45 protein-coding genes and 2 pseudogenes (1 of these 47 running past the window's edge) are annotated in these 57,671 nt (G+C 72.3%); 30 read left to right on the forward strand and 17 right to left on the reverse strand.

Annotation, left to right across the window (positions count from 1 at the left end; genetic code table 11):
* Positions 1-88 precede the first annotated feature (88 nt).
* Positions 89-1,186, reverse strand: a pseudogene (locus ACWCPM_RS06995) (DUF4139 domain-containing protein); the annotation flags it as partial.
* A 359-nt stretch (positions 1,187-1,545) separates the two neighbouring features.
* On the opposite strand from ACWCPM_RS06995, the gene ACWCPM_RS07000 reads away from it, so the two are divergent.
* From ACWCPM_RS07000 to sbnA, 5 genes are read left to right on the forward strand one after another with little or no spacing between them, the layout of a single operon-like run.
* Positions 1,546-4,032, forward strand: a complete 2,487-nt coding sequence (locus tag ACWCPM_RS07000; protein WP_450975095.1) for a Pls/PosA family non-ribosomal peptide synthetase — start codon at positions 1,546-1,548, stop codon at positions 4,030-4,032.
* Positions 4,032-7,160 carry a non-ribosomal peptide synthetase gene (locus ACWCPM_RS07005; RefSeq protein WP_450975096.1) on the forward strand — a complete coding sequence of 1,043 codons (3,129 nt, stop codon included), beginning with the start codon at positions 4,032-4,034 and terminating at the stop codon, positions 7,158-7,160. Before ACWCPM_RS07000 ends, ACWCPM_RS07005 begins: the two co-directional genes overlap by 1 nt.
* Positions 7,161-7,183: 23 nt before the next feature.
* The gene (locus tag ACWCPM_RS07010) at positions 7,184-8,209 is read left to right on the forward strand and encodes a TauD/TfdA family dioxygenase (RefSeq protein ID WP_450975097.1); all 1,026 of its coding nucleotides are present in this window, start codon (positions 7,184-7,186) and stop codon (positions 8,207-8,209) included.
* The gene (gene sbnB, locus ACWCPM_RS07015; protein ID WP_450975098.1) at positions 8,206-9,273 is read left to right on the forward strand and encodes a 2,3-diaminopropionate biosynthesis protein SbnB; all 1,068 of its coding nucleotides are present in this window, start codon (positions 8,206-8,208) and stop codon (positions 9,271-9,273) included. Before ACWCPM_RS07010 ends, sbnB begins: the two co-directional genes overlap by 4 nt.
* A 56-nt stretch (positions 9,274-9,329) precedes the next feature.
* Positions 9,330-10,352 (forward strand): 2,3-diaminopropionate biosynthesis protein SbnA, encoded by a 1,023-nt coding sequence (sbnA, locus tag ACWCPM_RS07020; protein ID WP_450975099.1) that lies wholly within the window; start codon positions 9,330-9,332, stop codon positions 10,350-10,352.
* Between the two features lie 234 nt (positions 10,353-10,586).
* On the opposite strand, the gene ACWCPM_RS07025 is transcribed toward sbnA, so the two are convergent.
* From ACWCPM_RS07025 to ACWCPM_RS07035, 3 genes are all read right to left on the reverse strand, one after another.
* Entirely contained in the window at positions 10,587-11,324 is a 738-nt protein-coding gene (locus ACWCPM_RS07025) for an anti-sigma factor (protein WP_450975100.1), read from the reverse strand.
* On the reverse strand, positions 11,321-11,932 hold the full coding sequence (sigK, locus tag ACWCPM_RS07030; protein WP_450975101.1) for an ECF RNA polymerase sigma factor SigK: 612 nt from the start codon (positions 11,930-11,932) through the stop codon (positions 11,321-11,323). Before sigK ends, ACWCPM_RS07025 begins: the two co-directional genes overlap by 4 nt.
* Positions 11,933-12,202: 270 nt before the next feature.
* Positions 12,203-12,373 carry a hypothetical protein gene (locus tag ACWCPM_RS07035; protein WP_450975102.1) on the reverse strand — a complete coding sequence of 57 codons (171 nt, stop codon included), beginning with the start codon at positions 12,371-12,373 and terminating at the stop codon, positions 12,203-12,205.
* Between the two features lie 259 nt (positions 12,374-12,632).
* On the opposite strand from ACWCPM_RS07035, the gene ACWCPM_RS07040 reads away from it, so the two are divergent.
* The 5 genes from ACWCPM_RS07040 (at position 12,633) to ACWCPM_RS07060 (ending at position 19,191) form a co-directional block, all read left to right on the forward strand.
* Complete coding sequence (locus ACWCPM_RS07040; protein WP_450975103.1) at positions 12,633-14,447, forward strand: ABC transporter ATP-binding protein; 1,815 nt, start codon at positions 12,633-12,635, stop codon at positions 14,445-14,447.
* Positions 14,448-14,918: 471 nt separating this feature from the next.
* Positions 14,919-16,151, forward strand: a complete 1,233-nt coding sequence (locus ACWCPM_RS07045) for a PP2C family protein-serine/threonine phosphatase (RefSeq protein ID WP_450975104.1) — start codon at positions 14,919-14,921, stop codon at positions 16,149-16,151.
* A gap of 144 nt (positions 16,152-16,295) precedes the next feature.
* Positions 16,296-16,523, forward strand: coding sequence for a ferredoxin (locus ACWCPM_RS07050; RefSeq protein ID WP_450975105.1), 228 nt, complete (start codon positions 16,296-16,298; stop codon positions 16,521-16,523).
* A complete protein-coding gene (locus ACWCPM_RS07055) occupies positions 16,513-17,907 on the forward strand; it encodes an NAD(P)/FAD-dependent oxidoreductase (RefSeq protein ID WP_450975106.1) in 1,395 nt (464 codons plus the stop codon). The genes ACWCPM_RS07050 and ACWCPM_RS07055 overlap by 11 nt, the downstream gene beginning before the upstream one ends.
* A 60-nt stretch (positions 17,908-17,967) precedes the next feature.
* A complete protein-coding gene (locus tag ACWCPM_RS07060) occupies positions 17,968-19,191 on the forward strand; it encodes a cytochrome P450 (RefSeq protein WP_450975107.1) in 1,224 nt (407 codons plus the stop codon).
* A gap of 205 nt (positions 19,192-19,396) precedes the next feature.
* On the opposite strand, the gene ACWCPM_RS07065 is transcribed toward ACWCPM_RS07060, so the two are convergent.
* The 3 genes from ACWCPM_RS07065 to ACWCPM_RS07075 form a co-directional block, all read right to left on the reverse strand.
* On the reverse strand, positions 19,397-19,894 hold the full coding sequence (locus ACWCPM_RS07065) for a MarR family winged helix-turn-helix transcriptional regulator (protein WP_450975108.1): 498 nt from the start codon (positions 19,892-19,894) through the stop codon (positions 19,397-19,399).
* A 333-nt stretch (positions 19,895-20,227) separates the two neighbouring features.
* Positions 20,228-21,280: an SLAC1 family transporter gene (locus ACWCPM_RS07070; RefSeq protein WP_450975109.1), complete on the reverse strand. Its 1,053-nt coding sequence runs from the start codon at positions 21,278-21,280 to the stop codon at positions 20,228-20,230.
* A gap of 8 nt (positions 21,281-21,288) precedes the next feature.
* Complete coding sequence (locus ACWCPM_RS07075) at positions 21,289-22,080, reverse strand: MIP/aquaporin family protein (protein ID WP_450975110.1); 792 nt, start codon at positions 22,078-22,080, stop codon at positions 21,289-21,291.
* 165 nt (positions 22,081-22,245) lie between these two features.
* On the opposite strand from ACWCPM_RS07075, the gene ACWCPM_RS07080 reads away from it, so the two are divergent.
* From ACWCPM_RS07080 to ACWCPM_RS07100, 5 genes are all read left to right on the forward strand, one after another.
* The gene (locus tag ACWCPM_RS07080; RefSeq protein WP_450975111.1) at positions 22,246-22,467 is read left to right on the forward strand and encodes a hypothetical protein; all 222 of its coding nucleotides are present in this window, start codon (positions 22,246-22,248) and stop codon (positions 22,465-22,467) included.
* A 108-nt stretch (positions 22,468-22,575) separates the two neighbouring features.
* Positions 22,576-23,646: a lipoate--protein ligase family protein gene (locus tag ACWCPM_RS07085; RefSeq protein ID WP_450975112.1), complete on the forward strand. Its 1,071-nt coding sequence runs from the start codon at positions 22,576-22,578 to the stop codon at positions 23,644-23,646.
* 369 nt (positions 23,647-24,015) lie between these two features.
* On the forward strand, positions 24,016-24,873 hold the full coding sequence (locus ACWCPM_RS07090) for a serine hydrolase (protein ID WP_450975113.1): 858 nt from the start codon (positions 24,016-24,018) through the stop codon (positions 24,871-24,873).
* Between the two features lie 199 nt (positions 24,874-25,072).
* Positions 25,073-25,519, forward strand: a complete 447-nt coding sequence (locus tag ACWCPM_RS07095; RefSeq protein WP_450975114.1) for a DUF4395 domain-containing protein — start codon at positions 25,073-25,075, stop codon at positions 25,517-25,519.
* 7 nt (positions 25,520-25,526) lie between these two features.
* Positions 25,527-25,955: a TlpA family protein disulfide reductase gene (locus tag ACWCPM_RS07100; protein ID WP_450975115.1), complete on the forward strand. Its 429-nt coding sequence runs from the start codon at positions 25,527-25,529 to the stop codon at positions 25,953-25,955.
* Positions 25,956-26,009: 54 nt separating this feature from the next.
* Here ACWCPM_RS07100 and ACWCPM_RS07105 read toward each other — a convergent pair whose 3' ends face one another.
* From ACWCPM_RS07105 to ACWCPM_RS07120, 4 genes are all read right to left on the reverse strand, one after another.
* A complete protein-coding gene (locus ACWCPM_RS07105; RefSeq protein WP_450975266.1) occupies positions 26,010-26,876 on the reverse strand; it encodes a geranyl diphosphate 2-C-methyltransferase in 867 nt (288 codons plus the stop codon).
* Between the two features lie 82 nt (positions 26,877-26,958).
* Positions 26,959-28,017: a family 2 encapsulin nanocompartment cargo protein terpene cyclase gene (locus ACWCPM_RS07110; protein WP_450975116.1), complete on the reverse strand. Its 1,059-nt coding sequence runs from the start codon at positions 28,015-28,017 to the stop codon at positions 26,959-26,961.
* Positions 28,018-28,036: 19 nt separating this feature from the next.
* Positions 28,037-28,423: a hypothetical protein gene (locus ACWCPM_RS07115; protein ID WP_450975117.1), complete on the reverse strand. Its 387-nt coding sequence runs from the start codon at positions 28,421-28,423 to the stop codon at positions 28,037-28,039.
* Positions 28,424-28,781: 358 nt separating this feature from the next.
* Entirely contained in the window at positions 28,782-29,450 is a 669-nt protein-coding gene (locus ACWCPM_RS07120) for a hypothetical protein (RefSeq protein WP_450975118.1), read from the reverse strand.
* Positions 29,451-29,632: 182 nt separating this feature from the next.
* Between ACWCPM_RS07120 and ACWCPM_RS07125 the strand changes: the two genes are divergently transcribed.
* Entirely contained in the window at positions 29,633-30,808 is a 1,176-nt protein-coding gene (locus tag ACWCPM_RS07125; protein WP_450975119.1) for a sensor histidine kinase, read from the forward strand.
* Positions 30,805-31,461, forward strand: a complete 657-nt coding sequence (locus ACWCPM_RS07130; RefSeq protein ID WP_450975120.1) for a response regulator transcription factor — start codon at positions 30,805-30,807, stop codon at positions 31,459-31,461. The genes ACWCPM_RS07125 and ACWCPM_RS07130 overlap by 4 nt, the downstream gene beginning before the upstream one ends.
* Positions 31,462-31,577: 116 nt before the next feature.
* On the opposite strand, the gene ACWCPM_RS07135 is transcribed toward ACWCPM_RS07130, so the two are convergent.
* Together ACWCPM_RS07135 and ACWCPM_RS07140 are read right to left on the reverse strand one after the other, a co-directional pair.
* Positions 31,578-32,459 (reverse strand): YegS/Rv2252/BmrU family lipid kinase, encoded by an 882-nt coding sequence (locus ACWCPM_RS07135; protein WP_450975121.1) that lies wholly within the window; start codon positions 32,457-32,459, stop codon positions 31,578-31,580.
* Between the two features lie 100 nt (positions 32,460-32,559).
* Positions 32,560-34,158 carry an FAD-binding oxidoreductase gene (locus ACWCPM_RS07140; RefSeq protein WP_450975267.1) on the reverse strand — a complete coding sequence of 533 codons (1,599 nt, stop codon included), beginning with the start codon at positions 34,156-34,158 and terminating at the stop codon, positions 32,560-32,562.
* A 68-nt stretch (positions 34,159-34,226) separates the two neighbouring features.
* On the opposite strand from ACWCPM_RS07140, the gene ACWCPM_RS07145 reads away from it, so the two are divergent.
* The 7 genes from ACWCPM_RS07145 to ACWCPM_RS07175 all read left to right on the forward strand — a co-directional run bounded on the left by ACWCPM_RS07145 (position 34,227) and on the right by ACWCPM_RS07175 (position 44,843).
* Entirely contained in the window at positions 34,227-34,844 is a 618-nt protein-coding gene (locus ACWCPM_RS07145; RefSeq protein WP_450975122.1) for a TetR/AcrR family transcriptional regulator, read from the forward strand.
* The gene (locus ACWCPM_RS07150; protein ID WP_450975123.1) at positions 34,841-36,418 is read left to right on the forward strand and encodes a glycerol-3-phosphate dehydrogenase/oxidase; all 1,578 of its coding nucleotides are present in this window, start codon (positions 34,841-34,843) and stop codon (positions 36,416-36,418) included. The genes ACWCPM_RS07145 and ACWCPM_RS07150 overlap by 4 nt, the downstream gene beginning before the upstream one ends.
* A 290-nt stretch (positions 36,419-36,708) precedes the next feature.
* Positions 36,709-37,821, forward strand: coding sequence for an aminotransferase class V-fold PLP-dependent enzyme (locus ACWCPM_RS07155; protein WP_450975124.1), 1,113 nt, complete (start codon positions 36,709-36,711; stop codon positions 37,819-37,821).
* A gap of 222 nt (positions 37,822-38,043) precedes the next feature.
* Entirely contained in the window at positions 38,044-38,973 is a 930-nt protein-coding gene (locus ACWCPM_RS07160) for a MurR/RpiR family transcriptional regulator (protein ID WP_450975125.1), read from the forward strand.
* A 240-nt stretch (positions 38,974-39,213) separates the two neighbouring features.
* A complete protein-coding gene (locus ACWCPM_RS07165) occupies positions 39,214-42,108 on the forward strand; it encodes an FAD-binding and (Fe-S)-binding domain-containing protein (protein WP_450975126.1) in 2,895 nt (964 codons plus the stop codon).
* 205 nt (positions 42,109-42,313) lie between these two features.
* On the forward strand, positions 42,314-43,255 hold the full coding sequence (gene murQ / locus ACWCPM_RS07170; protein ID WP_450975127.1) for an N-acetylmuramic acid 6-phosphate etherase: 942 nt from the start codon (positions 42,314-42,316) through the stop codon (positions 43,253-43,255).
* 34 nt (positions 43,256-43,289) lie between these two features.
* On the forward strand, positions 43,290-44,843 hold the full coding sequence (locus ACWCPM_RS07175) for a PTS transporter subunit EIIC (protein ID WP_450975128.1): 1,554 nt from the start codon (positions 43,290-43,292) through the stop codon (positions 44,841-44,843).
* A 99-nt stretch (positions 44,844-44,942) separates the two neighbouring features.
* Here ACWCPM_RS07175 and ACWCPM_RS07180 read toward each other — a convergent pair whose 3' ends face one another.
* Entirely contained in the window at positions 44,943-45,383 is a 441-nt protein-coding gene (locus ACWCPM_RS07180; RefSeq protein ID WP_450975129.1) for a GNAT family N-acetyltransferase, read from the reverse strand.
* A gap of 147 nt (positions 45,384-45,530) precedes the next feature.
* Between ACWCPM_RS07180 and ACWCPM_RS07185 the strand changes: the two genes are divergently transcribed.
* From ACWCPM_RS07185 to ACWCPM_RS07195, 3 genes are all read left to right on the forward strand, one after another.
* Positions 45,531-46,094, forward strand: a complete 564-nt coding sequence (locus ACWCPM_RS07185) for an MSMEG_1061 family FMN-dependent PPOX-type flavoprotein (protein ID WP_450975130.1) — start codon at positions 45,531-45,533, stop codon at positions 46,092-46,094.
* Positions 46,095-46,236: 142 nt separating this feature from the next.
* Positions 46,237-47,832: a YVTN family beta-propeller repeat protein gene (locus ACWCPM_RS07190; RefSeq protein ID WP_450975131.1), complete on the forward strand. Its 1,596-nt coding sequence runs from the start codon at positions 46,237-46,239 to the stop codon at positions 47,830-47,832.
* 197 nt (positions 47,833-48,029) lie between these two features.
* Entirely contained in the window at positions 48,030-48,644 is a 615-nt protein-coding gene (locus tag ACWCPM_RS07195) for a YceI family protein (protein WP_450975132.1), read from the forward strand.
* Between the two features lie 139 nt (positions 48,645-48,783).
* Here ACWCPM_RS07195 and ACWCPM_RS07200 read toward each other — a convergent pair whose 3' ends face one another.
* The 3 genes and pseudogenes from ACWCPM_RS07200 to ACWCPM_RS07210 all read right to left on the reverse strand — a co-directional run.
* Positions 48,784-50,496, reverse strand: coding sequence for a VanW family protein (locus ACWCPM_RS07200; RefSeq protein WP_450975133.1), 1,713 nt, complete (start codon positions 50,494-50,496; stop codon positions 48,784-48,786).
* A gap of 325 nt (positions 50,497-50,821) precedes the next feature.
* The gene (locus tag ACWCPM_RS07205; protein WP_450975134.1) at positions 50,822-51,664 is read right to left on the reverse strand and encodes an alpha/beta fold hydrolase; all 843 of its coding nucleotides are present in this window, start codon (positions 51,662-51,664) and stop codon (positions 50,822-50,824) included.
* A 415-nt stretch (positions 51,665-52,079) separates the two neighbouring features.
* Positions 52,080-52,397 (reverse strand): annotated as a pseudogene (locus tag ACWCPM_RS07210) (esterase); the annotation flags it as partial.
* A gap of 210 nt (positions 52,398-52,607) precedes the next feature.
* On the opposite strand from ACWCPM_RS07210, the gene ACWCPM_RS07215 reads away from it, so the two are divergent.
* The 3 genes from ACWCPM_RS07215 to ACWCPM_RS07225 all read left to right on the forward strand — a co-directional run.
* Entirely contained in the window at positions 52,608-53,327 is a 720-nt protein-coding gene (locus ACWCPM_RS07215) for an SDR family oxidoreductase (protein ID WP_450975135.1), read from the forward strand.
* Positions 53,328-53,430: 103 nt separating this feature from the next.
* Positions 53,431-53,898: a GNAT family N-acetyltransferase gene (locus ACWCPM_RS07220; RefSeq protein ID WP_450975136.1), complete on the forward strand. Its 468-nt coding sequence runs from the start codon at positions 53,431-53,433 to the stop codon at positions 53,896-53,898.
* A gap of 476 nt (positions 53,899-54,374) precedes the next feature.
* On the forward strand, positions 54,375-57,671 hold the 5' portion of the coding sequence (locus ACWCPM_RS07225; protein WP_450975137.1) for a S8 family serine peptidase. 483 nt of this gene lie beyond the right edge of the window; only the first 3,297 of its 3,780 coding nucleotides appear in the window; its start codon is at positions 54,375-54,377; its stop codon lies beyond the right edge, outside the window.

Raw genomic sequence — 57,671 nt, forward strand, 5'->3', positions numbered from 1 at the left:
ACGGCGTGTCGGTCGCCGACAAGTACTGGCCGCCGGTGCGCCGTATCGACCAGGCGTTCGGTGACCGGAACCTGGTGTGCTCCTGCCCGCCGCTAGCCGGTGGCGGTCCGGGCACAGCGCCGCCGGGGGTCGGCAGGACCGTGGACGGCGCGCCGTAGCTCCCGGGCGGCGGAGGCGGCGGTGGGGGCGGCGGCAGGGGGTCGGGCATCGACGGCGGAACCGGTGCGGCTGTCACCGCGCCACCGGACGCTCCGGCGCCGGGGCGCGGTCCCGCCGTGTCGTACCCGCTGAACAGGTCGCTCAGTCCGCGCGGGGGCTCGCGCCAGCCCGGGGGCGCGGGAGCGGGCTGGCCGCGTCCGATGCGGAGCGAGCGCAGCCTGGGCGCGTCGGTGCGGCGGTTCAGGTCGGCCGTGGCGAGCGCGACGCGCACCCCGTTCCAGTCCTCGCCGGTGCGCTGCGCGACCGCCGCACGCAGCAGCAGCCGTCCCTCGCCCTCGTCCTGGCGCCGGGTGAGCCGGTAGGAGGGTACCCAGACGGCGCCGGGCACCCCGTACTCCACCTCCACCTCGACGTCCGTGTCACTGGTGCCGGTGAGGGTCACCGCCGCGCACAGCGTGGTCTCCACGTGCGCCGCGGACGCGGCGGTGGAGGCGCGGGACAGCCTGTCCGCCGCGACGTCCAGCTCGTGCTCCACGCTCCTCAGTTCCTCGTCCAGCTCACGCAGCCGGGAGTGCAGCACGGTCAGACGCCCGTCGACGAAGTCGGCGAGTTCCAGCCAGGCGTCCACCGGGGTACGGCGGTGCGGCTCGTCCTTCGCGCGGGGCGGCGGGACCGGGCGCAGCGCCGCCGTCTCCTCGATCAGCCGCCGCTGTCTGCCTCGGCGGGCGTCGACGGCCTCCCGGATGTCACGCAGCCGCTCGACCTCACGCCGCAGCTCACCGGTCGGGTGGGTGCCGGCAGGTTCCGCCTCGGCCTCCACCCTGGCCTCGGTGACCCGCACCCCGGCCGTGCCGACGACGCGCGCCCGCAGAAAGCCGGGGTCCAGCGACCGGGGCAGGCCGGTCACCCGTATCCGCCCGTCGGCCGGCAGGCTGCCGCGGGCGAGCCGACGGCACAGGGCGCCCTGCGCGTACACCACCACGGAGTCCAGTGCCGACGTCCACCTCGGAACGGTCCGAGCCCTCATGCGTTCCCCCTGTGCCGTACCGGTGCCCTGCCGATGCCGAGGGAACACTATGCCGGACGCCGGGCCACCGGTGCCCGAGGGCCCGAATGCCGCCGGTCCGGCGAGGGAGGGCGTGGCCGGGAGGTGACGGCGCGGCCGGATTCCGGCCCTCCCACCGTCGCCACGCACCCGCGTCCGCCACTTGCTCGGGCCCCGCGGGCACCCGCGGCAGCCGTCCGGCGGGCGCGGGCCGCGCCGTCACTCAGGGCGCCCCGCCGCGCACGGTGGGAGAACCTCGGCGGCTGCGTCATACCTCGCCCCGTCGGCGACGAATAGGTGGCAGAACAGGACGGCCGGCCGCCCCAGCCGAAGGAGTGAGTATGACGGGACAGCAGCTCAGGGCCTTGGACACCGTCCCCGGTACCGAAGTGACGCTCGCCCGGCTGCTCGCGGACGTCGCGCAGCTCGACGACGTGCCTGTCGACAGCCACTTCTTCAACGACCTCGGAGCCGACTCCCTGGTCATGGCGCACTTCTGCGCGAAGGTCAGGAAACGGCCCGACCTGCCGTCGGTGTCGATGCGCGACGTCTACCGGTATCCGACCATCAGCGCGCTGGCCGCCGCCCTGACGGACGGGACCCGCCAGGACGAGGTTCCGCGGACGCCACCGGTGACCTCCTCGGCACGGCCACCCGCACAAGCGGTGGGCCGGCCCCACTACGTGCTCTGCGGTGCCCTGCAACTGCTGAGCTATCTCGGCTACGCCGGCCTGCTGGCCGTCGTGATGACCTGGGGCTACGACTGGATCTCGGCAGGACAGGGCCTGCCGCGCGTCTATCTCCGGTCGGTCGCGTTCGGTGCCGTGCTGCTGGTGCTCGTCTGCGCCCTGCCGGTGATCGTGAAATGGCTGCTGATCGGCCGGTGGAAACCGCGCCGGATACGCGTCTGGAGCCTGCCCTACTTCCGCTTCTGGCTGGTCAAGACGCTGATCCGGTCGAGCCCGGTCGTCCTGTTCGCCGGGTCGCCGCTGTACCCGCTCTACCTCAGGGCGCTGGGCGCCCGCGTCGGACGCGGGGTCACCGTCCTGTCGCGGAGCATGCCCGTCTGCACCGACCTGCTGACCATCGGCGACGGCGCGCTGATCCGCAAGGACTCGCTGATCAACGGCTATCGCGCCCATGACGGCGTGATCGAGACGGGCCCGGTCACCCTGGGCCGTGACGCGGTCGTCAGCGAGGCGACGGTGCTGGACATCGGCACCGCACTCGGCGACGCGGCCCAGTTGGGCCACGCTTCGGCGCTCCACACCGGGCAGCGGGTGCCCGACGGCGAGCACTGGCACGGCTCGCCGGGTCAGCCCACGGACGCCGACTTCCAGCCGGTCGAGGCCCGGCCGTGCGGGACCCTGCGGCGAGGGGCCCACGGCGCGGTGCTGCTGGTGAGCGCGGTGCTGGTGTACGTGCCGCTGCTGGTGGGCTGCCTGGACGTGCTGCTCTCGCGCGTTCTGGAGAGCACGGGTGCTCCGGTACCGGCGGAGACCTCCCTGGCCCGCTGGGGCTTCTACGGGGACATGCTGATGGTCACGGCCGTGGTGTTCGTCTGTGCCATACCGGCGGGTCTGCTGGTACTCGGCACCGTCCCACGGCTGCTCGCCCGGTTTCTCACTCCGGGGCGGACGTACCCGCTCTACGGCTTCCACCATGCCGTGCACCGGGCGATATTCCTGATGACCAACAACAGGTTCTACACCCGCCTGTCCGGTGACAGCAGCCTCATCGTGCACTACCTGCGCCGCATCGGGTACGACCTGTCCCGGGTGGAGCAGACCGGGTCGAACTTCGGTACCCGGGTCAAGCACGAGAGCCCCTTCATGAGCGTGGTCGGCTCGGGCACCATGGTCGCCGACGGCCTCTCCGTGATGAACGCCGACTACTCCAGCACGTCCTTCCGCGTGTCGCGGACCGTGATCGGGGCGCACAACTTCCTCGGGAACCGCATCGCCTATCCCGCGCGCGGCAGGACCGGTGACAACTGCCTGCTGGCGACCAAGGTGATGGTCCCCGTCGACGGACCGGTCCGGCACGACGTGGGACTTCTCGGGTCACCCAGCTTCGAGATCCCGAGGTCGGTGGCGCGGGACAGCAGCTTCGACGAGCTGACGGAGGGCGAGGGCCTGCGCCGCGGGCTCGCGGCCAAGAACCGGCACAACGCCGTGTCGATGGCGTACTACCTGTTCGCCGGCTGGCTGTACTTCTTCTGCGTCACCCTGCTCTTCTCGTGCGCCGCGAGCCTGTACCCGCAGTGGGGAGCGGCGAGCATCGCGCTGGCCAACGCTCTCGTGCTGCCCTTCTCCGTCCTGTACTTCGTCGTCCTCGAACGGATCGTGGCGGCGGCTCACCCTCCGGGGCCGTTGTTCTGCTCGATCTACGACCTCCGCTTCTGGAGGCGTGAGCGGTACTGGAAGGTGCCCGCGGAGACGTTCGTGCAGGCCCTCAACGGCACCCCGTTCAAGGGCCTCGTGTGGCGCATGCTCGGTGTCGGCGTCGGCGCCAGGCTGTTCGACGACGGACTCGCCGTGACCGAACGCAAGATGGTCACCATCGGCGACAACTGCACGTTCAACGCGGGAAGCGTCGTCCAGTGCCACTCCCAGGAGGACGCCGCGTTCAAGTCGGACCGCAGCGAGATCGGCTCCGGATGCACCCTCGGCGTAGGAGCGTTCGTGCACTACGGCGTCCGGTTCGGCGACGGTGCCGTACTGGCCGCCGACTCCTTCCTGATGAAGGGCGAGGCGGTCCCGGAAGGCGCCCACTGGGCGGGCAACCCCGCGCGCCCCGCACCCGTCGACGGCGGAGGTGAAGGCTGATGGCGAGAGTGACGGCACCGGCCGAAGGCCGTACCCACGGCGGCGGCGCACCGTCCGGCGTGAGCCGCCCCGGCGCCGCGCCGGCCGCGGACCCCGCCCCGGTGGTCGCCGGCGCGCCGGACGAGGACTTCACGGCCGTACCGCGCTGGACGCGGGAGCCGGCCCCCGGCACCGCCGAGCACGTCACGCCCGTCCCCGCGGACGTGACGGCTGCCCTGGAGCTCAGGGCCCGGGAACTGGGCGTGCCGCTCACGGCGGTGTTCCTGGCCGCGCACGTCAAGGTGCTCGCCGCGCTCTCCGGCGACCCCGTCGTCCGCACCGGATACGCGGCCCCGGGCGACTCGGAGACCCGCGCCGTCCGGGTCGCCGTCGGGCCCGGCACATGGCGTCGACTGCTCCTGGACGCCCACGAGGCCGAGACGAGGCTGCTGTCGGCACGCTCGGGCACCGGCGTCGGAGCGCCGCCGCTCACGGGAGGAGCGCACCGCCCCGACGCGGTGTTCGACCCGTCGGGACGCGCGCCCGCGCCGCGGAACGGCACCGTGCTCACGGTGACGGCCCCGTACGAGGACGACCGGCGCGCGCTGCGCCTGCGCTACCGGACCGACCGGCTGGACGCCGACTGCGCGGCCCGGATCGCCGGGTACCATCTCGCCGCGCTCGAGCAGATCGCCGCCGACCCGGACACGCCGCACGACCGGAGCGGTCTTCTCTCGGCCGAGGAGGTCCGGTTCCAGATCGACGGACTCGCCGGTCCGTCACGGGATCTGCCCGACCGGCGCTGCCACGAACTGTTCGAGGAGCGCGTGCGCGTCCACCCGGACGCCGTCGCCGCCGTGCACCGCGACCGCGGGTGGACCTACGCGGAGCTGAACGTCCGGGCCAACCGGCTGGCCCGGGCCCTGCTGGCGCAGGGGCTGCGCCGCGAGGACACGGTCGCCGTGGTGACCGGGCGCGACCTGAACTGGCTGGCCGCCGTGCTCGCCGTGTTCAAGGCCGGCGGCGCCTACCTTCCCGTCGACCCGCACTACCCGCCCGGACGCATCACGACCGTGCTGACCCGCGCCGCCTGCGGCATCGTGCTGACCGAGCCCGGCGCCACGACGAACCTCGACCGGGCCCTCGACGGGCTGCCCGGCGTCCGTACGCTGCTCGTCCCGGACGTCATCGAACAGACGACCGACGGATCGGACCTGGGGATCGCGGTGCCGGCCGACGGGCTCGCGTACATGTTCTTCACCTCCGGCTCGACCGGTGAGCCCAAGGGCGCGATGTGCGAGCACGCGGGCCTGCTCAACCATCTGTACGCCAAGATCGACGACCTGGACATCGGCGAGGGCACCGTCGTCGCGCAGACCGCCTCGCAGTGCTTCGACATCTCGCTGTGGCAGTTGCTGAGCGGACTGCTGACCGGGGGCCGGACGCTGCTGGTCGAGCAGGAGGCGATCCTCGACGCCGACCGGTTCCTCGACACGCTCGTCGAGGGCCGGGTCGAGGTGCTCCAGGTCGTGCCGTCCTACCTCGACGTGATCCTGTCCGCCCTCGAACGCGGCCCTCGCGACCTGCCCGACCTGCGCTGTGTGTCGGTCACGGGAGAAGCGCTCAAGAGTGAGCTCGCCCAGCGCTGGTTCACCACCGGGCCCGGGATCCGGCTGGTCAACGCCTACGGGCTGACGGAGACGTCCGACGACACCAACCACGAGGTCCTGGACGCCGCGCCGGCGCCCGGCGGTGTCCCGCTAGGCCGGCCCGTCAACAACGTGCGCGTCTACGTCGTGGACGAGACCCTGAGGCTGGTCCCGCTCGGCGCTCCCGGCGCGATCGTCTTCTCCGGTGTCTGCGTCGGCCGCGGATACGTCCGCGATCCCGAGCGCACCCGGCTCGCCTACCTGGCGGACCCGTACCGTCCGGGGCAGCGGCTGTACCGCGGCGGCGATTTCGGCCGCTGGCTGCCGGACGGGAAGCTCGAGTATCTCGGGCGCGGCGACGGCCAGGTCAAGATCCGCGGATTCCGCGTCGAGATCGGCGAGGTGGAGAACACCCTGCTCCGGGTCCCCGGCGTGCGGGACGGCGCGGTGGTGGTGACCGGCGACGGACACGGGCGGCAACTCGCCGCCTTCTACACCGGCGGCGGGACCCTGGCGCCCGAGGACGTCCGTGAACGGCTCGGCGAACTGCTTCCCGCGTACATGGTCCCGTCGTCCCTCCGTCAACTGCCCCGACTGCCGCTCACCGCCAACGGCAAGACCGACACGAAGGCGCTGGCGGCGCTCGTGGAGGAGGCCGCCACGGGCCGCGAGGCCCACGACGCCCCCAGGACGCCGACCGAACAGCGGCTCGCGGAGAAGTTCGCGGCCGTCCTCGGCATACCGTCCGAGCGCGTCGGCCGCGGCGACGGCTTCTTCGACCTCGGCGGCACCTCGCTGTCGGCCGTCCGGCTCGCGGTGGCCCTGGACCACATGGTCTCCCTGCGCGACCTCACCGGACATCCGGTGCTCGCCGATCTGGCCCGTCTCCTCGACACCCGTGCGGCGGGCGGCCCGGCCCCGGAGACCGAGGCGGCGCGGGTACTGGGGACGCTGTCGTCCTCGGACGCGCCCGCGCGGGCCGCGCTGATCTGCTTCCCCGGCACCGGCCGTTCCGGCGCGGACTTCGCGCCCCTGGCCGAGGCACTGCGCGCCGGGGCGGTCGACGACGGCCACACGGTGGCGGTCCACGTCGTCGAGCACCCCGACCCGGCCCGGATCGCCGAGGAGACCGCCCGGCTCGGTACGCCCCGCATCCTGCTGTGGGGTGACGGCACAGGCGCGGTACCGGCCCTGGAGACCGCCCGGACCCTCCAGCGCGACGGCGTCGCCGTCGGCGGCGTGTTCCTGTCCGTGCCGTCCGCCTTCCGCCCTCCGCGCGAGGCGGAGCCCTTGACGGCTCCGGTCACCGTGCTGGTCGCCGCCGCCACGTCAGATGAGAGCGACACCGCCGGCGCGGCGCGGGAGCCCGGCGAGTGGCGCCTTGTGGCCGAGGAGGTCGAGGTGCGGCACGTGTCCGGCGGCCGCCGCTTCCTGCGCACCCGACCGGCGGAGGCGGCGCGGACCTTGGTCCCGGCCGCCTTCCCGCCCGCCGAACCGTAGTCCGCCGTCCGGAGGAGAACACGATGCTGTCCTCACTGTTCCGCAGGCACACGGCCCCCGTCACGCCGCCTCCGACCGCCGCGAGCACCACGCTCCACGCTCCCGGCGACCCCCCGGTCCTCCAGGCCGAGGCAGTCACGGACGCGGCGGTCTGGGTGGCCCGCCACCGCGACGGACTGCGCGCGTCCCTCGTCGAGCACGGCGCCGTCACGGTCCAGGGCCTCGGTCTGAGCACCGCGGCCGACGTCGAGTCGGTCCTCCACCGGGTGTCGGACCGTCCGGTGACCGAGCGGGAGGCGTTCGCCGCCCGCGACCGGTACGCGGAAGGTGTCTACTCGTCGTCGGCGTGGCCACCCAACCAGCTCATGTGCATGCACCATGAGCTCAGTTACGCCCTGGAGTGCCCGGGACTGCTGCTGTTCGCCTGTCTGCGGCCGCCCACCACCGGCGGCGCCACCCCCGTGGCGGACTCCGCTGCCGTGCTGGAGGCGCTTCCGGCCGAACTCGTCGACCGGTTCGAGCGGGAGGGCTGGCTGCTCACCCGCACCTACAACGACGAGATCGGCGCGACGCTCGGCCAGGCGTTCGGCACCGAGGACCACGACGCCGTCGAGGCGTACTGCCGCGCCCACGACATCGACTGCTCCTGGCAGCCGGACGGCTCGCTGCGGACCCGCCAGCACCGGCGCGCCGTGGTCCGGCACCCCGTGTCCGGCCTGCGGTGCTGGTTCAACCAGGTCGCGTTCCTCAACGAGTGGACGATGGCACCCGAGGTGCGCGAGTTCCTCGTCGAGGAGTACGGCCCCGACGACCTGCCCTTCAACACCCGGTACGGCAACGGTGACGTGGTGCCCCGGGAGGTCGTCGAGCAGATCAACGGCGCCTACCAGGCACACACCGTCCGCCGGGCATGGCAACCCGGGGACCTGATGCTCGTGGACAACATCCGCACCGCGCACAGCCGCGAGGCGTACGAAGGACCGCGGGACGTCGTCGTCGCCATGGCGGACCCGGTCCGTACCGACCACCTCGGGAGGGCAGAGTCATGACCACCGTGCGTGCCGCCCACGAAGACGAGCGCCGGCCCGGCGTTCCCGTCGTACCGCCGTTCGCCGTCATCCCCGGCGACCAGGTCAAGCAGGTCCTCGACGGACGCGAGAAGGCCATGGTGGAGGTGATCGAGGCGACGTACCGGCTGCACGGGTCGGCCCGTACGGTCAACCCGCCGTCGTCCTTCCTGCGCTTCCCCGACCGCCCGACCGCCCGGATCATCGCCCTGCCCGCCTCCCTCGGCGGCGAGAGCAGGGTGGACGGCCTGAAGTGGATCTCCAGCTTCCCCACCAACGTCGCCGCGGGCATCCCCAGGGCGTCGGGCGTGCTCATCCTCAACGACCCCGCCACGGGCTACCCCTACGCGTGCCTGGAGACCTCGATCATCAGTGCCGTGAGGACCGCCGCGTCCGCCGCGTCGGCGGCCGACCGGCTCAGCAGAGGGCGCCCCCGCCCCACCCGACTGGGCTTCGTCGGAGCCGGTCTGATCGCCCGCTACATCCACACCTACCTGGATGCCACCGGCTGGTCCTTCGACGCCGTCGGCGTGCACGACCTGTCCGCCGGCAGCGCGGCGGACTTCCGGACCTACCTCGAGCAGTCGGGCGCCGGGCCCGTCACCGTGCACGACAGCGCGCGCGACCTGGTCCGCAACAGCGACCTGATCGTCTTCGCGACGGTCGCCGACCGTCCGCACGTCCAGGACCCCGCCTGGTTCCGCCACGACCCGGTGGTCCTGCACGTGTCACTGCGCGACCTCGCACCCGAGGTGCTGCTGTCCGCCACCAACGTGGTCGACGACGTCGACCACTGCCTCAGGGCGGGCACCTCGCCGCACCTCACCGAGAACCTCACCGGAAACCGCGACTTCCTGCTCGGCACGCTCGACGACGTACTGGCCGGCCGGGTGGCGGTGCCACCGGACAGGCCCGTGGTGTTCTCGCCGTTCGGTCTCGGCGTCCTCGACCTCGCGGTCGGCAGGTTCGTCTACGAGGAGGTGGCCCGCTCCGGCGATCTGCGGATCATCGACAACTTCTTCCACGAGATGCGCCGGCACGGCTGAGGGCGGCTCACCCGCCGCCCCGTCGGCGTTGCGGCGATCGGGACGAGGAGGCCATCGTGCCAGTCATATCCGTACCCCAGGCCTTCAACGAGGAGGACCTGTACGTCGACCTGGAGTCGATGTTCGGACACCGGCTGTTCCTCAAGTGCGAGGGGTTCAACTTCGCCGGCTCCATCAAGCTGAAGGCCGCGAACGAGATGGTGGAGTCCGCCGAGCGGAGCGGGGTCCTGACGAAGGACTCGATCCTGGTGGAGTCCTCGTCGGGCAACCTCGGCGTGGCCCTGAGCATGATCGCGGCCTGCAAGGGCTACAGCTTCGTCTGCGTGACGGACTCCCGCTGCAACCTCGCGACCCGGCAGATGATGGAAGCACTCGGCAGCCAGGTGCACGTCGTCTCCCAGGAGCAGGGCGGCGGGGGCCTCCTCGGGGCGCGTCTGGCCTATCTGCGCACCCTGTGCGCCGGGGACGACCGGTACGTGTGGCTGAGCCAGTACACCAACCCCGACAACTGGAAGGCGCACTACTTCACGACGGCTCCGGCCATCGCGCGCTTCTTCCCCGAGCTGGACGTGCTCTTCGTCGGCGTCGGCACCACCGGCACCCTGATGGGGTGCGCACGCTGGTTCCGGTCCTGGCACCGGAGGGTCCGGATCGTCGCCGTGGACAGTGTCGGCTCGGCCATCTTCGGCGACCCGCCGGGCCGCCGGATGATCCCCGGACTGGGCATGAGCCTCAGGCCGCCGCTGCTCGACGAGTCGTACGTCGACGAGGTCGTGCGCGTCGAGGAGGCCGACACCGTCCGGACCTGCCGCGGCATGGCGAGGAAGGGCTTCCTCTTCGGCGGTTCGACCGGGACGGTGGTCAGCGGGGCGATGTCCTGGCTGGACCGGCACGAGAGAGCCGGACTCACGCCGGTCGCGATCGCGCCGGACCTCGGCGAGCGCTACCTCGACACGGTCTACCGGCCCAGCTGGGTGGAGGCCGTCTTCGGTGACGACGTCGACGTCGACGACCCGGAGGCACCGCACCACGACCTCGTCGCCCGCGAGCCGAGCGCGGCGCAGGGCTGGATCCTCTGACACCGCCGGGGACGCCGTCAGGGTCCTCGGGCACACGCACACAGGCGCCGCGGCCGGCTCCGCGGCGCCTGTCCCCGTGTCGGGGCCGCGACGCGTCATGGGGCGTGTCCCGGTGTCGGGGCTGTTCCGCGTCAGTCGGGTCTGTTCCGCGTCATGGGTCTGTTCCGCGTCATGGGTCCCCGGTGTCGGGTCCGCCGTTCCCCGCGTGTCCGCAGGGGTTTCGGGCGTCCTCGATCAGCTGATCACGGGAATCCTGGCAAGCGGCGCCTTGGTCGGCTGCAGCGCGCCCTCGGCGGCCTCGACGGTGACACAGACGGCGGTGGCCCCGTTCAGGGGCCCGGCGAGGACCTGGGCCTGGCGACCGCCCGCGGAGTGCAGCAGGCCGGCGGGACGGTACTCCCACGCCCGTTCGTACCAGAGCTGATAGACCTGCCCCTCGCGCAGGGGCGGCAGACCGGAGGCGATGAACGCGGTGCGGTCCTGGGCCCGGGAGGCGATGACGCTCGCCGTCGCGCTGTCCGGCAGCCGCGCGGTGCTCATCGTGGCGTCGGTGGCGGCCAGCAGGCCGACGAGCGCCTGGGTCTCCGCCTGGGCGTCGGCGACCTGCTCACGGTTGGTGTCCGCTTCGGAGTGCTGCCACCAGGCGATACCTCCGACACTCGCGGCGGCGGCCACGGACGCGGCCAGCGCCACCAGGAGGCCCCGTTGTCCCAGGCGTTCCTGCCGAGGGGCGACGGGCCGCTCCCGGCGTCCGGTGGTGATCTGCTCCAGGACGCGCCGGCGCAGGTCGGGTGAGGGCTCGCGAACCTCGGCGGAACCCATCCAGGACAGGGTCAGCGACGCCTCGTCGGCCTCGCGCCGGCACTCCGGGCAGGTGGCCAGGTGGTCCACGAAGGCCGCTTCCTCATCGGGAGGCAGGGCGTGCAGGGCGTACGCGCCGACGTCCGCGCAGAGGTCCGCAGGGGGCCTCATGACCGGCTCTCCAGACACTTACGCAGGCGCTGGAGTCCCAGACGCATCCGCGACTTGACGGTTCCGACGGGAGTGGAGAGGCAATCGGCCACCTCCGTGTAGGTCAGGCCCTCGTAGTAGGCCAGCACCAGCGGCAGTCGCAGCTGTCCGGACAGCCCGGACAGACAGCGGAAGACGACGCGGTAGTCCTCACGCACCTCGACCTCCTCGGCCACCGTGTCGAACGGCCGCTCCTGCTCCAGGACGGCGGTGCGCAACTCACGTGCCTTGCCGGCGGCGACCGACCGCACACGGTCGACCGCCCTGCGGTGGGCGACGGTGAGCACCCAGGCGCGGGCCGGTCCGCGTTCGGCGCGGAAGTGGTCGGCGGTACGCCACACCTCCACCATCACGTCCTGGGTCACCTCCTCCGCCAGCGCCTCGTTGCGCAGCACCCGCCAGGCCAGTCCCATCACCGGGGGCGCGAGCGCGTCGTACACCCCGGCGAAGGCCTGCTCGTCGCCGTGGGCGGCACGCGTCAGCAGCTCGTCCACCCGGACGTCGTCCGACGACCGGGTCCTGCGGGCCGGCGCGTCGCGTTCCGCGCCTGCCTCATTTCCACGCTTCATGGCCGCCCCTCAGCTCTGCTCGACAGTGGCTCCTCCAGGGGAGAAGCGCACCTCGTGCAGGCCCGTCCGCCTGACAGACATCACCTTTCCGCAGGAGGCGCGGCGGCGCACGCCGGTGGACCGGTCACGGGAGGGCGAACCGACGCCCTCACAGCTTGTTCGGAGCCGCGGTGGCCGCGGATCTGCCCACATGCCGTGCCGCGCCATGTCCCCGCGCACGGCAGCGGCCCCGGTGCGCGGGAACACCGGGGCCGGGGCGGGGAGGGACCGTCAGTGGCCGTGGCCCGGGCGGGCGGTCTGGCGCCGGGCGTTGTTGTACAGGCGCAGCAGGTGCTTGGCGACGGCGCACGGCACCGTGTCGGCATGGCACTGCCGGCAGGTCCGCACGTGCTGCTCGTGGTCGGCGCGCGCCTGTTGCAGGGCATCACTCGGAAATGACATCGATGTCCTCGGAGTTGGGACGGGAGGGGCTGCGGTCGAACGGGTGCCTGGGTGAGGCGACGGCACGTCCGAGGCAGAAGTTGATCATGTTACTGAGGGTAGTGGGAAGTGGTGCCCGCGCTGCCGCCCCACGGTCTCCGGCCATGGCTCCCTCCCGGAAAACACTTGGACGGCGCGCCCGCCGGCACGGGACACTGCGTACTCGTCGAGTCACTCCATGTAATCAACGCGGCGTCGCCGCGACGACCGAGGAGGTGGGATGGGAACGCCCGAACCGCGCAGGGTGCTGCCGGGCAAGCGCTCGGTGCTGCTCGCACTTCGTTACTACGGACGGGAGTTGACCCGCTTACGATGGCTGACCGGGCCGGCGATGCTGCTGACGGCCCTCGGCAACATCGGGATCAACTACGTCGCTCCGCTGATCGTCGCCAAGCTGGTCGGCGACGTGGCCGGGGGCACGGACCTCACCGTGGAGTCCGCGCTGCCGTACGTCCTGGGCTTCGTCGGTGTGCTGCTGCTCGCGGAGGCCCTGTGGCGCGTCGCACTGCACTGCCTGAACCGCCTGGACGCCCTCGGCATCGAGCACCTGTACGTGATCGGCATGGACGAGTTGTTCGCCAAGGACGCCGCGTTCTTCCACGACAACTTCGCCGGGTCGCTGACCAAGCGCGTCCTGAGCTTCGCCTCCCGGTTCGAGCAGTTCGTCGACACGCTGACGTTCCAGATCGCGGGCAGCTTCCTGCCGCTGGCGTTCGGGGCGGTGGTGCTGTGGCGCTACGAACCGCTGCTCGTTGTCGGGCTGCTGGTGATGATCACGCTGACGGCCGTGTGCGTGGTGCCGCTCATCCGGCGCCGTCAGGCGCTCGTCGACCAGCGCGAGGAGGCGATCGCCAGGGTGTCGGGGCATGTCGCCGACAGCCTGATGAACATGGACACGGTACGGGCGTTCGCCGCCGAGGAACGCGAGGCCGCCGAGCACCGCTCCCGGGTCGCGGCCTCCCGGCGGCTCACCCTGCGGTCGTGGGACTACGGCAACCTGCGCATCGACACGTTCGTCGCGCCGATGTCGGTACTGACCAACGCGCTGGGCCTGTTCGTCGCGGTCATGCTGGCCGGCGGCACGCACGGCGTGGAGGCGATCGTGGTCGCGTTCACCTATTACTCCAACGCGACGCGCATCATGTTCGAGTTCAACCAGATCTACCGCAGGCTGGAGAGCTCGATGACGGAGGCCGCGCAGTTCACCGAACTGCTGCTGACGCCTCCGACGGTGCTCGATCCGCCCGTGCCGGAACCACTGCTGCGGCGGGAGGCCGGTGTCCGCTTCGAGAAGGTCACCTTCGCCCACGCCGGCGGCAGGCCCCTGTTCGACGGCCTCGACCTGGACGTGCCCAGCGGCGCACGGGTCGGTCTGGTGGGACGCTCCGGCGGCGGCAAGACCACGCTGACCCGGCTGCTGCTGAGGATGACGGACATCGACGGCGGACGGATCCTGATCGGCGGTCAGGACATCACCAGAGTGCGCCAGGCCGACCTGCGCAGCCTGATCGCCTATGTGCCGCAGGACCCGGCGATGTTCCACCGCTCACTGCGCGACAACATCGCCTTCGCCCGGCCCGACGCCCGTGACGCCGAGATCCGCCGCGCGGCCGAGGCGGCGCATGTCACGGAGTTCGCCGACGCCCTGCCGAACGGCTTCGACACCATGGTGGGGGAGCGCGGGATCAAGCTGTCCGGAGGGCAGCGCCAGCGGGTCGCGCTCGCCCGGGCGATCCTGCGGGACGCGCCGATCCTGCTGCTGGACGAGGCGACCAGCGCCCTGGACTCGGAGAGCGAGATCCTCGTCCAGGAGGCGTTGTGGCGGCTCGTGGAAGGACGCACCGCGCTCGTGGTGGCCCACAGGCTGAGCACGGTCGCCGGAATGGACCGGCTCGTCGTCCTCGACCAGGGGCGGGTCGTCGAACAGGGCACACACGACGCACTGCTGGCCACGGACGGTGTCTACGCGAAGCTCTGGCAGCACCAGTCCGGCGGCTTCCTCGACGACAGCCCGGCGCCGGCCGAGCCTGCCTGACGCCAGTCCGCCCCGTCCGCCACCCGCGCGGGGGACGGAGCGGGCCACCCTGGAGCTGCAGGGACGCGCCGTGGTCCGACCGTCACGATCTGCGCCCCGGGACGCCGCGCGGGCGGTCTACAGGGGGACGACGGCCGCCGCGCGGCCCGTCCCGTCCAGGCGCCGGGCCGCGCGGCGGGCCGGTTCCCTCAGCAAGCGCCGGACCCGCTCCGGCCACCCCGCCGAGGCGAAGGACTCCCACGGCCCCGTCCGCATCGGCCGCGCCCGGGGTGGGCCCACCCCGGGCGGGAGGTGCGCGCGCCGCGCCGGTGAACCGGTCGCGGCCGGTGTCGCAAGGGGCACTCCCGGCCCGCCGGGCTCCAGGGCCGGTGCGGCGGGTACACGTCCACCGGTCCTGGTGCGCCCGCCGGGCCCATCCCTCTTAGATTGGTAGGAGCGGGTGACGGCGCCTGCTGGCTGGGAGACCGCGCCATGGCAGCCGACATCGATTTCACGGCCTTCTTCGACGCCACACCGAGCCCGTATCTGATGCTGGACACGGACCTGGTGGTCCGCTACGCGAACGAGGCGTACGTGCGGGCCACCGGGCGGGGTGGGGACGAACTGATCGGCAGGTACTTCTTCGACGCCCTGCCGGCGAACCCCGACACCCCGGAGGACGCCCGGTGTGTGATGGCCTCACTGCAGCGGGTCAAGGAGACCGGCGTCGCGGACACGCTGGTGCTGCAGCGGTACGACATCCCCTCGGCCGACCACCTGGACGGGTTCGAGGAGCGGTGGTGGTCCGACGTCCACACGCCCGTTCCCGGTCCTGACGGCAAGGTCACGTGGATCGTGCAACGCTCCGAGGACGTCACCGCCTTCATCCACTCCGGGCGGGCGCACCAGCTCACACAGGAGTTCACGGAACGGGAGAAGGGCCTGGCGGCCGAGCTCTACGTGCGGGCCCAGGAACTGCACCAGCTGAACCAGGAACTGCGCCAGGCCCACGCCCGCGAACGCCAGGTGGCCGTCGCCCTGCAGGAAGCCATGCTCCAGGCCCCGGACCTGGAGCGGCACACGAACATGGCCGTGCGGTACCTGCCCGCGACGAAGTCGCTCAACGTGTGCGGCGACTGGTACGACGTCGTGGACCTGCCTCCCGACCGCTACTCCGCCGCGGTCGGGGACGTCGTCGGACACGGCTTGCAGGCCGCGGCCATCATGGGCATGCTCCGCAGCGCGCTGAGCGCCGCCATCCGGGCCATCCCGAGCCCCGCCCAGGCGCTGGAGGTCCTCGGCCTGTACGCCCGTTCCCTGGAGGGCGCGACCGCCGCGACCGCCGTCAAGGTACTCATCGACACCCGCAGCCAGCTGATCATCTACAGCAACGCGGGGCATCTGCCCCCGGTCCTGCTCCATCCCGGCGGTACCTGGGAACTACTGGACCAGGCCACCGATCCACCGCTGGGCGCCCGTCCCTACCACGTCCCCCGCCCCCAGGCAGGCGTGTCCTACACACCGGGCGACACCCTCGTGCTGTACACCGACGGGCTCATCGAGCGGCACGACGAGGACATCGACGTCAGTCTGGCCCGTCTCACCTCGGCCCTCTCCAAGTTCAGCAAGCTGGCCCCCGAGGCACTGGCGGACGCCCTGCTGGACCGGCTCCGCGTCACCCGCGGAGCCCGCGACGACATCGCCCTCGTCGTCATCCGCCTGTGAGCCCGCGGGCGCCCGGCCCTCGCGTTGCGCACTTCCCCGGCGGGGGTCGATCCTGAATGGGAGGCATGCCCGCCGAACCGTATGGACCGAGCGCAGAGTGCCGCGGGCCGTGAGGGTACGGCCCGCGCAGGGAGCGGGTTCCAGATGAGGCTTGTCGTCGATCTCAACCGGTGTCAGGGATACGCCCAGTGCGTCTTCCTCGCCCCTGACGTGTTCGCACTTCACGGCGACGAGGCGCTGTTGTTCTCGCCTCGTTTCGACGAGGGGCTGCGGGAACGGGTGGAAGTGGCCGCCGCCGCCTGCCCGGTGCAGGCCATCCTCGTCGACTACTCCGACGAGCCGACGAAGGTGGTCGAGGCCCATGTCGGCTGACACCGACGTCGAAGTCCTGCGCAGGCAGGGCCGGATCGTCGTCGTGGGCGCCTCCCTCGCGGGCCTGCGCGCGGCCGAGACCTTGCGCGACCAGGGTTTCGCCGGATCGCTCACCATGATCGGCGACGAGCCCTACGAGCCCTACGACCGGCCGCCGTTGTCCAAGCAGGCGCTGCTCGGGCGGGTGCGGGCCGAGGACACCGCACTGCCCCGGCGGCGCGAGGTCGATGCCGCATGGCGCCTGGGGGCCGCCGCCGTCAGCCTGGACCGGGAGACCAAGCAGGTGCGCCTGGCGAACGGCGACACCGTCCCCTACGACCGGCTGCTGATCACCACCGGGACCAGGGCCCGGCCCTGGTTCCATTCGGAACAGGCGGCGCTGAACGGCGTGTTCGTGCTGAGGACCCGCGACGACTCCGCCCGCCTGAAGCGCAAACTGGACGCCGGTCCGTCCCGGGTGCTGGTGATCGGCGCCGGATTCACGGGCTGCGAGGTCGCCTCCGCCTGCCGGGAGCTGAACCTGGAGGTCACGGTGGCCGAGCGCGGCCCGGCTCCGCTGGCCGGTGCGCTCGGCGGGGTGATCGGCGCGGTCGCGGACCGGATGCAGCGCAGGAACGGAGTCGACCTGCGCTGCGGCATCAGCGTGACCGCCCTGGAGGGCGACTATGCCGGACGGCTCAAGCGCGCCCATCTCTCCGACGGCACGGCGATCGACATCGACGTGGCGGTCGTCTCGCTCGGTGCCATGCGCAACACCGAGTGGCTCGCCGGCTCCGGTGTGGCCGCGGGGCCGCGCGGCATCGCCTGCGACGCCGGGTGCCGGGTGTTCGACGTCAACGGCATCGTCACCGACGACATCTACGCGGCCGGTGACGTGGCGCGCAGCCCCCACCCCTTGTTCGACTACCAGTTCCTGTCGCTGGAGCACTGGGGCAACGCCGTCGAACAGGCGGAGGTCGCCGCCCACAACATGATCTGCGCGGGACCCGACCGCCGTCCGCACCTGTGGCTGCCGATGTTCTGGTCGTCGCAGTTCCACGTGAACATCAAGTCCGTGGGCATCCCACCGCTGGGCGAGCAGATGGTCATCGCCCAGGGAGCGCTCGCCGAGGAGCGGTTCGTCGCGGTGTACGGATACCGCGGACGCGTCATCGCCGCGGCGTCCTTCGACGGAGGCAGATGGCTCGGGTTCTACGAGGAGCAGATCGCGGCCGCCGCGCCGTTCCCGCCGGACTACCGCATGGTCAACCGCCGGACCGCCACGCTGCAGAGCATCGACCCGGACTTCCCGGACCCCCATCTGCCCAGCCACGGGGCCACCGTCACGCTGTCGGGTCACGCACCGAGCGAGCGGCGTGTCGAGTTCGTTCCGTCGCACGCCTGATCCCCGGCCCCGTGCCGCCGATCCCCGGCCCTGTACCGCCCGGAGCCCCCAGGAGACACCATGACGTCCGGCACCCTCTCCGCGCAGATCCTCGACTACGCCAACCGCGCCGATCCGTACCCGCTGTACACGGAACTGCGCAAGACACCGGTCCTGCGGGAGGACGACGGCACCTACCTGGTCAGCAGTTACCACGCGGTGCGAAGCCTCGCCAACGATCCACGGCTGAGCCAGGATCCGCGCAACCGTCCGCCCGGCTACACCCGTCCCGGACAGTCCGAGGAGGAGACGGGCCTGCCGCCGAGCTTCATCCTGACCGACCCGCCCGACCACGACCGGCTGCGCGCCACCGCGAACCGGCCGTTCGGGCCCCCGCACAGCCCCAGGTTCGTCGACGACCTGCGCGGAGAACTCGCCACGGTCGTCTCCGAACTGATCGACGCCTTCGAGGGCAAGGACGAGATCGACATCGTCGACGACTTCTCCTACCCCCTGCCCGTCACCGCCATCTGCAAGGTGCTCGGCGTGCCGCACGAGGACGAACCCCGCTTCCACGGCTGGGCGGACGCCGTGGCGTCCGGCATCGACCCCCAGCACGGCGGCGTCGGCCAGGAGAGGTCCCAGCAGGGCCGCCGGGAACTGGGCGCCTACCTGTCCGAACTCATCGAGGCCAAGCGCCGCCGCCCGGGTCCGGGGCTCCTCAGCGCCCTCGCCCCCGATACCGGCCCCGGCGGCAGCATGACTCCGGCGGACCTGGTGGCGACCGCGGTGCTGCTGCTGGTCGCCGGCCACGAGACCACCGTCAACCTGATCACCAACACGACCCTCACCCTGCTGCGCAACCCCGACGTCCTGGAGCGGTTCCAGAACGACGTCGAACTCACCGTCCCCCTCGTCGAGGAGGCGCTGCGGTACGAGCCGCCCGTCCAGTTCGTGCCCATCAACATCACGCTGGCCGACATCGACGTCGACGAGGTCACCATCCCCAAGGGCTCACCGGTCTGGCTCATGATCGCCGCGGCCAACCGCGACCCCGCGCGCTTCAGGGACCCCGAGCGGTTCGTTCCCGACCGTGAGGACAACGAACACCTCGGCTTCTACAGCGGGATCCACTACTGCTTCGGTGCCCCGCTCGCCCGGATCGAGGCGCAACTCGCCCTGCGCGAGCTGTTCCGCCGGGTCAAGGGCATCCGGCTCCTGGACGAGCAGCCGCCCTACCGCGCCAACGCCGTGCTGCGCGGCCCCCGTCACCTCCGTGTGGCGATCGAGGGCCTCGCCGCCTGAGCGCGTGCCCGTCCGACGCGGGCGAGCGGGGCCCTGGCAGGTGTGCCAGGCCCCGCAGGCACGCGAGGCGGCAGATGCTCAGCCGACGAGCGCGAACGTCTGGGCGGCGGATTTGGAGCAGGGCTGCAGGGACAGCCGGGCGCCGTCGGCGGTGGAGGCGTTGCCGACGGCCAGACACCTGAACCTGCCGCTGTGCCGTGACGGGTCAGTCCCCGGCAGCCGGAGGCTGCGCCCGCCCGGTGGGGGTCTCGTCGAACTGCTGCCTCTGCAGGGCCGTGATCTGCCGGAAGGCGTGCTTGAAGTTCTGGTACTCCCGCTCGCCGACCACCTCGGCGTGCCGCCGCTCGATGGCGGCCATGATCGCGTCGGCCTTGCGCATCTGGTCACGCCCGAGCGCGGTGGGCATGATCAGCTTGGCGCGGCGGTCCCTGGGGTCGGGGTGCCGTTCCACGTAGTCCAGGGCTTCCAGTTCGTCGATCAGGTTCCCGATGACCTGTTTGTGCGTCCCCGACAGCCGTGAGAGCTCCGTGGCCCGGCTGCCCTCCTCGTCGATGAACCCCAGGACGGCGCCGTGTTGCGGACGGAGTCGGGGATGGCCCTGCTCGGCGAGCTTCTGGAAGAGTTCCTTCTGGACCGAGAAGAGCAGTCGTGCGCTCAGGACGCCGACATCCGGATCCGCCACCTTGCCTTCACTGCGCCGCATGCCGCGTCTCCCCCTTCATGTCCCCGAAGTCCTTCACCTGCATGAACCGTCACTCGCGCTGACGATATCGGCCGGCGGGCTCCCCGTCCGGGTTGTCCCGCCTCGTTCGTCCACGGAACGGCCGACGAGGTCATCCCGCCCGCCTACGCCCGGACCTACGCGGAGGCCGCCGCGGCCAAGGGCGGGGACGTCACCTACGTCGAGTCGCCCGGAGCCGATCACTTCGGCGTCGTCGAGCCGGACGGACACGCGTGGAGCGTGACCCGCGGCCGTCCGGCCGAGCGGCTTCAGCAGGCCGCGTCCGACGAGTGAGCGCGGCCGACGGCGCGGGCCTCAACCGGCGGCCGCCCGCTGCTCCGTCGCCGCCGGGGGCGGCGGGGGTGGAGCAGCGGGCACGAGCTGACGCCGGGCGGCGGCCATCACCGTACGCACGGCGACCCCGCCCACGAACGCGCTGATCAGACCCAGCAGGACGGAGGTGTACACGCCCGCTCCCGGCGGCCGAAGGCGCTCGGTCCAGTGGATTCCCGCGGAGAACGCCGCGGCCCAGCTGAAGGTGAACGCCCAGGTGCTCGGCATGAAGGGCAGCTTCAGGAAGGCGGGCAGCAGTCTGAGCTGGGTGAGGATCATCAGCAGTCCGTAGCCGCCGAGGACGGCCGCCACGGTGTCGACGGTGTGGACGGAGTCACTGAAGAGAGCGAAGTAGGCGATGGTGGCCACTGCCGCGGGGGCGATCTCGATGGCGAGGGTCGGCTGCAGGGGCGGGGGCAGCATCGGACGCAGCAGCAGCCGGGCCATGATCACCGAGCCGAGGATGAGCCAGCAGATCGATCCCAGGCCGAACATCGCCACGCCCAGCCGGTGTTGCCCCACGGCGGCGGCCGACGCCGCGGCCAGCAGGCCGCCCGCGACGGTGGGCAGGAAGTAGCCCGGGTGGAACCGGTCGACGTCCAGCCGGCCGTAGATCCACTGGCCCGTGAACCAGGCACCCAGCAGCACGGTGAGGACCAGGAAGACGTCCACGACCACGCGGCCGGCCACCGGCGCCAGAGGGAACAGGCCGTACGCGGCGATCACCATCGGCACGACCACGGACAGGGCGGCGAAGGGCCCGCCCACCGGATCGGTGAGATCGCGCGACAAGGAACGTGACCGCACGGCATGTCTGAGGTAGACGATGGTCACCAGCAACCACACCACGGCCGCCAGGGCGAGCAGCCACTCGCCCACGACGCGTGGCGCGCGCTGGTACTGGGCGGCCGTCAGCCAGGCACTCGCCAGGCCCAGCAGGCCGAAGGGCATTCCGAAGAAGTTGAGCGGTATCGGCCTGGGCGGGCCGCCTGCCTGCCGGCCGCCGACGGACAGGGGGTCGTGGGGGTGATCCATGACGTCCTTCATGCGGACTCGTCCTGTTCCTGGGGTTGCCGAGGGGCGCCGCCGAGCTTGTAGGTGAGGGGCTGGTGCGTGTGGAAACGGCGCATCAGCAGGTGGTGCACGGAGGCGCCGAGCACGGCCCCGACGACCGGCGCCAGGACGTAGATCCAGAACTCGCCGGAGTCCCCCGCGAACAGGGCCGGCCCGAGGTGCCGGGCCGGGTTGACCGAGCCGCCGCTCTGCGTCCCCAGACACACGATGATCAGGGCGATGCACAGGCCGACGACATAGGGCAGCCATCTCGCGCGGGCCGGATGGGCCAGGAAGAATCCGATCACCAGGGTCAGGACGATGAAGCAGCCGGCTTCCGCCAGGAACACCCCCGAGCCGTCCCAGTCGGGAGCGGGTCTGACGGCGGCATAGCCGACCGACGGACTCGACGTCACCGGCCCCCACACCAGCCGGGCCAGCGCCACACCGGCGACGGAACCCGTCATCTGGGCGGCGGCGTAGGGCAGGACGCTACGGCCGGGGAACACGTCCATCAGCCAGAGCGCCACCGTGACCGCGGGGTTCATGTGGCCGCCGCTGCGCCGTCCGAAGGGAGACAGGATCAGCGCGACGACGAGCAGGCCCGAGGCCACGGCCACCACGAGCAGTGCGAGGTGAAGCCGGCTCACGTACAGCGGGGAGGCCGGATCGCGCAGCCACCGCACCATGGTCACCACCATGAACAGCAGGATCATGGTGAGGATCAGCTCGTCGAGGGCGCGGGGAATCGGAAGCCCGGACTGATGTCGATGGCCTGCCATGCCGCCTACCGGTCCCTGCCGCCATTTGGTTCGAAGAGGTGACAGTCTCGATCGCTTACTAACAACGGTCGATGCGCGCCGCGACCTCCGCAACAGCTGACCGCCCGGCGGCCTCGTGCCGGCGCATCCGCCTCCTTCCACTGTGCGCCACGTCTCCTCCGGACGTTGTTACGGCGAACGCGGACGGAACTGCTCGCGTCGGTCTTCCGCGACTTCGGCATGGACCAGGGCCGGGCTCTGACGCAGGCCACGCTCCTGACGGACGCGGTGTTCGGTCTCCTCGTCGCCCCGCTCGTGGACGACCACTGGGAGCGGGCGGACGCGGCCTTCCACGCGCTCCTGGACAGCCTGGAACCCGGATGGCACCCCGTGACCAGCACCCCGTGAACTGCTGACGCGTCGCCGCGTGCCGGTCCGCCGGACCCTGGCCGCCGACCGGGAACATCCGAGGACCGGGACCGGTTCTTCCCCGCAGTACCGAAGGAAGGCGAAGCTGTGCACGGTGAGTACAAGGTTCCCGGCGGCAAGCTCGTCGTCGTCGATGTCGACGTGGACGTCGAGCGCGGAGTGCTGCGGCACACCCGGGTGGCGGGTGACTTCTTCCTCGAACCGGACGAGGCGCTCGACGCCGTCAACCGGGCCCTGGACGGCGCCCCGGCCGACACCGACGCGGCCGGACTGGCGGCGCGGGTCGAGGCGGCGCTGCCCGAGGGGACGGTCATGTACGGGCTGACCTCGGAGGGCATCGCCATCGCGGTGCGGCGCGCGCTCGCGCACGCCGCCGACTGGACCGACTACGACTGGCAGCTGATCCACGAGGGTCCGCAGGCTCCGGCGCTGCACATGGCGCTGGACGAGGTCCTCACGGCGGAGGTCGCCGCGGGACGCCGGGCGCCGACGCTCAGGGTGTGGGAGTGGGGCGCCCCCGCGGTGATCATCGGCAGCTTCCAGTCCCTGCGCAACGAGGTCGACCCCGAGGGCGCGGACAGGCACGGGATCGAGGTCGTGCGCCGTATCTCCGGCGGCGGGGCGATGTTCGTCGAGCCCGGCAACACCATCACCTACTCGCTGTCGGTACCCGAAGCGCTGGTGCAGGGCCTGTCCTTCCAGGACAGCTACGCCTACCTCGACGACTGGGTGCTGGGCGCACTCGGCGACATGGGGATCAACGCCTGGTACCAGCCGCTGAACGACATCGCCACCGACCAGGGCAAGATCGCCGGCGCCGCCCAGAAGCGCGTCGTGGGACCCGAGGGCGGACCCGGCGCCGTGCTGCACCACGTGACCATGGCCTACGACATCGACGCGGACAAGATGCTCGACGTGCTGCGCATCGGCCGGGAGAAGCTGTCGGACAAGGGCACGAAGAGCGCGAAGAAGCGGGTCGACCCGCTGCGCCGGCAGACGGGTCTGCCCCGGGAGGCCGTGATCGCGCGCATGATTGACTCGTTCCGCGGCCGGTACGGTCTCAGCGACGGCGAGGTGACCGACGCGGAACTGTCCCGCGCGCGGGAACTGGCACGGACGAAGTTCACCTCGCCCGAGTGGACCGCCCGCGTGCCCTGACGGGGCGGGCCCCGCGAGTCCTCCGTCCCAACCGGCGGTGCGGCCACGCACCCGGCGAGACCGTGCGCGAGGTTCGGTACCTGCGTGAGAGCGGGCGCCGCCCACCACAAGAACGGCGGGACAGCTGCCGTCCGCGAGTGCGGGTCAGGGGCCGTCCGCCCACCGCGGCCCGACGGTCGAGCCCTCGGTCGCGGCCGGCCCAGGGGGCCTCGGGGTCGGCCGCAGCGCCGTCCCCGACCCTTCCGACCGCCCGGGGAACCGGCGCGGATCGGGCACTCCGTAGCGAACGTCACGTTCCATCTGATACCGCCCCTCCTTCACACTGGTTGCCCATAGTCACCGAAAGCATCGGAAGAACGGGCGGAGCGAATGGGGCTCACGCGGATATCCCGGCGTCTCGTGGCCACGACGATCGTCTCCGGCGTCGCGGTCCCCGCTGTCGTGGGGTGGGGAGCGGGCGGCGCCGTTGCCGCGACGCCCCCGGTGAAGTGCGCCTCGGGGCAGCCCGGGCTCGCCGCGACGCTGCAGCGGGACATCTCGGCGGCCCTGGAGCACAGGACGGCCGTCGCGGCGGTGTCCCTGCGCGATCCGTCGACGAACACCGTGTGCACGCTCCGGGCGGACCGGGGGTTCGACTCCGCCAGTGTCGTCAAGGTCACCGTCCTGGCGACGCTGCTGTGGGACGCACGCAGGCACGACCGCCGTCTCACCCAGGCCGAGGCCGACCACGCGACCAAGATGATCACGGCGTCGGACAACGCCTCCACCAGCGCACTGTGGAAGCAGCTCGGCGTGCCCAAGATCGAGGCGTTCCTGGCCGAGGCCGGGATGACCAGCACGGTGCCGGGTGGCGAACGGACCTGGGGCCTGACCCGGATCACGGCCGCCGACACGCAGAAGCTGCTGAACCTCATCACGGAACGCAACAGCGTCCTCAGCGACGCGGCGCGCGCCTACCTCCTCAAGTTGATGAACAAGGTCGTCCCCTCGCAGCGCTGGGGCACCCCCGCGGGCGCGCCGGCCGCCGCCGGGACGCACGTCAAGAACGGCTGGCTGTCGCGCACGGCGCACGGCTGGCGGGTGCACAGCATGGCCGCCTTCACCGGCGGCGGGCGCGACTACACCCTCACCGTGCTCACCCAGGACAACAAGACGATGAAGGCCGGCGTGGCGACCGTGGAGGCGGTCGCCCGAGCCGTCCACCGGGACCTCGCCGCACGGCGCTGAGCCGGCCGGGCGCGGTGTCCGGTGGGTGGGCGCCGGTTGACGGCGTCGGGGGGCGGCTGCTGCAATACCGGCCATGTCCTCCGCGACGTTCCTGGTGATCAGGGCTCACATCGACTTCGGTCGGGTGTGGTCCGCCGCGTGTCGCTGACACGCGCACCCCGTCCCTCAGGAACCGTCTTCTGCCGTCCCGGAGTACGACATGCCCGACCGAACCCCTGCCGCGCCCGTCCGTGTCGACCCGCGCGGGCCCCGATTCGCCGCCGCCCTCACCACCCTGGTCCTCCTCGTGGTCCTGGGCACCGGCAGTGGTCCGCTCCTGGCCGCGCAGGCCGTCGTCTTCGCCGTAGGCGCCGCCCTGGGCCTGCGCCGGTCGCCCTACGGCTGGCTCTACCGCCGCCTGGTACGCCCCCGACTCGGCCCGCCGGCGGAGCTGGAGGACGAGCGGCCCCCGCGGTTCGCGCAGGCCGTCGGCCTCGGCTTCGCGCTGGTCGGGACCGCGGGATACCTCACGGGTGTCACCTGGCTCGGCATCACGGCGGCAGCGGCGGCTCTGGCCGCCGCGCTGCTGAACGCCGCCTTCGGCTACTGCCTGGGCTGCGAGGTCTACCTCCTCGCGGCACGTGGCCGCGCCCGGCTGAGCGGGTGACGTGACCATGGGGGATCCGACGGGACTGACCGTGGCAGCCGTGGTCTCGACTGCCGCCCTCCTCTTCGGTCTGCTCCGGGCCCGCCGCGACGGCAGGCTGCGCGACGGCGGACGGGACGGAGGACTGCGGTTGTCCGCCCGTGAGTTGGGGCAGGCGCTCGGTGAGCGAGCGACCCTGGTGCAGTTCTCGACCACCATGTGCGCGTTCTGCCCCGGCACCAGGCGGCTGCTGGCCGACGTCGCCGCTTCGACGGGCGGCGTCGCGTTCGTGGAGATCGACGCCGAGACACGGCTCGACCTGGTGCGGCGCGCCGACGTGATGCGCACCCCGACCGTTCTCGTCCTCGACCGCGCGGGCCGTGTCGTGCGCCGCGCCTCCGGACCGCCGGACCGGTCCGACGTGCTGTCGGCGGTGGAGCTGGCCACGGCGGAGTAGAAGCCGGCGGTGCGGGCGGCCGTACGCACGTGCCACCCGCACCGCTTCATGGAGTCAGACCCGGTCGGCGGTGATCATGAGGTACTGGAAGCTGCCGTTGCGGTAGGCGTTCAGGAAGGTGTCCTCGATGCCCGTGACCAGGTGGTCGGCCTCGCGGCGCAGGTCCCAGTAGGGGATCGCGTCCGCCGTGAGGTCCTGGACGTGCACGGGAACGAGCCGGTTGCGGGCCATCGCGCGGAAGTAGGCCGAGCGGGGGTGGATGTCGCAGATGTAGTGGGCGTTGATGAGGGAGACCTCGCGAGAGGCCTGGCCGTACGTGTCGTTGTAACAACCGGTGATCACCACGTAGCGGCCGCCCCGGCGCAACAGGCGGGCGTGCTCGGCGAAGAGCAGGTCCAGTTCGACGTACATGGTGGACTCGTTGTTCCAGGACGCCGCGTAGGCGCCCGTGGTCAGGCCGGTGTCGAGCATGTTGCGGTGGTGGTAGCGCACCTTGGCGTCGATTCCGCGTTTGCGTGCCTGCTCGTTGGCGAAGTCGGCCTGCTTGGCGGAGATGGTGACCCCGTCGGCATGACAGCCGTAGCGCAGGTTCGCGACCACGCTGCCGCCGCCCCGACCGCAGCCGGCGTCGAACACCCGGTCCGTGGGGGAGAGTTCGCCCAGATGGGACGCGAGGAGCTCGGCCTGCGCGTGTTCCAGCCGGTGCAGTTCATGGGTGATCCGCTCACGGCGCCGGTCGGCGTCCGGCTCGTCGAGCACCGATCGGTCGGCCTCTCCGACGCCGTAGTGGTGGTGGTACAGGTCGTCGAGTTTTCCGAGTTCGAGGTTGACCGGGTTCTCCTCGGCGTTCCAGTAGTCCGCGATGCGGTTCTGGTACGTGGACTGCGTGGGAACCGCCGCGGGCGCGGTGCCGGTGTGCATGGTGGTCAACGCTGACTCCTTCGTGCTGTGGTACAGGTGCGAGTGCTGATCGGCCTACGGCTGGTCGTGCCGAGGACGTGGGTCACCAGTAGTCGGGCAGTCGGTAGCGGTCGGTGTTGGTGGCGTGCCACTCGTGGTTGCCCGCCACCCAGTCGGCCAGGCCGCGGGCGTAGCGTTCGAGGAGCGGCGAGGTGGCGGACAGCGCCGCCGCCTCCGTCTCGAAGGCGTCCATGACCTGGTTGTGGATGTCGACGCTGCGCAGGTACGCCGTCTTGAGGCCGCACCGGTCGTTCGCGGCCACCACCTGGGGCAGGTTCAGATGGTCGGGATCGCTCGCCAGTTCCTTGGTGAACGAGTACAGGTCGTTGACGATGGTGGTGGCGTTGCAGGCCAGGACGGTGATGCGCTGCACCTCCGGGCGGGCGTAGACGGCTTCGGGCAGTTCGTAGCCGTCCACGGCGTCGATGATGGACAGGCAGGGCCGGAAGTTGTTGAACTGCCGCATCACCAGGTACTCCCAGACACGCGGCATGTGACGCGTCTCCGACCAGGAGGCTTCCGCGAGATACCCCATGTGCAGCCGGGCCAGGTCGTGCACCAGCCGGTCGACCTGGCTGGGCGTGGCGAGCAGCGCGTAGTCCTTCACCGCCCAGTGGTACGACCGCAAGGGGCCGTCGGCCTGGACGCCCTCGCGCCACTCCTGCTCGGTGTCGGGGGTGCCGTGGAAGGGGTCGAGGGCGGACTGCGCCATGATCAGCCTGCCGCCCAGGCCGCGCCGCGCGCCGCCCCGGCCCTCGTCCTCCTCGCAGTAGCAGCTGTCGACGATGTTCTCGGCCAGCAGCAGTTTGCCGGCGACCGTGAGGCGCTCCAGGTCGGCCGCCGCGGGGTGCTGCAGGACGACGGCGCGGCCGAACCGGAACTGGCCGAAGTCCCCGCTCCACTCCGCGGGAAACAGGTCGAGGCCGCGGGCCCAGGCCTCGAGCCTGCGGTCGATCTCCTCGACCTTCTCCGGGTCGGCGGGCGCGGCCGGCCGGTACGTCAGTCCCGGAACGGCTCCGCCGCGCCGGGCGCGCAGGCTCCGGACGAGGTTCGGCGGGCCGGGCAGCGACGTTCCGGCGGCGGTACGCGAAGGGCTGGTCATAGACGTGTGCTCCACCTGGTCAGTCGGCGGTCCGGCGGATCCGGACGTGCTCCGGGACTTCCGCCGCGTCGGGTACGAGGATGGCCGGCGAGTAGGGGGCGGTCACGGGGCAGTCGGTGCGGGCGGCCTTGTCGACACCCGTGAACCGGACGTTCAGTCCGGGCTGGTGCTCCTCGGGGATGCCGGTCCGGTACAGGCCGACAACGCCCTCCCGGTTGTCCAGCAGCTCCCGCTCCTGGCGTTCGCGGATCTCCTCCACGGTCAGACGCAGTTGCTGCCGGGTCCGGTCGGTGGTGGCCGGCCGGCGCGCCGCACGCGTACCGAGGCCGGTGAGCTCGCGCTCCGCGGATGCCGCCGGCGCCGCCTCTTCGGCGGCGGGACCGGCGACGCCGTCCGCAGCGGACACATTCCCTCCCGGTTGTACGAGCACCAGTGAGCAGAACGGCCGGTGGTGCGCGAGTGGCCGTGTGCTGCAGCAAGACAATCAGCCTTGCCAGGCGTGCGGTACGGCGCGAAAGGGGCGGTCTTGCACCCAGGGTGCGCAAACATCCCTTATGAGGCGGACGGCGCATTCCCCGAGCGCACTCGCGCCCCGCGCTCACCACTCACGCCTGCCGCCCCCGACGTGACACGAGGCAGGTGCGGCACAGCCGTTCGTGGGCCCGGCCGCCGGTACTTCCGGCGGCCGGGCCCACGAGTGCTGATCCGGGACGTGCGACGGCGTGGGTGGCCGCGTCGCCGGACGCGGCCCGTGGCCGCGGCGGTCAGCTCGCGCCGGCGGCCGCGGGCTCGGGCACCGGACGGACGGCGTCCCCGAGGCGGCGTGCGCGCACGGCCATGACCGTGAAGGTCGCACCCAGCACGAGGTACATCAGGACGGCGTTGTACGAGCTGGGGGAGAAGTCCGCGACGAGCGCCAGGAATCCCGCCGGGGCGAGCCAGACGGGCAGTGCCCCCGCCCGCCACAGCCCGATCGCCAGGACCACCAGGCCCAGATCGAAGGCGAGCAGCCGGGCCGCCAGGATGATCATCGCCGCGACGCCGTCGGAGATGGTGTCGTTGGCGGACGCGGCCACCGCGAGGTTGTCCGCCGTGGCCAGATCCCGGATCGCCAGCAGCAGGAACGGGTGGGCGACCAGTGCGAGGGAACCCGTGATCGCCATGGCCCCGCCGATCCGCACCGCCGTCCGGCCGCGGCCGGAGACCGCCGGCACCAGTCCGACCAGTCCGAGCACGAACAGGGCCGCGCCCGTGAACGCGAGCAGGTCGGCGGCCAGGAAGCCCCCGGCGTGGGCGGCGATGAACCGGATCTCGTCCTGCGCGGTGGTCGTCGTGTCGCGCGGGACGACGAGTTCGGACACGAGCCCGAACAGCGGCGCCGCGGCGAGCGCGGCGTAGGAGAGCGCGGGCGCGCGCCAGGTGCGGTGAAGCATGGTTGCCTCCAGTGACTGTGGCCGGTCGGCCCGGCACACCGACGAAGGTGTCAGCCGGCGCCGCCCAGCGCCCCGGCCCGCGGTACCGAGGGGCTCACCCCCCGGTCGGAACTCGCAGGGCCCGAACCGGTACCACAGGGGGAGCCGCGTTCGATCACGTCCGCCCTATACTCGCCACCGTGTTGGCCAGTCGAAGACGGCTCGAACTCCTCCTGGACATGGTTCCCGCGGCACTGCTCTGCCTGTTGGGCGTGTTCGAGGTCATGGACGCGCCGCTGAATCCCGAAGCCAGGCCGCAACACCTGCTGGCTGTGGTCGTCACGACGGGCGCGCTCGCCGTCCGCCGGCACCACCCGCTCACGGTGGCCCTCGGCGTCGCCACGGCCATGGCCCTGACGGCACTCGGCGCCGAGCCCTCCGACGAGGTGGCGGTGCTGCTCGCACTGATCGTCGCCGTCTACAGCGCGGCGGTGTACCTGCCCCTCGTCCGGCTGGCCGCCGCGGTCGCCGCGAACTCGGCCGCCCTCGTCGTGGCGATCCTGAACGACCCGTCCGACTCCGACCCCGGCAACATCGTGCCGACGATCCTGCTGTTCGTGGCGCTGCCCGCCGCCGTCGGAGCCGCTTACCGGCGCCGGCGCACGGCGGTGCAGCAGCTCACCGTCCAGGCCGCGGAACTGCGGCGCACCCGTGACGAGCAGGCGCGCCGGGCCCTGGTCGCCGAGCGCCAGCGCATCGCCAGGGAACTGCACGACCTCGTCGCGCACGCGGTGAGTGTGATCGCCGTCCAGGCCGAGGCGGGCCGCGGGATGCTCACCACCGACCCGGCCACGGCGGAGCGGTCGTTCGCGGCGATAGCGGACGCCTCGCGCGGCGCCCTGGTGGAACTGGCCCGGCTGCTGCGACTGCTCCGGGACGACGGGACACCGGCCGACGGCGCTCCCGACGAGCCCGAACCGCGCGAGCCGCAACCGCACTTCGACGATCTCGACCGCCTGGTGTCCACCATGGACGCCGCGGGACTCACGGTGCGCGTGACCATGGAGGGCCGGCCGCGGCCGCTCGACCAGGGCGTCTCCCTGTGCGCCTACCGCGTCGTGCAGGAATCGCTCACCAACGCGCTCAAGCACTCCGCCTCCGCCACGGCCGATCTGAGGCTGCGCTACGACGAGGACCTCCTGGAGATAGAGGTGCACACGGCGACCCCCGTGGCCTCCTCCGGGGACGGCGGCACCGGTAAGGGGCTCGTCGGCATGTGGGAGCGCGTCGTCGTCTGCGGCGGCAGCATGACGCTGGACGTGGCCGCCGGGTTCACCGTGCGGGTCGGACTGCCGCTCGCGGTGGGGGTGTCGGCATGATCCGGGTGGTGGTCGCCGACGACGAGATGCTGATCCGGCACGGACTCGCCGCCATCCTCTCCGGCGAACCGGACATCGAGGTGGTCGCCCAGGCCGCGGACGGGGTGGAGGCGCTCGGCGAGGTGCGACGCACCGATCCCGACGTCGTGCTGATGGACATCCGGATGCCGCTGCTCGACGGTATCGAGGCCACCCGCAGACTCGCCCGTACGGCGCCGCGCAGCCGGGTCCTCGTGCTCACCACGTTCGATCTCGACCAGTACGTCTACCACGCGATGCGGGCCGGGGCCTCGGGCTTCCTGCTCAAGAGCGCGCCCCGGGCGCAGCTGACGGCGGGGGTGCGCACGGTCGCCGCGGGCGACGCCCTGCTGGCCCCGGTCCTGACCCGTCGTCTGCTGGAGGAGTTCCTCAGCGGGCCGCCGCCGGACGGCGCGGGGCAGCCGTCCCTGGACGACCTGACCCAACGGGAGCGGGAGGTGCTGCGGCTGGTCGGCCGGGGCATGTCCAACACCGAGGTCGGCACGGTGCTCTGCCTCGCGGAGAGCACCGTCAAGACGCACGTGGGCAACCTGCTCGCCAAACGCGGACTGCGGGACCGGGCCCAACTCGTCGTCCTCGCGTACGAGTCGGGACTCCTGCGCCCAGGACGCTGACGCGGTAGGTCACTGACCCGCGGGCGGTTGTCCACCGGAGCCGGGAGGCGGCAGTCCCGCGCCGCGGTCCGTCGGCTGGTCGGCCGGTCCGGAACGCCCGCTCCCGGGCGGGCTCCTCAGTGCAGGACGCGCAGTGCGCCCGGCAGCACCCTGGCCGTGACGGGAAGGACCGCCTCCACCTCGCCGTCGGCGCCGTAGGGGATCTCCCTGTCCGCCTCGATGCGTATCTCCTTGCCCTGGACGACCGTCACCTGGGGCCGGTCGACGTGGGTGCCCTTGTCGAGTTCCTTCATCAGGGCGAAGAACAGCCGACGCGGGGCATCGCGGATCATCACCACGTCCAGCAGGCCGTTGTCCAGCCGGGCGCCCGGGGCCACGAGGCGGGCGGAGCCGTAGTAGCCGGAGTTGGCGGCCACCGCGGTGTAGCCGGAGTAGGCGTGTTCCTCCCCGTCGACGGTGACCCGGTAGCGGGCGGGGCGCCAGGTGCTGATGGCGCGCAGGGCCCCGGCGTAGTAGGAAGCGGTGCCGCGCAGCAGCCGGGCGCGGTTGGCATGGCGGTTGGCGAGCGCGTCCACCCCGGCGTAGACGCTGCCGAGGACGACGGTGCGGTCGTGGACGGCCGAGGTGAGCTCGATCGTGTCGACGGCACGCGGTGCGGCGTGGAGCAGGATGCCGGCCAGGGCCTCGGCGTCGTCGGGCAGCCCCAGGGCCCGGGCGAAGTCGTTGCCGCGCCCGGCGGGGATGACGCCGAACACCGCCTCGGTGCCGCTCAGCGCGCCCCCGATGCCCCCGGTGATGCCGTCGCCGCCGACGGCGAGGACCACCCGACCGCGCTCTCCGGCCCGCCCGGCGAGCTCGCGGGCGTGGGCGAGGCTGCGGCTGTACTCGGTCTCCAGTCCGGCGCCGGCCTCCCGCAGCAGCCGGGCCACCTTGAGCAGCGCCGCGGCGCCGGTCGCTCCGCCCGCGGTGGGGTTGACGACGGCGGTGAACTGTCGCATCGATGTGCCTCCGGGCTGACGGTGGTGACGGTGGTGAAGGGCCGGTGCCGAACTGGTGCCGGGCTGTCGGCCGACGAAGGGACGGGCCGCGGCGGCGGGTTCACTCAGTGGGCAGCAGGACGCCCGGGTTCAGCAGGCCCTTCGGGTCCAGCCGTCGCTTGACGGCCCGCAGTGCCGCGACACCCAGCTCCCCGGCCTCCCGGACGTACCAGTCGCGGTGGTCGGTGCCCACTCCGTGGTGGTGCGTGATGGTGCCGCCCGCGTCGAGGATCGCGTCGTTGGCGGCGTGCTTGGCGCGCGTCCAGTGCGCCACCGGGTCGGCGCCCTGGGCGGAGACGACGGTGAAGTACAGGGAGGCGCCGTTCTCGTAGACGTGCGAGATGTGGCACATCACCAGGGGCGGGGTGCCGCCCTCGGTGAGCGTGCGGGTCAGCGCCTCACGGACGGCGTCGTACAGACCCGGCAGCCGCGACCAGTAGGCGGCGGTCTCCAGCGTCTCGGCGAACGCGCCCGCTTCGAGGAGCGAGTCGCGCAGGTAGGGCGCCGAGTAGCGGCCGTGCGCCCAGCGCTCGCCCGGCTCCGCGCCCGCGAAGGTGCCGCCGCAGTCGGCGAGGACGGCCGCGGCGTCCGCGCGGCGCCGCGCGGTGTCGTCCTCGGTGCCCTCGAACCCGACCACCGCCAGGCATCCGGCGCCCTGTTCCGCGGCGGCGGAGCCGATGGCGTCCGGCTGGGCGAGGCCGATCAGCGTCTCGGTCTCGTCGGACAGCCGCAGGACGGTGGGGCGCGGACCGTCCTGGGCGAGCCGGCGCAGGGCGGCGGCACCCGCGTCGAAGGAGGCGAACCGCCAGCCCTCGTGGCGTCGTACCTCCGGGACGGGCCGGACGCGGACGGTCACGGAGGTGATGACGCCGAAGGCGCCCTCGGAGCCGAGCAGCAGCTGGCGCAGGTCGGGTCCGGCGGCCGAGCGGGGGGCCCGGCCGGTGTCCAGGGTGCCTTCGGGCGTGGCGAGGGTGAGGCCCAGCACCATCTCGTCGAACCGGCCGTAGCCCGCGGAGGCCTGTCCGCTGGAACGGGTCGCGGCGTAGCCGCCGATGGTGGCCCACTCGTAGGACTGCGGGAAGTGGCCCAGGGTGAAGCCGTGCTCGGAGAGCAGCGCCTCGGCCTCGGGGGTGCGCAGGCCGGGTTCCAGCGTGGCGGTGCGGGAGACCGGGTCGAGGTCGAGCAGGCGGTTCATATGGCGCAGGTCCAGGGCGACGAAGGGGGTCCGGCCGCCGGGGACGAGTCCCCCGACGACGGAGGTGCCGCCGCCGAACGGGACCAGAGGCAGGCCGTGCTCCGCGCAGGCGCGGAGCACGGCGGCCACCTCGTCGTGGCTTCGCGGCAGGACCACGGCGGCCGGCGCGTCGGCGGTGTCGCCGTCGCGGATGCGCAGCAGGTCCGGGGTGGACTTGCCGCGGGTGTGCCGTACGCGGGTCTCCGTGTCCGTGCGGACCAGGTCCTTCCGGTCGCCGACCGCGCGGAGCAGTGCCCGGTGGGCGGGGCCTTCGAGGCCGGGCGCGGCGATCTCGGCCTTCTCCAGCGGTGCCGGGGCCGTGGGATGGGGTGTGACGCCGAGCCAGTCGCGCAGCAGCCCGGTCACGTCGTCGGGCAGCGGCGTCGCCCTGGCCGGGTCGCCCCAGCCGTTCCACAGCATGTCCATGCGTGTCGTCCTCACACAGTTCTCGAGGGTGTGCCGCCGGAGCGGGTCCGGGCGTTACACTGTTACACATGACGCCTATTCGTCACAATGGATCGGTTCCGCAGAACTCCTCCGACACCGACGTGGTCCTGGACGCCGTGCGGGACTGCGTCCTCGCGGTCGGCGTCCGCCGCACGACCATGACCGACGTGGCCCGCCGCGCCGGCGTCTCCCGGATGACGCTCTACCGGCGCTCGCCCGACGTCCGCACCCTCGTCGGCGATCTGATGACCCGTGAGTGGATCGCGGTGGCCATGGACGCCATGCCGGAGAGCGGACCGGAGGCGAGCACGCGCGCGACGCTGGTCGACGGCCTGGTGGCGGGAGTGACGGCGTTCCGGGCCCATCCGCTCTTCCAGAAGATCGTCGACGTGGATCCCGAACTCCTCCTGCCCTACATGCTGGACCGTCGAGGCGCGAGCCAGGAGGCACTGCTGGACCTGCTGGCCGACGCCCTGCGCACGGGGCACGCCGACGGCTCCGTGCGCGAGTCCCCCGCCGAACTCCAGGCGCGGACCGTCCTGCTGATCCTGCAGTCCTTCGCCCTGTCGCTGCGCACCATGGCCGACGAGGACGACGCCGACCTGGACACCGCCGCCTTCCTGGCCGAACTGCGCACCGTTCTGGAAAGGACCCTCACCCCATGAGCCCGACCAGCAACCCCGCCGCCGGAAGCTCCCTGTCCGCCGCGCGGCGCATCCGCGACCTGGCCGAGGCCACCGACGGCCGTGTCGTGGACGTGCTGGTGGTCGGCCTCGGCGCGACCGGTGCGGGAGTCGCCCTCGACGCCGCGGCCCGGGGCCTGGACGTCGTCGCCGTCGACGCCCACGACCTGGCGTTCGGTACGTCGCGCTGGAGTTCCAAGCTCATCCACGGCGGGCTGCGCTACCTGGCCTCCGGGCAGCTCGACGTGGCCCACGAGAGCGCGGTCGAGCGCGGCGTGCTGATGGAACGCACGGCGCCCCATCTCGTACGCCCCCAGCCGTTCGTGCTGCCCTTGACCGCGCTCGTCTCCCGGGGACAGGCCGCCCTGACCTGGGCCGGACTCCGGGCCGGAGACACCCTGCGGCTGACCGCCCGCACGGCCCGCGCGACGCTGCCCGCCCCGCGTCGGCTGACCACGGTCGAGACCCGGCACATGGCCCCGGCGCTGCGCCCGGACGGGCTGCGCGGCGGCCTGCTGTCCTGGGACGGGAAACTCACCGACGACGCCCGCCTGGTGACCGCCGTGGCCCGCACGGCCGCCCGGCACGGCGCCCGCGTCCTGACCCGCGTCCGGGCCCTGGAACTGACCGGTTCCGGCGCCCGCGTCCGCGACGAACTCACCGGCGAGGAGGGCGAGATCCGCGCCCGCGCCGTGGTCAACGCCTCCGGCGTGTGGGCGGGCGACCTGGTGGACGGCATCCGGATCCGGCCCTCTCGGGGCACCCACCTCGTCCTGCGCTCCGAGCACATCGGGCCGCTCCCCGCCGGTCTGCACATCCCGGTCCCCGGTGAGACGAACCGCTTCGTCCTCGTCCTGCCCCAGGACGACGGCCGGGTCTACGTCGGTCTGACCGACGAACCCCTGGACGGCCCCCTCCCCGACGTCCCCGAGGCCCCCGAGGCCGACGTCGGCTTCCTGCTCGACGTGCTCGGCTCGGTGCTGGACACGCCCGTCGGACGGGACGACGTCGTCGGCGCCTTCGCCGGACTGCGCCCCCTGCTGGACACCTCGGCGACGCCCGGCACGGCCGCACGCACGGCGGACATCTCCCGCCGGCACGCGGTACTGACCTCACCGGACGGCGTGGTCAGCGTCGTCGGCGGCAAGCTCACCACGTACCGGCGGATGGCCGAGGACGCCGTGAACGCCGCGGTCGCCGCCCGCGGCCTCGCCGCGGGCCCCTCCCCGACCGCGTCGCTCCCGCTCGTCGGAGCCGCCGCGCCCCGCGCGCTGGCCGGGTTGCGGGCGCCCCGCCGCCTGGTCCAGCGTTACGGCACCGAGGCACCGGCGGTGCTGGCCCTGGCCGGGGGCGACGCGCGGCTCGGCGAACCGCTCCTGCCCGGCCATCCCGTCACGGGCGCCGAACTCCTGTGGGCGCTGCGCCACGAGGGCGCCCTGGACGAGGCCGATCTGCTCGACCGGCGCACACGCATCGGACTCGTCCCCGCGGACCGGGCGGAGGCGCTGGAGACCGTACGGGGTTTCGTCGGAACGGCGTTGGCGACAGGGCACTGAATCGATATCGGACGGGGCGGCCCCCGATGTGCGGCCGCCCGTTCCTCCGGCACCGCGGACGCATGGCTGCCGCGGGAGTCGTCCGCCGACGCTCCGGGCGCCCATGGCCGCCGCCGACGGGCACGGGGGGCCGCCGTCGGCCCGGGCGCGGGGCCTTGCGCCCGGGGCCGTAACGTAGGACGGGCACGGCCGCGACGGACGCCCGGGGAGCGGTGGACCGACCTACCCGCACCCCTCGGCCCGCGACCGCACGCTCCACTCGATCGCCCGTCCCGGAAGGAAGCGCGCCCGTGCTCACGTCGTACGCAGCCCACTTCGACACCCCCGCCGGCTATCTGGACTTCGCACGGTTCGGCCCGCCGTCGCGGGACGTCGTGGCGGCCACCGCGCGTGCGATGGACGAGTCCGCCCGTGCCGACCACACCACCGTGGACGGCCTGATGCGGGCCGATCGGACGGCACGGGAGAGCGCGGCCCGGCTGGCGGGCACGGACCCCGGGCACGTCGTGCTCCTGCCGAACGCGTCCACCGGACTCTTCCATGCCGCCCTCGGCATGCGCGAAGGCGTCGTCCTCGCGCCGCGCTCCGACTTCCCCTCCAACCAGTACCCGTGGCGCCGCGCCGCGAGCCTCGGGCGGGTCACGCCCCGCTGGCTCGACCCGGCGCCCGGCCAGGGCGTCGACCCCGACCTCGTCCGCGGCGCACTGACCGACGACACCGTCGCCCTGTCCGTCAGCGCCGTCGACTTCCGTACCGGCTTCCGGGCCGACCTGGCGGCGCTGCGCGAGGTGATCGGCGAGGACCGGCTGCTGATCGTGGACGCCATCCAGGCGTTCGGCGTGACCGACATGCCCTGGGAGGCGGCGGACGTCCTGGTCGTGGGCGGCCAGAAGTGGCTGCGGGCGGGCTGGTCCACGGGTTTCGCGGCCCTGTCGGACCGGGCGCTCGACTCCCTGGAGCCGGTCCTCACCGGCTGGACGGGCGTCGAGGACGTCGGCCTCTTCGACGGCGCGGAGCATCCGCCCGCCCCTGATGCCCGGCGGTGGTCGATCACGAATCTCAGCCCGGTGGCGGCAGCGGCCTTCGCCGCGGCGCTGGACGTCGTGGAGCGGCACACCGTCACCGCGATCGAGAGCGCCATCGAGGCGCGGGTCACCGAACTCGGCGAGGTCGTCGAACGGTTCGGCGGACGCGTCCTCTCCCCGGCCGACCCGGCGCGGCGCGGCGGCATCCTCTCGTTCGCGCTTCCGGGCCGCGATCCCGCGCTCGTCGCCAAGGCCCTGCAGTCCGAGGGGGTCACCGTGACGGCGCGCACGGACTCGCTGCGGCTCTCCCCGCACGCCTCGACCCCACCGGAGACGTCCGAGCGGGTCGCCGCCGCACTGTCGTCGGCGCGCGGCTGACCCTCTCGTTGCGCCGCACACGGCGGAGCGCGCGGCTGACCCTCTCGTTCCGCCGCACGCGGCGGAGCCCCGGTGCTCGCCGCCAGGTGCGCGCCCCGTGGCGGGCGGGCGCGAGCGGGTCGCCTCCGGCGCCGCACGTCATGGCACCGATCTGACCCGGTGTTGTGATTAACTGCCTGTCACGGTGCGTACGCCCTCGTCGTCCGGTGCAGGAGGAAGCCGATGAGCCGCCGGGACGAGCCCCGCACGCCGGAGCCGGAGCGAGGCCCCGCCGGGGGAGGCGGAGCCGATGCCCTCACCCGTATCCGCGCCGGCCGTCCCACGCTGCCGCCCTCCGAGCGGCGGGTGGCCGACGCGGTGATCGCAGACCCGGCCGGAAGCTCGGAACTCTCCATCGGCGTGCTCGCCGAACGGGCCGCCACGTCGCCCGCGACCGTGCTGCGTTTCTGCCGGACGCTCGGCTTCGGCAGCTACCCCCAGCTGCGGCTCGCCCTGGCCGCCGCGGTCGCGCACGAGCGGGCGGTGGGCGGCGAGCGGTCGGCGCTCGGGACGGACATCGATCCGTCCGACACCCTGGAACAGATCGTCAAGAAGATCTTCTACAACGAGGTCCGCGCACTCGACGAGACCGCCCGCGGCGTGGACCCGGCTGTCCTCGCCCGGGCCGTCGACGCCATCGCCGCGGCCCGGCGCGTCGACATCTTCGGTGTCGGCGCCAGCGCCTTCGTGGGCCAGGACCTGCACCAGAAGCTGCACCGCGTCGGCCACATCGCGTTCGTGTGGACGGACGTCCACGCCGCCCTGACGGCGACCGCGCTGCTGGGCCCCGGCGACGTGGCGATCGGGATCTCCCACTCGGGGGAGACGGAGGACACCGTCGAGCCGCTGGCCGCGGCCGCCGCCCGGGGTGCCACCACCGTCGCGCTCACCAACTTCCCGCGGTCCGCCCTGGCGGAGGCGGCCGGCCTGGTCCTCACCACGTCCGTGCGTGAGACACCGTTCCGTTCGGGCGCCACGGTCAGCCGGATCGCCCAGCTGGCCCTGATCGACTGCCTGTTCGTCGCCGTGGCGCAGCGCTCCTACGACGCCTCCGCGGCGGCACTTCAGGAGACGTACGCCGCCGTGCAGCGGCGCCGTCGCCGTCGCCCGTAACACCCTCGCCGGCACGTCGGCCGTTCGCCGGTCCGCTTCCCGCGGCGGTCCCGCATCCCCTTCGCTCAGGCCCCCGGGTGCCCCCGTCCGCCCCGCGCCCCGGCCTGCCCGCACCTCGAATGTAATTTAATTACATCTCACACATCCAGTCGTAAGTTATTGACATAACTCGACGGCGATCCTGATACTCCCGTGACCCACCGTCGTCCCGCGCCGAACCGGCGGCGCCGCCGAGGAGCCATGAGCCACCCCACCGCCTCCGCCCCGTCCGCCCCCGCTCCGCAGCACCCCTCCGACGAGCGTCTGGCCGAACTCCTCGCCTCGTGCGTCGGCGACCCGGCCCGGGTGACCACCGCGCTTCCCCGCCGGATCGCGGCGGCCCACGACGCCTCCCCCTACCTGTTCACCCCCCTCGCGGTGGTCCGCGCGGCGTCGGCGGGCGAGGTCGGCGCGCTGATGGCCGGGGCCCGCGCGGCCGGCGTCCCGGTGACCCTGCGCTCCGGCGGCACCAGCCTCGCCGGTCAGGCAAGCGGCGACGGCATCCAGATCGACGTCCGCACGCACTGGCGCAACGCGGAGATCCTCGACGACGGGCAGCGGGTGCGTCTGCAGCCCGGACTGACCGTCCGCCAGGCCAACGCCCGGCTCGCACGGTACGGCCGCCGACTGGGCCCGGACCCGGCGAGCGAGAGCGCCTGCACCATCGGCGGTCTCGTGGCCAACAACTCCAGCGGCATGAACTGCGGCACCCGCGACAACGCGTACCGCACCATCGAGTCCCTGCGTTTCGTGCTGCCCTCCGGCACCGTCGTCGACACCGCCGACTCCGACGCCGACGCGGCGCTGCGGGCGCGCGAGCCCGAACTGCACGAGGGGCTGCTGCGACTGCGGGAACGGGTGCGCGGATCGGACGCGTCCAGGGCCACGGTGGAACGGCTCTTCGCGATGAAGAACACGATGGGGTACGGACTGAACTCCTTCCTCGACCACTCCGCCCCGGCCGACATCCTGGCCCGGCTCATGATCGGCAGCGAGGGCACCCTCGGCTTCGTCGCGGAGGCCGTCTTCCGCACGGTCCCGCTCCTGCCGCACACCGCCACGGGACTGCTCGTCCTGCCGGGGCTGGCCGAGGCGACCGACTGCCTGCCCGCGCTGCTCGCCGCCGGGGCCCGCACCGTGGAACTCCTCGACGCCGCGTCCCTCAGGGTGGCGCAGCGGTCCGCGGACCCGGTGGAGGCCCTGCGCGGTCTTACCGTCACCGGCCACGCGGCGCTGCTCGTCGAGTTCGCGGAGGACGACGCCGAGGCGCTGGAGCACACCGTCGCCGCCGCCCGGCCGGCACTGCGGCTCCTGCCCACGGTCACCCCGGCGGCCCTCACCCGTGACGTGGGGGAGCGCAACCGGCTCTGGAAGCTGCGCAAAGGGCTGTACACGGCGGTCGCCGGCGCGCGCCGTCCCGGAACGACGGCCCTCCTGGAGGACGTGGCGGTGCCGATGGAGCGGCTCACCGCCACCGGCGAGGGCCTGACCGGCCTGTTCGCCCGGCACGGCTACGACGACGCGGTGATCTTCGGCCACGCGCGGGACGGCAACCTGCACTTCATGCTGACCCAGGACTTCGACTCCCGCGCCGAACTGGACCGCTACGCCCGCTTCACCGACGACATGGTCGACCTCGTCCTCGGAGCGGGCGGCACGCTCAAGGCCGAGCACGGCACCGGCCGCGCCATGGCGCCGTTCGTCCGGCGCCAGTACGGCGACGAGCTCTACGAGGTGATGCGCGAGCTCAAGCGGCTGTGCGACCCGCACCGGCTGCTGAGCCCCGGGGTCCTGCTGGACGACGATCCCGAGGCGCACCTCCGCCATCTGAAGAGCGTTCCGGAGGTCGACCCGGCCGTGGACGCCTGCGTCGAGTGCGGCTACTGCGAACCCGTCTGCCCCACCGCCGACGCCACCACCACCCCGCGTCAGCGCATCGCCCTGTTGCGCGAGATCGCCCTCGCCGACGCGGCGGGCGACGACGAAAGGCGCCGCGCCCTGGAGGACGACTACGGCTACGCGGCCGTAGGCAGCTGCGCGGTCGACAGCCTGTGCGTCACCGCCTGCCCCGTCCACATCGACACGGGAGAGGTCATGAAGCGCCTCCGCGCGGACCGGCACGGCAGGACGGCCCAGGCCGTCGCCGACCGGGTGGCGCGGCACTGGGAGGGCACGGTCGCGGGCGTCCGCACGGCGCTCCGGGCGGCTCACGCCGTCCCGTCGCCCGTCACGCGGGCGGCGACCCGGGCGGCGCGCGGACTGGGCGCCGGGGACCTGGTGCCCGAGTGGAGCGACGACATGCCGCGCAGCGGGCCGGACCGCCCCGCGCCACGGCGTCCCGCCGCCGCGGAGGCCGTGTTCTTCGCCGCGTGCATCGGCAGTCTCTTCGCCCCCGAGGAGGACGCCGGACGGACCGCGGGATCGGCGCACGCGTTCCTGCGCCTGTGCGAACGGGCGGGGGTCCCCGTCGCCGTGCCGGAGGGACTGGGCGGCATGTGCTGCGGCACGCCCTGGCAGTCCAAGGGGTACACGCGGGGCCACCGCACCATGGCGGCCCGCACGCTGGACGCCCTGTGGGCGGCCACCGACCAGGGCGCACTGCCCGTCGTCTGCGACGCCTCCTCCTGCACGCACGGCCTGGAACGGCTGGCGGACGCGCTGCCCGAGGAGGACCGCGCCCGCTACGCGGCCCTGCGCTTCGTCGACAGCGTCGCCTTCACCGCGGACCGCCTGCTGCCCGCGCTGCCTGGCGCACGACGCCTGGAGTCCATGGCCCTGCACCCCACGTGCTCGACCACCCACCTGGGCGCCGACGACGCGCTGCGGACCGTGGCCGCGGCCCTGAGTCAGGACGTCACCGTGCCCGACTCCTGGGGCTGCTGCGCCTTCGCGGGCGACCGGGGACTGCTGCATCCCGAGGTCACCGCGGTGGCCACGGCGCGCCAGGCCGCGGAGATCAACAGCCGGTCCTACGACGCCTACGCCTCCTGCAACAGGACCTGCGAGATCGGGATGACCCGCGCCACCGGGCGGCCCTACCGGCACATCCTCGAACTCCTCGACGAGGCCACCGCCCCCGTCGTGTCCGGGATGTGACCCAATGATCGCCTACGGAGTCTTGACGCGACCCCGCACCGAAAATATGTTTCATGTCGCCGGAGCGAAGTGAAAGAAAATTTCGTCGCTGTCTCTCGTGTCACACGGACCGGCCGACCCCGCTCCCCGTCGCGTATGACGGAAACGCGCAGATTCACCGAAGTCCCCCCCGCCATGCCCCGAACCACAGGAGCCGTGAACGTTCATGTCCACCCAAGACGCCGTCGGGAACGGCCTGCTGCGTGACCAACTGGCCACCATGGCCACGGAGGCCTACCGCCCCGACCTGGCGGAGATCGACCGCCTGAGCACGCTGGACATCGCCCGCCACATGAACGCCGAGGACGCGACCGTCAGCGCGGCCGTCGCGGACCGGCTCCCCGAGATCGCCGCCGCGATCGACGGCATCGCCGAGCGGTTGGCCCGGGGCGGCCGGCTCGTCTACGCCGGGGCGGGCACCGCCGGACGGCTCGGGGTGCTGGACGCCTCCGAGTGCCCGCCCACCTTCAACACCGACCCCTCGCAGGTCGTGGGCCTCATCGCGGGCGGCCCGGCCGCCATGGTCACCGCCGTCGAGGGTGCCGAGGACTCCGAGGAGGGAGCCCGTCAGGACCTGGACGGACTCAGGCTGACCGCCGACGACGTGGTGGTCGGCATCTCCGCGTCGGGCCGCACCCCGTACGCCGTCGAGGCGGTCCGCCACGCGCGCTCCCTCGGCGCGCTCACCGTCGGGCTGTCCTGCAACGCCGACAGCGCGCTCGCGGCCGCCGCAGAGCACGGCATCGAGGTCGTCGTCGGCCCGGAGACCGTGACGGGCTCGACCCGGCTCAAGGCGGGCACCGCGCAGAAGCTGGTGCTCAACATGTTCTCCACCATCACCATGATCAGGCTCGGCAAGACCTACGGGAACCTGATGGTCGACGTCCGCGCCTCCAACGAGAAGCTGCGGGCGCGCGCCCACCGGATCGTGGGCCTGGCGACCGACGCCTCGGACGAGGCCATCGCGGCCGCGCTCGCGGCCACCGGCGGCGAGGTCAAGAACGCCATCCTCATCCTGCTCGGATCCGTCGACGCGACGACGGCCGAGCGCCTTCTCCAGGACGCGCACGGACACCTGCGCAGCGCCCTGGAAACAGCCACCGCCTGACGCACCAGCCGATACTCACAGCAAGGCCGATCTCATGGCGAACGAGAACAAGTACCAGGACACCGCGGCCGCGATCCTGCCCCTCGTCGGAGGAGCGCAGAACGTCACGACGGTGGCCCACTGCATGACCCGGCTCCGGCTGGGCCTGCGTGACCGCAGCCTCGTGCAGGAGGAACAGCTCAAGGCGCTGCCCGCGGTGATGGGTGTCGTCGACGACGACACGTACCAGATCGTGCTCGGCCCGGGCACCGTCGCCCGTGTCACCCCGGAGTTCGAGACCCTGGTCGAGCAGGAGCGCGCCGCCGCTCCGGCGGCCGGCGGCGGCCCGGACGGCGCGTCCGTGACCGCCGACGACCTCGCCGCGCAGGGCGCGGCGCTGCGGGCGGAGCGCAAGGCGCAGAACGCCACCCCCTTCAAACTCTTCCTGCGGCGCATCGCGAACATCTTCGTGCCGCTGATCCCCGCGCTCATCGGCTGCGGCATCATCGCGGGCCTCAACGGCCTGCTCATCAACCTGGGCTGGCTGCCCGGCATCACCCCCGCGCTCGCCGCGATGGCCTCCGGGTTCATGGCTCTGATCGCCGTGTTCGTCGGCTACAACACGGCGCAGGAGTTCGGCGGCACGCCGATCCTCGGTGGCGCCGTCGCCGCCATCATCGTCTACGCGGGCGTGGCCAACGTGGAGGCGTTCGGCCAGGCGCTCTCCCCGGGACAGGGCGGTGTGCTCGGCGCCCTGGGCGCGGCGTGGCTTGCCGTGCAGATCGAGAAGTGGTGCCGTCGCTGGGTCCCCGTCTCCATCGACGTCCTGGTCACCCCGACCATCACCGTGCTGGGGGCCGGTCTGGCCACCCTCTTCGGTCTGATGTTCCTCGCCGGTGAGGTCTCCACGAAGATCGGCGAGGCCGCCAACTGGCTGCTCTCCAACGGCGGCGCGGGTGCCGGTTTCATCCTGGGCGGCCTGTTCCTTCCGCTGGTCATGCTGGGCCTGCACCAGGCACTGATCCCGATCCACACGACCCTCATCGAGCAGCAGGGCTACACCGTGCTGCTGCCGATCCTCGCGATGGCCGGCGCGGGCCAGGTCGGCGCCGCGATCGCCGTCTACTTCCGGCTGCACCGCAACACCTCGATCCGCACGACCATCAAGTCGGCGCTGTGGCCGGGCTTCCTCGGCGTGGGCGAGCCGCTGATCTACGGTGTGTCCCTGCCGCTGGGCCGCCCGTTCATCACGGCCTGCACCGGTGGCGCCTTCGGCGGCGCGTTCGTCGGACTCTTCAACCAGCTGGGCACGGACGTCGGTTCCACCGCGATCGGCCCGTCGGGCTGGGCGCTCTTCCCGCTGCTCGACGGTGACCACGGACTCGGCCGGACGGTGGCGGTCTACGCCGCGGGCCTGGTCGTCGGCTACCTGGGCGGCTTCATCGCCACGTACTACTTCGGCTTCACCAAGACGATGCTCGCCGAACTCAACGTGGCGCCCGCGCAGTCCGCGCCGGACGCCGCCGCCGCGGCGAAGCCGTCGGCGAGCGCCGACGCGGACCAGGCCGCTGCCGCAGCGAACGCGCCGGCAGGCGTCCCGGTGCGCTGACGGTCGAGAGCCGCAGGAGCAGCCGCGGGGTGGTCACCGTTCAGTACGACGGTGACCACCCTGCGGCGTTCCCCGCCGACGAGGCGAGCGGCACGGCGGTCAAGCCAGCCTCTTGAACAGATGGACGTCCTCGGCGCCGCCCGGGATTCCCGGCGTGCGGCCGGTCTCCGTGTAACCGTGGCGCCGGTAGAAGTCCGGGGCCTGGAAGGTGAACGAGGACACGCAGGCACGGTCGCAGCCGCGCCGGAGCGCCTCCTGCTCGGCGGCCTCGAGGATCGAGGAACCCCACCCGTCGCGCCTGCTCCGCTCGCGGATCCAGAGCATCTCGATGCCGAGCAGGCCGCCCCAGGTCCAGGCGGCCAGACCACCGATCAGCTCGCCTGCGTCGTCGAGCACCTTCACCGACAGGGAACCCTGGTCGGCCGCCGTGGTGCCGGTGGCCGGGAAGTTGATCTCGTCCAGGCCGCGGGAGAGGCGCTCACCGAGCTCCGTGTCGCGCCCGCCGACGCTGAGCGTCCCACCGGTGTGATCATCCGTCATGGTGCGGAGTGTGGCACAAGCCCCCGATCGCCCCGCCGGTCCGGCCGGGGGAGCGCATGCAATCCAGTTAGGTAAGGCGAACCTAACATCGGATAATGTTCCCTGTGCAACCGACCATCTGCGGGGCACGCACAGCTGGGAGCAGTCTTGCCGCACACGACCGACACCGCCGGGAACCGGCCTGACGGCGCCTCCGAAGAGGGCTGGGTCGGGCTCGGCTCGCATGAGGAGCTGCGTGAACTGCTCGGTGAGCCCTGGCCCGTGGTCATCGACAAGGTGCACGACCGGCTGACCGAGGACGACCTGGACATCGTCTCCCGCTCGCCCTTCTGCCTCCTCGCCACCTCGGACGCGGACGGCAACTGCGACGTGTCGCCGCGTGGTGACGCGCCCGGCTTCACCCATGTCCTGGGTCCGCGCACCATCGCACTGCCCGACCGGCCGGGCAATCGCCGTGGCGACAGCTTCCACAACATCCTCGGCAACCCGCACGCCGGTCTGCTCTACCTGGTCCCCGGCGGCAAGCAGGTCCTGCGTGTCAACGGCAGGGCCCGCATCCTCGCCGACGCGCCCTTCTTCGACGCCATGACACGTGACGGGCGCCGTCCCCGGCTCGCGCTGGTCCTGGACATCGACGAGGTCTATCTGCACTGCCCGCAGTCCCTCAACCGGGCGGGGCTCTGGAAACCGGACACATGGATCGCGGGTTGAGGCCACCCGTCCCGACGGGGGATGCGGTCCTGGGATGGGGGCGGTATCGGTGAACGCGAGAGAAGCGTGTCGAAAAGCATAAAAAATGATCGCTCCTGGCATGCTCTGCCATGGTTTGTCGGCATCGAGTGATGCTGACGCGGTGACCGTGGACCGGGTGCGCGGGAGGCTGTTCGTGGCGGTGCGTCAGATCGAGGTGCTGGAAGCGGAGGACGGCGACCCGGGCGCGCACGGGCCTGTGGACCGAGGGGGACACCGACCGGGGCGGAGCCGGCCGCCGGTGTGGAGCGGGGTCCCGCGGGCGCTGGTCGCGGCGTTCGTCCTGATGGCCGCAGTCGTCGTCCCCGTCGTCGCCCCGGGGCCCGCCCGGGCCGTGCCGCCAGGGACCTACGCCTTCGTCACGAACTTCGTCGACGACACGGTGTCCGTGATCGACACGGCCACGAACGAGACGGTGGCCACCGTTCAGACCGGTGCGGGTCCGTCCGGCGTCGCTCTGTCGCCGGACGGCACGCGTGTCTACACGGCCGACAGCGCCAACAACACGGTGTCCGTGGTCGACACCGCCACCGACGCGGTGGTGGCCACGGTCGACGTGGGCAACACCCCGCAGCAAGTGGCGCTCTCACCGGACGGCGGCACCCTCTACGTCACGAACTTCAACGACGACACGGTGTCCGTGATCGACACGGCCACGGACGAGGTGGTCGACACGATCCCCGTCGGCAACCTCCCGATCGGGCTCGCGGTGTCCCCGGACGGCAGCACCGTCTATGTGGCCAACAGCGACGACGGCACGGTCTCGGTGATCGACACGGCGACGAACGAGGTCGTGGACACCGTCCCCGTCGGCGTACTCCCGGCGGCGGTGGCGGTGTCACCGGACGGCGAGACCGTCTACGTCGTCAACGAGGCCGGCGACTCGGTGTCGGTGATCGACACGGCCACCGGTGCCGTGGTGGACACCGTCCCGGTCGGCGACGCACCGCAGCAGGCGGCGGTGTCGCCGGACGGCGGCACGGTCTATGTCACCAACGCCCTCGACAGCACGGTGTCGGTGATCGACGCGGCGACGAACGAGGTGAGCGGGACCGTCGCCGTCGGCGCGGACCCGCGCGGGGTGGCGGTGTCCCCGGACGGCGGGACCGTCTACGTCACCAACGCCGAGGACCACACGGTCTCGGTGATCGACGCGGCGACGAACGCGGTGGTGGACACGGTCCCCGTCGGTGACTTCCCGGTCGGGGCGGCCGTCGGCGTGGTGCCCCTCTCGGAGGAGGCCCCCGCGTGGACGCTGCTGAAGATCACCACGAGCGGGTCGTTCGTCGCCGGCGAGCGGAGCAGGTACCGGCTGCGCGTGACGAACACGGGTGAGGGGCCGACCGATGGCGGCACCGTCACCGTGACCGACACCCTGCCGAAGGGACTCAGGGCCGTCGGCTTCTCCGGCTCGGGCTGGACCTGCACCCGCACTCCGCTCGCCTGCGCCCGCGACGACGTCCTGGAGCCCGGCGAGAGCTATCCGACGCTGACCCTCACGGTCGACGTCGCCAGGAACGCCCCCCAGCGGGTCACCAACAAGGCCGTCGTCACCGGCGGCGGCACCACCGCCACCGGCACCGCCACCACGACCACGACGGTCACACGCCCGGCCCACAAGGCCGCGCTCCGGCAAGGGCCGCGCCCGGCGGACGGCCGCCCCCCGCGCGACACGGCACGGGACGAGCGGGCCGGATGACCGGGTGAGGTGGGGCTCCGCAGCGGAGTCCGTGACCTCAGCTCGCTGGAACCGAAACACCACGTGGTGTGCCGGATCTCGGCGGCCCACGCCGAGCAGGGCGCCCGGAACGCACGTCGGCAGCCCGCGATGCCCCGCGCCACGACACCGTCCCGGCAGCACGGGGCGGGCCCCCGGAGACCCCGAAGGGAACTGCGATGACCGCACCGCCCGAGCCGGTACCCGAACCGGACACCGCTCTCAGCGCCCGTGACCTCTGGTACGTCGACCCCTGGCACACGGCGGTGCACTTCGCGGTGCTCAACCGCGGGGCCGGCCGGGTGCGCGGACGTTTCACCCATCTCGCCGGGACCCTGGTGCCGGGGAAGGACGGGCTCAGCGACACCCAGGTGGAGGTGATCATCGAGGCGGCGAGCATCACCACCGGCGTCGTCACCCGCGACAACCACCTCAGGTCCGCTTTCCTGGACGTCGAGCACCACCCCACCATCCGCTTCCTGTCCGACCGGCTGACCCGCACGGGTCCGCTCCACGGTGTGCTCGGGGGCAGTCTGGAGGTCCGTGGCAGACCGTTCGCCACGGAGCTCGCCGTGCACTGGGCCGGGACCGCCCAGGACCCGTTCCGCGCCGAGGCGCGGCATCTGGCCTTCTCCGCGACCGGACGCCTCTCCCTGACCTCGCTCGGTCTGGCCCAGGATCTGCTGCCGGGTCTGCGCATCCCCGGTCTCGGCGACACACTCGACCTGACCCTCGACGTCGTGCTCGTGCCGTACGACCCGACCCCGATGCTGCGGGACATCCCCGTCGGCTGAGGCCGCCGAGGCCGGGGCGGACGAACTGGCAGGACTTCGTGAGGTGTGCCTCGTGGTCCTGCTCGGGTGCCTCGGCGCCGAAGACGCGGTAGGTGCTCACGGCGGTCCGGGCCCGCTCGACGACCTTCGAAGGTGCCGGCTAGTCCGTCGCCTGCGTGCAGACGATCTCGTCACGAGGGGTGTAGTGCGTGCGGAACGGTTCCCGCTTCACTTCCCGGCCGCCGTCGCGGAAGACCCGGTCCACGGTGACGTCGAAGCCCTCGAGCGGAGTCTGCGGCACGCACTTCTCGTCGTCGCTCACGTGCCTGGCGGGCTGCCGCACGTCGGAGCGCGGGCCCTTGACCGCCGTGACCTCGTCGTACTTCTTCGTGCCCAGGAAATTGACGGTCACCGAGGTGTCCGTGGACTCGGCCTGGATATAGAGGGCCCTGCCGGAGTCGTTGGTGAACCTCAGATCGAGACTGCCCCAGGCGACCGTCGCCTCGCGGCCCTCGGGGTAACGCTCGATGTAGAAGGAGTGGGCGCCGTACTCGACGGGCTTGACGCCCGCGAAGAACATCGCGTTGAAGACCGTGGTGGCCACGGCCGACACACCACCGCCGGGCGCCTTGGTGAACTTGCTGTCGAGGATCATGATGCCCTCGACGAAGCCGTTGGCCTGGGTGCGCTCGCCGACGGTGCGGTTGAAGCTCCAGGTCTCGCCGGGCATGACGACGGAGCCGTTGATCAGTTCCACGGCGCGGCCGATGTTCTTCGTGCGATAGGGGGCCGCTTCGAAGTCGACGGTGAACGAGGACATCGACTCGGTCAGTCCCAGGCGCGCCGCGTTCGCGCGGGTCACCTCGGGCTGGATCAGCCGCGCCGCCACCTCGCCGGCGCGGGCCGCGCCCGACTCGGTGAGCAACGGCATAACGGCATCGCCCAGGGCCTTGTCGGTGACCTGCACGCCGGGGACGGCATCGGCGGCCACCACGACCTCGCCGCCCTGGAGCGCGAGCCGGGCGTTCTCGGGCCTGACGGGGAGGGTGTTCAGGGTCCCGGCCACCGCGGGCGCGGCACGCAGGCCCTTGGCGTCGAGTTTCGGCACGAGCCTGCCGGCGGCGTCCGGCCGCATCGTCAGATGCTCGCCCAGCGTCGCCGGGGGGATCGTGAACCGCTTGTCACGCACGGTGAGCGTGAGGGGAGCCGACATGGCGGGCCGCGCGAACTGGCGCACCGCCCGACGCACCTCCTGCGCCGTGACCGTGGGCTTCGTCTCGCGTGCGGGCAGCACCGTGACCGAGTCCGCCGAACCGCGCTCGAAGGGGATGCGCAGGGCGCCTGTCGCCGCGTCCGTGTCCAGCGCGTATCCGGAGTGCGGATCGGTCGGCTCGACACGGCCGGCGGTGAAGGAGACGGAGCCGTTCAGGACCGCCTGGTCGAGGGTCTTCGCCAGCTTCCCGAGGGTGACGCGGGCCTTGGCCTCGTCGATCTGCACGACCGGCTCGACATCGCCGCCCGAGCGGAACAGTCCGCCGATCACGCCGATCGGATCAGCGCCGTTGAACGTCGCCCGCGCGAGCGTCTCCTGGACGTCGAAGGAGAGCCCCGCCTGCCGCGTGTCGACCGTGCCGGTGCGCTCGCCGACCTTCACCGCCAGCTTCCGCGGGCCGATCGTCGCGAGGTGTCGTTCCAGTTCCCGGGTGGCCTCCGCGTGCGTCATGCCGCCGATGTCCAGTCCACGCACCGTCGTGCCCGCTTCGATCTCACCGCCGGTGATCAGGAGCCCGGCGAGGTACAGACCGCCGATGCCGACCGTCAGCGCACCGCTCGCCAGGGCGACGGGCGGGAGAGAGGCTATCCGGGGGTGCATGGGTCTCCTGAACGATCGACGTGACGTCCCGCGAAGCCGTGGCGCGCACCGCGAGAGCAGTCAGTCAGGTTACGCCCGTGCGGGGGCAAAAGGTGTACCGCACATCACGTCCCACGGGGTACGCCGGTCATCCGGTCGACGAACCCCGGCACCCGGCACACCGAGATCCGCGAGGGTGAGTCGTCGGACGCCGCGCCGGCCGACGGTCGTGTTCGGGCCCTCGGGGCCCCGTACCGCTCGGCGAGACCATAGGCGCGGCGATGCCCCCCGACAGGTGAGGGGCCCTCTTGCGAGGGCCCCTCCGTCGTCTGTGGGAGTGCGCGGGTCAGCGGACCGTGCGCGCCGCCTTCTCGATCACGCGGGTGACGGCGTCCGGGTGGGACACGGTCACGGCGTGGGAGGAACGGACCTCCTCGATGTGGGCGCCGGCCCGCTTGGCCATGTAGACCTGGAGCTCACGCGGGATGATCCGGTCGTTGGTTCCCACGACGGCCCAGGAGCGGATGCTCTTCCAGGCCGGCTCACCGGACGGTTCGTTCAGGGCCGTGCCGGTGCCGGGACGCTGGGTGACCGCCATCAGACTGGCGGTCCGCGCCGGGACGTCCGCGCCGAACGCCTGGTGGAACTTGGACTGGTCGATGAAGAAGTCGTAGTCCTTGGAGCCGTCGGGGTTGGTGATCGGGACGGGGCGCAGCACGTCGCCGATGACGCTGCCCTCGAACTTGCTCACCAGCGCGTTGGCGCTCTCGCCCTTGTCGGGGAGGAAGGCGTCGGCGTACACCAGCGCCTTGACGTTGTCGGAGCCGTGGGCGGCGTTGCTGATCACCGCTCCGCCGTAGGAGTGCCCGACGAGAACCACCGGTCCCTCGATGGTGGCCAGCAGGCTCTTCACGGAGGCGGCGTCGCTGCTCACACCCCGCAACGGGTTGGCCGCGGCCACGACCGGGTAGCCGTCCTCCTTCAGCTCCTTGATCACGCCGTTCCAGCTGGAGGAGTCGGCGAACGCACCGTGGACGAGCACGACGGTCGGCTTGGGGCCCTTGTGCGAGGTCGTCTTGGCCGCGTTCGCCGGACCGGCCGTCGTGGCGAAGAGGCCGGCGGCGACGGCGGCCGTGGCCGCGAGGGTGAGAGGGGTGCGGACACGCCGGTAAGGCAACTGACGGTTCATGAAATGCCCTTTCGAGGCAGTGGGTTTGCGCCATGTCCGGAAGGATGGACATGGCTGCGGTGCGGCATTCGCTGCCGCAGATCATGGGGATGCGGACCCTGGGAGCCGCGAACGGGAGCCTGTCCGGCGCTCCGCCGGCGGTGAGCCGCGGCAGGCGATCGGCTCGCTCGAAGCCGCTCGTGGTGACCCGCAAGGTCCGCGCGCTGGCGCGAGAGTCAGGAACAGCTGGGGCGATGCGGGTACTTCATGCGCTGCGGCCGGGCAGCGCCGTCCTCTCAGCCGCCGTGCAGGACGGTGCGCAGGGTGTGAACGGCCTGCTCCACCGCGGCCGACGTCGCCCGCGTGGGCCGCAGCGGGTTGAGCGTCATGAAGTCGTGCAGGGTGCCGTTGCAGCGGATGCTCGTGGTGGGGACGCCGCGCCGACCGCCGGCTCGCGCACCAGGCGGTCGTGCGTGGCGGCATTGCCGAGGACCCAGCCACCACCGTGCACGTGGAGGACGGCCGGCAGCGTGTCCTGGCCGCCGACCGGCTTGACGATGCGCACCCGCACATCGCCCACCTCGGCGGGAACCGTGACCCACTTCTGCGCCACGTCCGGCTTCTCCACCGGAGCCGCCTGCACGTCGTCCAGGACCTTCCGGGCACCCTCTGGACCGAGCTCGTACAGGAACGGCGGGTTGGATGTCGCGTCCGCGAGCTCCAGTGCTGCAGGTTCCAGCACGGGTTTCGTCATCGCTGCACTCCTTGGATCGACAGGTTCGTACCTGCTTTCACCCTCATGACAAGGGAAGTGCGAATTGTGTGACAGATACCTGAGTGCACCTTTTGGTGGGCGGAAGTGACGGCCGCGGGACCGAGTGAGCACCTCGTATGGTTGGCATATACAGGTATCCCCGCCACGCACGCCGGCGTGCATGGATCACCGTGGCAAAGGAGCGAACACATGCCCCCCAGACGAGTCCTCATCACCGGCGCTTCCAGAGGCATCGGCCGTGCCCTCGCCGAGCAGCTGGCAGGAGAGGGCCACACCCCCGTGGGCATCGCCCGCAGCGCACCGCGAACCTTTCCCGGTGAGTTCCACGAGGCCGACCTGTCCGACCGCGCGGCCACGGACGAGGTCCTGGGCGAGGTGCTGGGCGCGGGAGTCGTCGACGCCGTGGTCAACAACGTCGGGATGGTACGCCCGGCGGCCGTCGGCGCGGTCGCCCTGTCCGACCTCGACGCGGTGCTCGACATGAACGTGCGCACCGCGGTCCAGATCGTCCAGGGTGTCCTGCCCGGCATGATCGAACGGTCCTGGGGCCGCGTCGTGAACGTCACCAGCCTGGTCACCCTGGGACTGCCCGACCGAACGTCCTACGGTGCGTCCAAGGCCGCGATGGAGTTCCTGACGCGAGGCTGGGCCGGAGAGCTCGCGCCCCGCGGGATCACCGTCAACGCCGTGGCCCCGGGCCCCACCGAGACCGAGCTGTTCCGCGACACCAACCCGCCCGGGTCGGCCTCGGCCGCCCGATACCTGGCGAGTGTGCCCATGGGACGGTTCGGACGCCCGGACGAACTCGCCGCCGCCATCGCCTTCCTGCTCTCCGAGAAGGCGGGGTTCATCACCGGCCAGGTCCTCCGTGTCGACGGCGGCGCGAGCATCGGCCGCAACAGCGCCTGAGAACGGACCTGTCGGAGCACTCGCCCCCACCGCGAGCCGCGCCCAGCACCGCGTCACGCCCGCGCCGTCGCCCGGCGGCGCTTCCGCTGTCACCATGCACCCCATGGACGACGACGACCGCGCGGGGCTCGTGGTGGAACGCGCCGACACATCGGACTGGGCCGCGTTGGCCGCGATCGATCCCCTCGCGGCGGCGGGCGACCGCGCACGACGGGACGCCGTCCGGCGCTGGTGCGAACACGGCGCGGTCCTCGTGGCCCGAGGCCCGTCCGGGCCCGTGGGCTACGCCGTGCTGGAGTACACCTTCTTCGAACAGGGCTTCCTCTCCCTGCTGATGGTCGCCCCCGGTGCCCGCAGGCGAGGTGTGGGATCCCGTCTCCTGGCCGGCGTCGAAGCAGCGTGCACCACGGCGAAGCTGTTCACCTCGACCAACGTCTCCCACCACCCCATGCAGCACCTGCTGCGACGCGCCGAGTGGCGCCCGGTCGGATTGGTCCACGGCCTCGATGAGGGCGATCCCGAACTCTTCTACCTCTGCCCGAGCCCCCGTCGGCCCTTGTCGCGGTTTTGACATGGCGCATTCGTGCCACCTGAAGGGCGGTGACACGTCAGGTGGCACGGCGCATGATCTCGGACAGGTCGTGGAACCCCCGGTTGACGAAGGGTTTTTGCTCATGGCACCGAACCGCCCACCGGCGTTCAGGACTTCAGGGTCGACGCCGGTCGCCGACGAGGTGCCGAGCACGGGTCGGCCGACCGTCCCCGGTCCGCGTTCCGTCTCGGACTGACCGGCGGCATCACCCTCGACTGAGGCCGACCGTCGCAACACTCGGCCTCGAACGCGGCAGCGGCTCGCCCGACGGCGGCAGCGCCCCGGACCGAGCCCGGCAGCACCCCGGATGTCGACGCCGGATGCCGTGCGCCCCATGAGTCCCGTGTGTGACAGGCCGGTCGGCACCGCCCTGACTCCGACGCGGGAAATGACGAGGAAGGCTGTAACCACCCATGAGACGCATCCGCCTTTGGGCGGTGATTTCGATGTCGGCCATGGTGACGACGGGCGCGATCACGCCCGTCGCCGCCCAGTCCCCGCCCGACGCCGACTCCGCCAGGCCGGCATCCGACGCCCGCACGAGCACCGTGCGGTTGATCACCGGTGACCTGGTCACCGTCAGCGAGGCGCCGGGCGGCAGGAAGACCGCCTCGGTGCAGCGCGCGCCGGGGCGCGAGAACGTCTTCTTCCAGATCACCGAGGACGACGGCGGTCTGACCGTCCTGCCGTCCGACGCGGCGCCGCTGGTCCGCAGCGAGCGGCTGGACGCGGCGCTCTTCGACGTCGCCGCCCTCCTCGCCCAGGGCTACGACGAGGCGCGCACCGACGCGCTGCCGCTGATCGTCTCCGCGCCCAAGGGCACGGCCCGTGCGGCGGCCGAACGGACGGACAGACTCGCGGAGTTCCATGAGGGCTCCGGCGAGCCGCGGAACCTGCCGAGCATCGACGCCCAGGCACTGCGCGTCCCGGACCAGGACCTGGCCTCCTTCTGGAAGCAGCTCGCACCTTCGGCGGACGCGTCCGTCGCGAGGGCGGTCGCGGCGACCCCGAAGATCTGGCTGGACCAGAAGGTACGTCCGACGCTGGACCGCAGCACCGCGCAGATCAACGCGCCGGCCGCCTGGGCCGCCGGCCACCACGGCGAGGGCGTCAAGGTCGCCGTCCTCGACACCGGGGCCGACCAGACCCACCCCGACCTCGCCGGCCGTGTGTCCGAGGCCAAGGACTTCTCGGGCAGCGGCTCGACCCGGGACCGCTTCGGGCACGGCACCCACGTCGCCGCGACCGCCGCCGGCAGCGGCGCCGCCTCGGACGGTCTGCGCAAGGGCGTCGCTCCCCGCGCCGACCTGATCGTGGGCAAGGTCCTCGGCGACGACGGCTACGGCTCGGAGTCCCAGGTCGTCGCGGGTATGGAGTGGGCCGCGGCCCAGGGCGCCAAGGTCATCAACATGAGCCTGGGCGCGGACATGCAGACCGACGGCACCGACCCCATGAGCCTCGCCGTCAACGAACTGTCCCGCAGCAGCGGCGCGCTCTTCGTCGTCGCCGCCGGAAACAGCGGCGGGCGCGGCGACATGACGGTCGGATCGCCCGGCGCCGCCGACGCCGCCCTCACCGTGGGTGCCGTCGACCGCGACGACTCACTCGCCTCGTTCTCGAGCCGCGGCCCGCGCTACGGCGACAAGGCCGTCAAGCCCGACATCACGGCTCCGGGCGTCGGCATCGTCGCCGCACGCGCCGTCGGCACGACCATGGGCGCGCCCATCGACGAGCACTATGTCGCCGCCGACGGAACGTCCATGGCGACGCCGCACGTGGCCGGCGCGGCCGCGCTGCTCGCCGGGCAGCACCCTGACTGGAGCGCGCAGCAGCTGAAGGACGCGCTGATCAGCACGTCCCGTACCGTGTCGGGCCAGTTGCCGACCCAGCAGGGCGGCGGGCGCGTCGACGTCAAGGCGGCCTTCACCGCGCCGGTCACCGCCACCGGCACGTTCGCGATGGGCCCCTTCGACCGGGACGCCTCGCCGGTGGAGCGGGCCGGTGTGATCCGCTACACCAACCACGGTGACGCCGAGGTGTCGCTGGACCTGCGCGCCGCGCTGGCCACCAACGGCGGCAGGGCGCTCCCCGCGCAGGGACTGACGCTGGGCGCGGAGACCGTCCGGATCGCGCCGGGCGCGACCACCGAGGTACCGGTCGGCGTCGACCCGGGCAAGGCGGGCCGAGGCTCCTACTACGGCTACGTCAGCGCCACGTCCTCCGACGGGGTGTCGGTGCACACCACGGTCAGCCTGGTCGTCCGTGCCCCGATGCACGAGGTCACCATCGAGTCCTACGGTCCGGACGGGCAGCCCGCCGGCTGGAACGTCATGGACGTCTTCGGGGGAGACACGGACGTTCAGTTCGTCAGCTGGGACCCCATGGTCTTCGCGGTCGAGGAGGGCACCTACCAGTTCGCCGGCACCATGCTGGACTTCAGCGTCCGCGAGACCCGGCTCATCCACGCCGTGGAGCCCGAGGTGAGGATCTCCGGCGACGCGACCGTGACCCTGGACGCGCGCAAGGCCAAGCCGGTGCGTGTGCGCACGCCCATGCCCGCCGAGCGCCGCAACAACGCGACGTTCCAGTCGTACCGGAAGATCGACGGCGCGGAGATGGCGCACAACATCTACTTCGAGGACGGCGGCGGGGCGGTCGACCTGTACGTCACTCCCACGTCCAAGGTCACCGAGGGCGAGTTCGAGTTCAACACCCGCTGGGAGATGACGGCTCCTCAGATCAGGACCGAGGTCCGCGGCGCGGACTTCGACCTGGACCCGTACTACCTCGGTCGCTCCACGCCCTTCGACCCGAAGGGGGAGCGCCTGACCGCCGTGGACGCGGGGACCTGGGAGAACCCGGACCTGCGGCCGGGCACCGTGCGGGGCAAGCTCGCCGTGATCCGCGACGACACCGCCTCCGCCGAGTACGAGCTGGCGGAGAAGGCGGCGCGGGCGGGCGCCAAGGGCGTGCTGATCGTCCTGCCCGAGGGGCTGGTGGCCTGGACCCGCTGGCGGCCGACGGACACCCGCTCCGCCGTCCCCGTGATCCGGGTGACGGCGGCCGACGGGGCCGAGCTGCTGCGGTACATGAAGGGGCACAAGGCCCTCGTGGACGTCTCCGGGACGGTCGAGAGCCCCTACCTGTACGACATCAGGGCGATCTGGAAGGACAACATCCCGCAGGACGCGACCTACACCGTCTCCGACCGCAACACCGCCCAGGTGAAGGCTTCCTACGCCGACAACGGCGCGCTGGACTGGACGGCCGAGCAGCGCTTCAGCTGGCGTCCCTTCTCGAAGGTCGCCCTGGAGACCACGCGCGCGGTGCCGACCGGTATGACGCGGTCCGAGTACGTCAGCTCCGGGGACACGGAGTGGCTGCACCACGTCGACTTCATCACCAGCCCGTACGCGGACTTCGCCATGCGCTCGGGCCTGCACGACGCCCCCCGCACCTACAGGGCGGGCGAGAAGGCCAAGGAGGAGTGGTACAAGGCCGTGGTGCGGCCGTCCATCCCGAAGGGCTGGACCAACCCCTCCGTGCGCGACGGTGATGTCCTGAGCCTGGCGATCCCCGAGTTCACGGACGCGACGGCCGGCCACTGGGCCCGCAAGCAGGCTCCCTCCCCGTGGGGCGTCGGCGGGGCCGGAGCGCCCGGGACGATGGACGAGCCGACCTACCCGGGCGGTGACACCGTGACGGCCGTCCTCCACCGTGACGGCAAGGAGGTGGGCCGTGCCGGCGCGGCC

The organism is Streptomyces sp. NPDC002309 (assembly GCF_053593375.1).

Excerpts from the sequence above, each read along its gene's own strand:
- ACWCPM_RS07140 (WP_450975267.1), bottom strand. The coding sequence starts at position 34,158 with ATGGACATGCTGTGGAACGGCTGGGGCGACCCGGCCAGGGCGACGCCG.
- ACWCPM_RS07045 (WP_450975104.1), top strand. The coding sequence starts at position 14,919 with ATGGCAGCCGACATCGATTTCACGGCCTTCTTCGACGCCACACCGAGC.
- ACWCPM_RS07060 (WP_450975107.1), top strand. The coding sequence starts at position 17,968 with ATGACGTCCGGCACCCTCTCCGCGCAGATCCTCGACTACGCCAACCGC.
- ACWCPM_RS07100 (WP_450975115.1), top strand. The coding sequence starts at position 25,527 with ATGGGGGATCCGACGGGACTGACCGTGGCAGCCGTGGTCTCGACTGCC.
- sigK (WP_450975101.1), bottom strand. The coding sequence starts at position 11,932 with ATGAAGCGTGGAAATGAGGCAGGCGCGGAACGCGACGCGCCGGCCCGC.
- ACWCPM_RS07055 (WP_450975106.1), top strand. The coding sequence starts at position 16,513 with ATGTCGGCTGACACCGACGTCGAAGTCCTGCGCAGGCAGGGCCGGATC.
- ACWCPM_RS07215 (WP_450975135.1), top strand. The coding sequence starts at position 52,608 with ATGCCCCCCAGACGAGTCCTCATCACCGGCGCTTCCAGAGGCATCGGC.
- ACWCPM_RS07005 (WP_450975096.1), top strand. The coding sequence starts at position 4,032 with ATGGCGAGAGTGACGGCACCGGCCGAAGGCCGTACCCACGGCGGCGGC.
- ACWCPM_RS07200 (WP_450975133.1), bottom strand. The coding sequence starts at position 50,496 with ATGCACCCCCGGATAGCCTCTCTCCCGCCCGTCGCCCTGGCGAGCGGT.
- ACWCPM_RS07205 (WP_450975134.1), bottom strand. The coding sequence starts at position 51,664 with ATGAACCGTCAGTTGCCTTACCGGCGTGTCCGCACCCCTCTCACCCTC.
- ACWCPM_RS07165 (WP_450975126.1), top strand. The coding sequence starts at position 39,214 with ATGAGCCACCCCACCGCCTCCGCCCCGTCCGCCCCCGCTCCGCAGCAC.
- ACWCPM_RS07160 (WP_450975125.1), top strand. The coding sequence starts at position 38,044 with ATGAGCCGCCGGGACGAGCCCCGCACGCCGGAGCCGGAGCGAGGCCCC.
- ACWCPM_RS07110 (WP_450975116.1), bottom strand. The coding sequence starts at position 28,017 with ATGACCAGCCCTTCGCGTACCGCCGCCGGAACGTCGCTGCCCGGCCCG.
- ACWCPM_RS07000 (WP_450975095.1), top strand. The coding sequence starts at position 1,546 with ATGACGGGACAGCAGCTCAGGGCCTTGGACACCGTCCCCGGTACCGAA.
- ACWCPM_RS07025 (WP_450975100.1), bottom strand. The coding sequence starts at position 11,324 with ATGAGGCCCCCTGCGGACCTCTGCGCGGACGTCGGCGCGTACGCCCTG.
- ACWCPM_RS07035 (WP_450975102.1), bottom strand. The coding sequence starts at position 12,373 with ATGTCATTTCCGAGTGATGCCCTGCAACAGGCGCGCGCCGACCACGAG.
- ACWCPM_RS07105 (WP_450975266.1), bottom strand. The coding sequence starts at position 26,876 with ATGCACACCGGCACCGCGCCCGCGGCGGTTCCCACGCAGTCCACGTAC.
- ACWCPM_RS07175 (WP_450975128.1), top strand. The coding sequence starts at position 43,290 with ATGGCGAACGAGAACAAGTACCAGGACACCGCGGCCGCGATCCTGCCC.
- ACWCPM_RS07010 (WP_450975097.1), top strand. The coding sequence starts at position 7,184 with ATGCTGTCCTCACTGTTCCGCAGGCACACGGCCCCCGTCACGCCGCCT.
- ACWCPM_RS07220 (WP_450975136.1), top strand. The coding sequence starts at position 53,431 with ATGGACGACGACGACCGCGCGGGGCTCGTGGTGGAACGCGCCGACACA.
- ACWCPM_RS07075 (WP_450975110.1), bottom strand. The coding sequence starts at position 22,080 with ATGGCAGGCCATCGACATCAGTCCGGGCTTCCGATTCCCCGCGCCCTC.
- ACWCPM_RS07130 (WP_450975120.1), top strand. The coding sequence starts at position 30,805 with ATGATCCGGGTGGTGGTCGCCGACGACGAGATGCTGATCCGGCACGGA.
- ACWCPM_RS07145 (WP_450975122.1), top strand. The coding sequence starts at position 34,227 with ATGACGCCTATTCGTCACAATGGATCGGTTCCGCAGAACTCCTCCGAC.
- ACWCPM_RS07150 (WP_450975123.1), top strand. The coding sequence starts at position 34,841 with ATGAGCCCGACCAGCAACCCCGCCGCCGGAAGCTCCCTGTCCGCCGCG.
- ACWCPM_RS07065 (WP_450975108.1), bottom strand. The coding sequence starts at position 19,894 with ATGCGGCGCAGTGAAGGCAAGGTGGCGGATCCGGATGTCGGCGTCCTG.
- ACWCPM_RS07120 (WP_450975118.1), bottom strand. The coding sequence starts at position 29,450 with ATGCTTCACCGCACCTGGCGCGCGCCCGCGCTCTCCTACGCCGCGCTC.
- murQ (WP_450975127.1), top strand. The coding sequence starts at position 42,314 with ATGTCCACCCAAGACGCCGTCGGGAACGGCCTGCTGCGTGACCAACTG.
- ACWCPM_RS07095 (WP_450975114.1), top strand. The coding sequence starts at position 25,073 with ATGCCCGACCGAACCCCTGCCGCGCCCGTCCGTGTCGACCCGCGCGGG.
- ACWCPM_RS07070 (WP_450975109.1), bottom strand. The coding sequence starts at position 21,280 with ATGGATCACCCCCACGACCCCCTGTCCGTCGGCGGCCGGCAGGCAGGC.
- sbnB (WP_450975098.1), top strand. The coding sequence starts at position 8,206 with ATGACCACCGTGCGTGCCGCCCACGAAGACGAGCGCCGGCCCGGCGTT.
- ACWCPM_RS07050 (WP_450975105.1), top strand. The coding sequence starts at position 16,296 with ATGAGGCTTGTCGTCGATCTCAACCGGTGTCAGGGATACGCCCAGTGC.
- ACWCPM_RS07135 (WP_450975121.1), bottom strand. The coding sequence starts at position 32,459 with ATGCGACAGTTCACCGCCGTCGTCAACCCCACCGCGGGCGGAGCGACC.
- ACWCPM_RS07195 (WP_450975132.1), top strand. The coding sequence starts at position 48,030 with ATGACCGCACCGCCCGAGCCGGTACCCGAACCGGACACCGCTCTCAGC.
- ACWCPM_RS07040 (WP_450975103.1), top strand. The coding sequence starts at position 12,633 with ATGGGAACGCCCGAACCGCGCAGGGTGCTGCCGGGCAAGCGCTCGGTG.
- ACWCPM_RS07090 (WP_450975113.1), top strand. The coding sequence starts at position 24,016 with ATGGGGCTCACGCGGATATCCCGGCGTCTCGTGGCCACGACGATCGTC.
- ACWCPM_RS07180 (WP_450975129.1), bottom strand. The coding sequence starts at position 45,383 with ATGACGGATGATCACACCGGTGGGACGCTCAGCGTCGGCGGGCGCGAC.